This window comes from Erwinia rhapontici (assembly GCF_012271765.1).
Taxonomy (GTDB): domain Bacteria; phylum Pseudomonadota; class Gammaproteobacteria; order Enterobacterales; family Enterobacteriaceae; genus Erwinia; species Erwinia rhapontici.
On the sequence record NZ_VRKO01000015.1, the window covers coordinates 173,014 to 230,684 of the forward strand.

Here is a 57,671-nt window from a genome sequence, read left to right on the forward strand (position 1 = left end):
GCTTTGCCATACAGGCAAGCGCATAAATTACAGCTATGCTTACATCGCTGTGCTTTATCTCTAATTAAAAGGAAATTGCTATGAAGAAAAGTATTGTTGCCCTTCTTTCTGTTCTGGTGCTCTCTTCCGTACTCTCTGCCTGTAATACCACGCGCGGCGTGGGTGAAGATGTTGAGGCGGGTGGTAAGGCAATTCAGAAAAGCACGAATTAATCTGTGTGAAAGGCCGGTGCGGTGCACCGGCGATAGCTTTGTTAGCGCTGATTAACCCAAATCAGTTTATCCACGGCAAAGCCTGCTCCGCGTGCTTTAGCCAGTAACTCTGTTTTTACCCCGTCTTCCAGCTGCGGCGTCCGCGATAAAATCCACAGATAGTCCCGATTCGGCCCGCACACCAGCGCGTGCTGGTAATCGTTATCCAGCGCAATCACGTTATAGCCGCCATAAAACGGTCCGAAGAATGACACTTTGAGTGCGGCCAGATCAGAAGGGCCGGTAAAATACGCTTTACCTACACTCTCCTGCCAGCGCTGTTTGCGCGTATTAAAGCCACGGTTAACCACTTTCAGCCCGCCATCGTCGCGTTTGCTGTAGGTTGCCGTCACCTGCTCCAGGCCGCGTTCAAAACGGTGGTCCAGGCGCGCAATCTCATACCAGCTTCCAAGATAGCGTTCGGCATTGAATCCAGAAATGGGGGTAACGCCTTGCGGCGGGGTGGTAGAGCAGGCAACCGAGAGCAGCGCCCCGGCACCTGCGGTGAACATTTTCCATAGCGACATATAAATAAGCCATTCCTTAATGATCGAATGGCTTGAGTATAGATTTACACGGCGATCACGCCAATTAATGCTACTACGCTTAACAGCGAGGCAATCCCGTAGCACAGCAACTTGCTGGCAGGGATATGCAGTTTCAGGTCATGCAGGCTATGGTGCAGGCGGTGCAGTGCGCACCACAGTGGCATCACAATCACCAGCAGCAGGATGACTCGGCCAGGCAGTGACTGAGCAAATCCCAGAACCCGCTCATAGCTGAACGTCTCTGCCGGTGCCCAGCCTAGCGGCAGCAACAAGCCGACCAGCAGAACGATCACCGGGCTGACCAATGCAGCCCACATGCCCCCGGCACCAAACAGGCCCCAGAAGATGGGCTCATCAGAACGTTGCGGTTGTGTGTTCATTATCACTCCTTAAGCCAGCAGCGACACGGCCAGTACAACGCCGCTTAAAATAATCATCACGATCCATAGCCCTTTAATGATCGGTTCCGGCGGCAGCTTCTCCCCTTTAACGATAATAATTTGTGCTTTTGGGGCCAGGTCAAACCAGGTTTTGCTGTGATGCAAGGCGGCGACGAGTGCCACCAGATTCAGTAGCAGGACGATGGGGTTCTGCAGGAAGGTGACAAAACCTTCCCAGCTTTCCTGCCCCATCTTCAAAGCAAACAGGCCGATAATCAGCTCAATACTGAACCACAGCGCGGGAATGGCGGTGCCTTCGCGCAGCATATACAGACGGTAGAACGGCAGCGACTGCCACCAGCTTCCTGACATAGGACGGATATACGCATTACGTTTCGAGGTCATTTACAGCCTCCTTAATGGGGTTTCAGGGTGGCGATCAGGAAGTCTTTACTGCTCTCCACTTTGCCCTGCTGGATAGCCGCCGCCGGGTCGACGTGTTTTGGGCACACTTCGGAGCAGAAGCCGACAAAGGTGCAGCTCCAGACGCCATTAATGCCGTTAAGCTGCGGCATACGCTGTGCTTTACCCCGGTCACGGCTGTCGAGGTTATAGCGGTGGGCGAGGGTGATCGCCGCAGGGCCAATAAATTCAGGGTTCAGGCCAAACTGTGGGCAGGCGGCATAGCACAGACCGCAGTTAATACAGCCGGAAAACTGATGATATTTCGCCATCTGCGCCGGGGTTTGCAGGCCCGGGCCTTCACTGGCCTCCCGCGGGTTACCAATCACCCAGGGCTTAATCGCCTCCAGACTTTCCATAAAGTGAGTCATATCCACCACCAGATCGCGTTCGATCGGGAAGTTTGCCAGTGGTTCTACTTTGACGCCGGCCGGGTAATCGCGCAGGAAGGTTTTGCACGCCAGTTTGGGGACACCATTCACCATCATCCCGCAAGAACCACAAATCGCCATACGACATGACCAGCGATACGACAGATCAAAAGCCAGGTTGTCTTTGATATAGCCGAGGGCATCAAGCAGCGAGGTGGTTTCATCCCAGGGAACGTCAAAAATCTCGTTACGCGGGACGCGGTCTGTCTCCGGGTTGTAGCGCATAATGTTGATTTGACGGTTTTTGCTCTCACTCATGACCAGGCTCCTTGTGGGTGCTGCCCTCAGAGGCCGCGCCATACACGCGCGCAGCAGGCGGCAGATGGGTAATGGTCACCGGATCGTAAGCGACCGAAGGCGCTCCCTGCGGGTTGAAGAAGGTCAGGGTATGCGCCAGGAAGTGTTCGTCGTCGCGTGTGGTGCAGCCTTCATCCAGCCGCTGGTGTGCGCCGCGAGACTCTTTACGTTGAATGGCTGAATGCGCCATACACTCCGCCACATCCAGCCCGTGGGCCAGTTCAACGGCGTACAGCAGTTCGGTATTGAACACGCTGGAGGTGTCGGTCACACGCAGGTTAGAAAAACGCTGCTTCAGCTCCGCCAGCTTATCGATGGTTTTTTGCATCAGCTCCGTGGTGCGGTAGATGCCGCAGCCTTCTTCCATCGCCATGCCCATTTCATCACGCAGCGTGGCCGCATTTTCGCTGCCCTGCTGATTCACCAACCCGTGCAGTCGTTTTTCAATGTCGTTGCGCTGAGCGCTGAGTGCGGCATCCCGCACCGGATGTGGCTGGGAAGCGCGCTGTGCGGCTTGCTCGCCCGCCAGGCGCCCAAACACCACCAGTTCTGCCAGCGAGTTAGAGCCGAGGCGGTTCGCCCCGTGCAGTCCAACGGAGGAACATTCACCCACGGCAAACAGACCCTGGATACGCGTTTCACACTCGGCGTTGGTTTCAATGCCGCCCATGGTGTAGTGCGCGGTCGGACGCACCGGGATCGGAGCCGTAATCGGGTCCACGCCGACATAGGCTTTGCTCAGTTCGCAGATAAACGGCAGACGTTCGCGCAGTTTTTTCTCACCGAGGTGGCGCAGATCGAGATAGACGACATCCCCGCGTGGTGTGGCGATGGTGCGCCCTGCACGCCATTCGTGCCAGAAAGCCTGGGAAACCTTGTCGCGCGGGCCCAGCTCCATATATTTGTTTTTTGGCTCCCCGAGTGGAGTTTCCGGCCCCATGCCGTAATCCTGCAGGTAACGGTAACCGTCTTTATTGACCAGAATACCGCCCTCACCACGGCAGCCTTCCGTCATCAGAATGCCGGAACCCGGCAGGCCGGTGGGATGGTACTGAACAAACTCCATATCGCGCAGTGGGACGCCGTGGCGAAACGCCATGCCCATACCATCGCCGGTGACAATGCCGCCATTGGTGTTGTAGCGATAGACGCGGCCCGCGCCGCCGGTCGCGAGGATCACTGACTGTGCGCGTACTTCCAGCAGCGTGCCTTCCATCATGTTGATCGCGACCAGACCGTGCGCCACGCCATCGTCCACCAGCAGGTCGAGGACGAAATGCTCATCAAGCCGTTGGATTTGCGGGTATTTCAGCGAGGTTTGAAACAGGGTGTGCAGCATATGGAAGCCGGTTTTATCGGCGGCAAACCAGGTGCGTTCAATCTTCATTCCGCCAAAACGACGGACGTTGATGGAGCCATCTTCTTTGCGGCTCCACGGGCAGCCCCACTGCTCCATTTGCGCCATTTCCTGCGGGCAGTGCTGAACAAAGTAGTCCACCACGGGTTGTTCGCACAGCCAGTCGCCCCCGGCAACGGTATCGTGAAAATGAGAATCGAAACTGTCCTGCTCTTGAGTGACGGCGGCGGCACCGCCTTCGGCGGCCACAGTGTGGCTGCGCATCGGATAGACTTTGGAGATCAGAGCAATCTTCAATCGCGGGTTGGCTTCTGCGGCGGCAATCGCAGCACGCAGCCCGGCTCCACCAGCACCAACAATGACTAAATCGGCATTCAGGGTTTGCACAATTTTCTCCCTTATACCCTGCATACGTCGCGCAACATGTGTGTTGCCTGTTTTTCTGCCACGCGAACCATGGTGGGTATTTTGTGTTTGAGATTTTTCCAGAGGCAAAGCGGGTGGCTCTACCCGACAGTCGCGGCCCAGTATAAGGGGGTTAAAATGGCGCCAATTTGATGTGTTCGGGCATTTCGGCGGGTAAGTGATAAAAACCCTTCACTTTTTGTGGAAAGCGTGTTGCTGGTTTTTTCGACGTAGAATTGTGTGTTGCGGCCCGGACAGGTAGACTTCTTGCCCCTACTGACTTTGGAGTAAAAAAGATGAGCGATTCGGCTAGCTGGCAGCCAAGTGCATCTATCGCCAATTTATTAAAGCGTGCGGCGATCATGGCTGAAATCCGGCGTTTCTTTGCCGATCGTGGCGTACTGGAAGTGGAAACCCCGGCCATGAGCCAGGCGACGTTGACCGATGTACATCTGTTCCCATTCCAGACCCGGTTTGTTGGCCCAGGTGCCGCTGCCGGTATCGATCTTTATCTGATGACCAGCCCTGAATACCATATGAAGCGTCTGCTGGCCGCAGGCAGCGGGCCGATTTTCCAGCTGTGTCGCAGTTTCCGTAATGAAGAGATGGGGCGCCACCATAATCCCGAATTTACCATGCTGGAATGGTATCGCCCGCACTACGATATGTACCGCCTGATGAACGAGGTGGACGATCTGCTGCAACAGGTGCTGGAGTGTGCTCCGGCCGAGACGCTTTCCTACCAGCAGGCATTTATTCGTCATCTGGAGATTGACCCGCTGTCTGCTGACAAAGCGCAGTTGCGCGAAGCGGCTGAAAAACTGGGCGCTGGCGATCTCGCCCATCGTGAAGAAGATCGCGATACGCTGCTTCAACTGTTGTTTATGCTGGGTGTGGAACCTGAAATCGGTAAAGAGAAACCGGCGTTCGTCTATCACTTTCCGGCCAGTCAGGCGGCGCTGGCAGAGATCAGTACGGAAGATCATCGCGTGGCCGAGCGTTTCGAGGTCTATTTCAAAGGTATTGAGCTGGCGAATGGTTTCCGTGAACTGACCGACAGCCGTGAACAGCGTCTGCGTTTTGAGCAGGATAACCGTAAGCGTGCGGCTGCGGGTCTGCCCGTGCAGCCGATTGATACCCACCTGTTGGATGCGCTGGCGCACGGTATGCCGGAGTGTTCCGGTGTGGCATTAGGGGTTGATCGTATTGTGATGCTGGCACTGAAAGCAGAGCAGCTCAGTGATGTGATCGCGTTCACCGTCGACCGTTGTTAATTCCTCGGCGGGGTGAAACGGGCTGACCGAAAAACAAGGTCAGCCCTTGGGTGTCGGGGGCGATTATTTTTTCCGATCGCCCCGTGGTTCAGATTCTTATAACCCGCCCGATTTGTAGTTTCTTGCCGCTGGTGCGCCGTTGCTGGCCGGGGTTTTACGCCCAATAGTTTCCATACGAACCTGGAACGGTGGGAACGGCATTTCCAGCCCGTGTTCCTGATAGCCACGCAGGATCAACTGATGCAGCTCATGGCGCAGCGGCATACGGTGCCCCATTTCTGCCGCGTGAATGCGCAGCTCAAACAGCTGAATACCCTGCTGTAAATCCACCAGGAACGCTTCCGGCTGCGGTGTATCCAGCACGTAGCTGCAACGCTGTGCAGCCGTCAGCAGGACGTTGGTCACTTCTTCGCTGTTGGCTTCAGCCGGTGCCGGGATCGTCAGCACTACGCGGGTGACGGAGTCCGACAGCGACCAGTTGATAAACTGTTCAGTGATAAAGGCCTTATTCGGCACGATAATTTCTTTGCGATCCCAGTCCGTAATCGTCGTGGCACGGGTGTTAATCCGCGTGATGCTGCCGGTGAGTTCGCGGATCGTGACGGTATCCCCGATGCGGATCGGTTTCTCAAACAGGATGATCAGACCAGAGATAAAGTTGGCGAAGATCTCCTGCAGCCCAAAGCCCAGCCCCACGGTTAAACCGGCGACCAGCCACTGTAATTTCGACCAGTCGATACCAATCAGCGAGAACCCCGCCAGGCCGCCAATCAGAATCAGCAGATATTTCGTCAGGGTGGTGATCGCATAACCGGTCCCTGGCGTCAGGCTAAGGTGTTGCAGCAGCGCCAGCTCCAGCAGGGCAGGCATATTGCGCACCAACTGGGTGGTAATGATCAGCACCAGGACTGCGATCATCACCGATCCGAGCGTGATCGGTTGCAGGCTTTCGACGCCCTGAACGGTGGTGCTGACATCCCACAAGCGGATATTTTCCAGGAAACCAAAGGCGGAGTGAATCTCTGACCAGAGCACAATGACGGAGACCAGCGCAATCAGCGTCAGGATTGAGCGTACCAGGCGTAATGACTGTGCGCTGATGGCATCAAGGTCAATGACCGGCTCTTCCACATCCACGCTATCGACGGCGGTCTGTTGTGCCGCCACTTCTTCTTCGCCGCGTGCACGCTGAGCAAGGATTTCAGCACGGCGCTGACGGGCGCGATCAAAAGCGATGCGTCGCCGCTGGATCAGCATCCAGCGGCGGATAATATGGTAAATCACCAGCAGCAGGAACCAGATGGCCACCGAGGTTTCCAGACGTGCCAGCAGAGCCTGCGCGGTGGCCAGATAGCCGATGCAGGAAGCCAGTGCCGCCACCATCGGAATGGCGATCATCGCATTCCACAGCACGTTATTAATAAAGTTCTCACCGTTGCCCTCCTTGTCGAGGTGCAGCGGGATACCGGCACGCTTCAGGCTGACGGTCACCATGCTGAGCGCACCACAAATCAGGATAAAACACAGACGCCCGAGGGTGGCTGAGAATTGACGATCTTCGAGATTATCGAAGGCGATCAGCATCATCATCAGCGGCACGACCAGGCCGATGCACAGCGTGTAGAAACGCATAGCGCGTGCCACGCGGGTTTGTGGCCAGCGGAAATGGACGATAAACAGACCCTGCGGGCGGGCAAACGTATTACTGACCATAAAGGCCCACAGCAGCGGTACGCTGGCGGTCACGCCGTCACCGATGGCGATGGCGATAGGATAGGGCCAGGCATGCTGTAAACCGTAACCCAGTGCCGCCCACAGCACCGGCAGCGGTAACGCCACCAGAATCGACCAGAACACGGTACGCAGTGTCAGGCTGAAATGATCCTGGGTGACTTTGCCGACCTTGCTGGAGGCGCGTTCAAGGAATTTACGGAAATGGCGGCGCGAGCTGATACTGAAGCCGACCAGCAGCATCGCGCCCAGCAGAGGCAGCACGGTTTCGCGGCTGGTGACCATCATCACCATTGCGCCACCCAGCTGGCCCAGGGTATCCAGCGACAGCAGACGGTGCAGGTCGCGCGCCAGATCAAGCGGGTAGCTGAAGTCCACCGGGCTGACATCGGCCGTCCAGAACAGATAGCGGTGCGTGGCTTCTTTCACTTCATTTAGCGCATCCACCAGCTGGCTGTTACCGACTTTTAGCTTGGTCACGCCAAGGATCAGGTTATCGCAGCCGGAGAGCAGGGAGGTGAGCAGTTCGCGTTGGGTTTTCAGCTGCGCATCCAGAATGCGTCGCTGTTCTGCGGTCAGATTGCTGTTGTCATCCTGGCGCAGCTGAAGCAGCGATTTCTGACGTTCCAGCAGGTCTTCATAATAGAGACGCTGGACGCGCAGCTGGGCCATTTCGTTATCCAGCTGCTGAGGTTTTGGCATATCTGGCAGACGAGCCACCTGCGCACGCAGCGCTTCGCCCAGCACATTGGATACGCCCAGCCATTGCGACTGTTCACGGATGGTGCTCAGTGCCTGACGAACCTGGATGGTCTGATTGGCGGCGGTGCGCTGCTGCGACGCCACCAGATCCATACGCTGCGCCTGCTGATTCAGTGCGCTGGACAGTTCACGGTTAACGCGGAACTGTTCGGTGATGCCTTTGGGCATATCACCGCTGTTTTCCGCCAACTGTTCTGTGCGGGCCAGCGCCATTTCAGCTTCACGCTGGCGCAGGCTGTTCAGCTGGTTACGTAAATCCTGTAGGTAGGCATCCAGGCTGGCGGCTTTACGCTGGTGTACTTCGGCACGCATACGCGCCAGTTCCTGGCGATTGTTAGCCGACAACTGTGCCAGTTCGAGTTCATCGACCCGGGCTTTTTGTGCCGCAGACTCAGCCTGACGCTGTGCCAGCTGTGCCTGACCCAGCGGTGTGGTCGGGGCGGGTTGCCCCTGTAAACGGCGTTCGATCTCATTCAGCGCCCGGCGGGCTTCTGTTTGTTGCTGCGGTAACTGGGAAAGTGAATCACTGATTTCGCGTGCGCGATCCTGCTCCTGCTGAACCTGGCGGCTCTCTTCCAGCAACTGGCTGCTGACCTGTAAGATCTCCTGATCAAGGTCAGCGGCACTCATGTTGCTGCGCAAAGGCTTGCTGCTGTCCGTCAGCGTGACGACCTGCTGACGTAACTCGCGGGAAAGTTTAGGAAAATCGTCAATGACCTGCTGGTAATCCTGAGTGAGGTTGAGCGAGTTTTGACGCTCGTCCAGCCAGGTTAGCGTGGATTGCAGGGCATCGACGATAGCCGTCTGATTCGCCGACGTCTTGTCTGACTTCGCCTCTTCCAGCTGCTGTTTGATCAGCGATGCATCCGGTGCGCTGGCGGCATAAACCGGCTGGAGTAAGCTCCAGCCTAATAAAAAAGTGAGAATCAGACGTGACATGGCAATTCGCTATGGATGGTGGAGGACGTCTTCCGCACTTTCTTTCTGCAGTGCGATGGCCAGCGTGGCGCCAAGACGGGTTTTACTTTCTGCCGCCAGGCTTTCAGCCAGCTTCACTTTGCCTGGTGCGAACAGGTTGATGACGGTAGATCCCAGTTTGAAACGGCCCATTTCCTGGCCTTTCAACAGCACGACAGAACCTTCGGCATCGGCACCTGGCCAGCTCCAGCGTTTGATCACTCCTTCACGGGGTGGCGTAACGGTGCCGGACCATACGGTTTCAATACTGCCCACGATGGTTGCACCCACCAGAATCTGCGCCATTGGTCCAAATTCAGTATCAAACAGACAGATGACGCGTTCATTACGCGCAAACAGGTTGGGAATGTTCTGCGCGGTCAGTGGGTTCACGGAGTAGAGATCGCCCGGAACGTAGATCATTTCACGCAGGATACCATTACACGGCATATGGACACGGTGGTAGTCACGCGGTGCGAGGTACGTGGTGACAAACTCGCCATCACGGAACATATCGGTCATCGCGGCGTTGCCTGCCAGCAGTGCTTCCAGCGAATAGGTATGGCCTTTGGCCTGGAAAATCTGCTCACCTTCAATATGGCCGAGCTGGCTGATAGCACCATCTGCAGGCAGGATCAGCAGGTTCGGGTCCGTTTCAATCGGACGCGCATCGTCACGCAGCGGGCGGACGAAAAAGTCGTTAAAGGTGCGATAGCTGGCGGTATCAGGCTTCTGCGCCTCTTTCATATCCACTTTGTAGTACCAGACAAAAGCATCAATCACTGCTTTGGTCAGCCATCCACCGCGCTTGCTGGCACCCCAGCCGGCCAGTTCAGTCAGGGCTTTTTTAGGCAGTAAGTTATTCAGGCCGAGTTTAATACGATCTAACACGTTAGCCTCCTGGCTCAAATCAGACGGGTATAGCGCTTTAAAATAAAAGGGGGCGGATTGTAGCAGCGCCCGGAGGTTTAGGCTATTGCCTGACTCTCAGGGCGGCTGCAGGTGGTTCACGCCACGCGGGCAGGTGCAATCAGTTTTTGTCCGTGGTGAAGCGACGGGTTTTACCCTGCACTTCAGACATGGTTTCCAGAATCAGGTGATAGTTAACGAAACGCGATTCGTTGATCTCACCTTTATCCACCGCTTCGCGAATCGCGCAGCCGGGATCGTTGTCATGTTTACAGTCACGGAATTTGCATCCACCCAGATAGTCACGGAATTCGACAAATCCTTGCGTGATTTGTTCCGGCTCCAGATGCCACAAACCAAATTCACGTACGCCTGGGGAGTCAATCACATCACCGCCTTGCGGGAAGTGATAGAGACGGGAGGCGGTGGTGGTGTGCTGACCCAGGCCTGAGTTATCTGAGACGTCATTGGTGAGGATCTCAGCATGGCTCAGTTCCAGCCCCAGCAGAGCGTTCAGCAGGCTGGATTTCCCCACGCCAGACTGCCCGGCGAAGATGCTGATACGATCGGTCAGTGCCTGCTCCAGTTCAACCAGCCCCTCTTTACGATGGCTGGATACCATCAGCACGTTGTAGCCAATATGACGATAGATATCCATTTGCTCATCAACAAAGGCACGGCCTTCATCATCCAGCAAATCGGTTTTATTCAGTACCAGCAATGGCTCAACGCCCAGCGTCTCACAGGCCACCAGATAGCGGTCAATGATGTTCAGCGACAGTTCCGGCAAAATAGCCGAGACCACCACAATCTGATTGATGTTGGCCGCAATGGGCTTCACGCCGTCATAGAAATCAGGACGGGTCAGTACCGAGGTACGTTCATGAACGGCTTCAACAATACCTTTAACGGTGGCACCGCCTTCAACGCCTGGACGCCAGCGCACACGGTCACCGGTCACCAGCGAACGAATGGTGCGGCGGATGTTACAACGGTGAACGGAACCATCCGCATCTTCCACATCAGCATGCATACCAAAACGGCTGATCACCACGCCATCGCGAACTTCACCGAACAGATTGTCATCTGGCTCAGGTTTATCGGCACGCTGCTTCAGGCGACGATCGTGGTTGGCACTTACGCGACGTTGCTGACCCTTGGATAGTTTGTTTTTAGTCACTGTTCCTCACACCGGTTTTGCATATTTCGCCCTGACAGGGCAAAAGGACTATCATACACGCTACTTAACCCTGCAGCCCTATACTCTGCATCATTCGAGTATACATTGTGAGACGTACTATGACTGCCAATGCCAACAACCTGATTTGGATTGACCTTGAAATGACCGGGCTGGACCCGGAGCAGGACCGTATTATTGAGATCGCCACACTGGTGACCGATGCCGATCTGAATATCCTGGCGGAAGGGCCGGTACTTGCTGTCCACCAGTCCGATGCCCAACTGGCGTTAATGGACGAGTGGAATGTGCGCACGCACACCAACAGCGGCCTGGTCGAGCGTGTTAAAGCCAGTCAGTACGATGAAGAAGCCGCCGTGCAGGCCACGATTGCGTTCCTGAAAGAGTGGGTGCCCATCAACAGTTCTCCGATCTGTGGCAACAGCATTGGCCAGGATCGCCGCTTCCTGTTCAAATATATGCCGGAACTGGAAGCATACTTCCACTATCGTTACCTGGATGTCAGCACGCTGAAAGAGCTGGCGCGTCGCTGGAAACCGGAGATCCTGCCAGGGTTCAAAAAGCAGGGCACCCACCAGGCAATGGACGATATCCGCGAGTCCGTGGCAGAACTGGCCTATTACCGCGAGCATTTCATTCAGCTGTGATGTTTTAACGATCTGGATGAAAAAGGGGGAAACCCCGATAAATGGCTCAAAAATGCCGATTAAATCAGCGCAATGACGTTTTAATCGGCAGTCGGAAGAAAAAAAACAAAAAATGTTAGTGGCAGGGTTGCGAGGAGAGAGAATTCTCGTATAATGCGCACCCCGTACCGGTGAAGAATTTTCATCGTTACCCAGAGCGGGAATAGCTCAGTTGGTAGAGCACGACCTTGCCAAGGTCGGGGTCGCGAGTTCGAGTCTCGTTTCCCGCTCCAATTTTTAAAGCAGTAAAGCACCACCCAAGCGGGAATAGCTCAGTTGGTAGAGCACGACCTTGCCAAGGTCGGGGTCGCGAGTTCGAGTCTCGTTTCCCGCTCCAAAATTTTGATTGCAGACAAGATGTATCGTCTACAACCTGTAGAAAAGAGCCGAAAGGCTCTTTTTTTATGCCTGAAGATAAGCCATGCCTTTCCTGCAGTGGTCAGCGAATGCCGCCGTGCAGGGTACTTATGTGCGAAAATTGTACAGGCCACGCTCGGCATTAAATTTTTTTCACGCAAGTCTTGCCAGCATCAGCAAACGGGTCCATAATAGCGACCTCTCCTCCGGAAGGAAGAGTTAAAAGCTAAAACAATCAAGTAGTTATAAGATGTTTAGCGCAGAAATTCAGCAGTACTCCTAAGCGGGAATAGCTCAGTTGGTAGAGCACGACCTTGCCAAGGTCGGGGTCGCGAGTTCGAGTCTCGTTTCCCGCTCCAAATAAAAATCTTTCTCAATTGCCTTCCAAATTATCCACAGCGCTAAGCGCAGTGCGGTAGCCCGTTTTTACATGGGCCAAAAATGTTTTAAACAGACTTATCCACAGCCTATGTTGTTGATCTTCGCGCGAGAAAAAACAGCCGCTAATTAGTTGTTATACGTAACTTGCTGTTTTATATATTATTGTGAATATTTCAAATTGTTATCTGGATCACTTGTGGTTTCTGTGACGGTTGAATGACAACGACTTTTTATTTTTATTCACAGCATGTGGAAAAGATTCCGCGTGGGTAATATTCCGTATGTTGTGCAATTAAGCATCACGCGGTAATCCCTTCTCAATGACGCGAACCAGACGTTTTTGCTGGTTGTTCTGAACGTCGACCCTGTTTTCTTCACGTCGTGCTAACTGGCAGCCAATAGCCCAGTCGATATGCTCATCCAGCATGTTGTTTTCGCCCCGTCGTGTTTCCAGCGCCGCCAGATGCTTTTCATCCCAGGGAGCGTTGCCCAGCGCTACCGCAATATTACGCAACCAGCGCAGATGACCAATACGTCGGATAGCCGATCCTTCCGTGATACGCAGAAATTTCGCTTCATCCCAGGCAAAAAGTTCGATCAACGGTGGAGCGTGTAACACCGCTCGCGGGCTAAAATCATCTTCATCGGTGAGCTGACCGTAGCGGTTCCACGGACAGATCAGCTGGCAGTCATCGCAACCATAAATACGATTTCCGATTAATGGACGAAACTCTTCCGGGATCGCGCCTTCTAACTCAATCGTGAGGTAGGAGATACAGCGGCGGGCATCAACGGTATAGGGTTCGACAATCGCACCCGTTGGGCAGGTGGTGATACAGGCCACGCAGCGCCCGCAGTTTTCTTCCACCGTTTGATCTACGGGTAATGGCAGGTCGATCAGTAATTCGCCAAGAAAAAACCACGACCCCGCTTCACGATTAAGGATCAGCGAGTGTTTGCCTGTCCAGCCCAGGCCCGCTTTGGCGGCCAGTGGGCGTTCCAGCAGCGGGGCAGAGTCGACAAAGGGTCGGAACTGGGCCTCGCTACAGTGTTCGCGGATCTTATCGCCGAGCTTTTTCAGTCGATTACGTAATACTTTGTGGTAATCGCGGCCAAGAGCATAACGGCTGACATAACCGAGGCGCGGATTTTTCAGCGTGCTGGCAAAGGCGGCTTTTGCCGGCAGATAATTCATCCGCACGCTGATCACCCGTAACGTGCCGGGAAGCAGTTCATGGGGACGGGCGCGCATCATGCCATGACGCGCCATCCAGTCCATTTCTCCGTGATATTGTTTATCCAGCCAGGCCTGAAGACGCGGCTCTTCCAGCGTTAAGTCGGTATCACAGATACCCACCTGCTGAAAGCCGAGGTCAAGACCCCACTGTTTAATATCCAGAGCGAGTTGATGGAAATCGAGAGGATGCGACATGAATGACCTGAACCAGCAAAAAGACCCGGTCAGTTTACCCTATTCTGTCTGGCCTGTGGAGGCGATAGCCAGGCTGGAGCGCGAGGGGGCGGACAATCTTGGCATCACCCTGTTCGAATTGATGCAGCGAGCGGGGGAGGCTGCCTTCAGTCTGCTGCGCCAGCAGTGGCCGCATGCGCAACACTGGGTGATTCTGTGCGGACCGGGTAACAACGGCGGTGACGGCTTTGTGGTGGCGCGCCTGGCGCAGGCGGCCGGTGTGGAAGTGGCCCTGATTGCGGTGGAGAGTGACAGCGCGCTGCCGGAGGAAGCTCGTCAGGCACGTGAAAACTGGCTGGCGGCCGGAGGCGTGATCCACGATGTCTCGTTTGCATGGCCAGAAAAGACAGATGTCATTGTTGATGCCCTGCTGGGTACCGGTCTCAATCGCCCTCCTGCTTTTCCCTATGACCGTCTTATTGAGCAGGCAAACCACCATACTGCGCCGGTTTTCTCTCTGGATATTCCTTCCGGGTTAGTGGCTGCTAACGGGACAGTGCCCGGAGTGGTAATAGATGCCCAACACACGCTGACATTTGTGGGGCTAAAACCAGGTTTGCTAACGGGTAAGGCGCGTGACCATGTCGGTCAGCTACATTGCCACAGTCTGAATCTTGATGCGTGGTTGCAGACCCGGTCTGCGCCCATCGCGCGTTACGATGCTCATCATCTGGCCGCCTGGCTGCCGCCTCGTCGTCCCACCTCGCACAAAGGGGATCACGGGCGACTGCTGGTTATCGGGGGCGATCATGGCACTGCCGGGGCCATTCGAATGACGGCTGAGGCCGCATTACGTTCGGGGTCAGGGCTGGTGCGAGTGCTTACTCACATTGAGAATGTTGGCCCGCTGTTGACTGCACGGCCCGAGCTGATGGTGCAGGAGATGACGGCAGAGACGCTGGATGCAGGCCTGGAATGGGCTGATGTCATTGTGATTGGCCCCGGTCTTGGCCAGGGTGAATGGGGTAAGAAAGCCTTGAAAAAGGTAGAAAATACTCAGAAAACGATGCTTTGGGACGCCGATGCGCTTAACCTGCTGGCAATCAGCCCCGATAAACGTCAAAATCGGGTTATTACGCCGCATCCCGGCGAAGCCGCAAGGCTCTTGAACACTAAAGTTAGCGATATTGAGAGTGACCGCTTACTGGCTGTACGGCGTCTGCAAAAGCGTTATGGTGGCGTTGTGGTACTGAAAGGTGCCGGGACGCTCATCGCCAGCGAGCAGGGCGAACTGGCGATTGCTGATGTCGGCAACGCCGGTATGGCCAGCGGGGGAATGGGAGATGTGTTATCTGGTATCATCGGCAGCCTGGCAGGGCAAAAGCTCTCACTGTACGATGCCGCCTGCGCAGGATGCGTAGTGCACGGAGCGGCGGCAGACGCAGTGGCGCAACGTCGCGGTACACGCGGAATGTTAGCCACCGATTTGTTCTCCGAGCTGTATCTGTTTGTCAATCCTGAGATCTCGAATACTAAAGAATGATGACCTGTGTAATTGCGTTGCCCGATGAGGCAGCAACCCTCGCATTGGGTGCCCGCCTGGCCCGCGCCTGTGATGGCGCGGCGACCCTCTATCTCTATGGCGATCTGGGCGCGGGTAAAACCACTTTCAGCCGCGGATTCTTGCAGGCACTCGGCCATCAGGGCAATGTGAAAAGCCCTACCTACACACTGGTTGAGCCCTATGTCCTGCCGGATCGCCGGGTTTATCATTTCGATCTGTACCGCTTGTCTGACCCGGAAGAACTGGAGTTTATGGGAATTCGTGATTACTTTGGCCCTGACAGCTTGTGTCTGGTCGAATGGCCGCAGCAGGGCGCGGGTGTTCTGCCCGAGCCGGATCTGGAACTGCACCTCAGTTATCAGGGGCATGCGCGCGAAGCCTTATTGCGTGCCTGCTCGCCTGCGGGTGAAGTGATGCTGGCGCGGATGACCGCTGAGCAGGGTGGCGCATGATGTTGCGATTGAAAGCCTGGTGTCTGCTGGCGCTGTTCTGCTGTTCATTTAGCTCACTGGCGGCAAATTTATCGGATATTAAAGTCTCGAACGGCAGTAACCAGGCGGAAGTGACCCTGAGCTTTGCCGGTCAGCCCGTCTATGCCTTTTTCCCGCTGCATAACCCGGACCGGGTGGTGCTGGATATTCGCCAGAGCGGGATTGTTCAAGGGCTGCCGCTGAATTTCAGCGGTGAAAATATTGTCAAACGCATTCGTTCCAGTACGGCGAAAGACAGCCAGAGTATCCGGCTTGTCTTTGAGCTCACCCAGCGTGGGAAAACGCGTGCGGTCACCCAGCGTAACGGCAATAATTACAACGTGGTGTTTACCATTACGGGTACGCAGCCTGCCGCACAAACCGCCAGTCCCAATGCGCCAGTCAGCAGTGTCTCCCGTTCACGTCCAGCCAGTCAGCCTGGGAAAAGCCCGTTTGATGCTAATCCGGTGACGTCGGTCAGCAGCGGCAATCAGGTCGCACGCCCGCGCAGCGCGGCCAGTAGCAACGATACGGTGATTGTGGCGATCGATGCCGGTCACGGTGGTCAGGACCCCGGTGCCATTGGCGGCGGTGGCTTGAAAGAGAAAAACGTCACCATTGCGATTGCGCGTAAGCTGAAAGAGCTGCTCAATGCCGACCCGATGTTTAAAGGGGTGATGACCCGCGACGGCGACTACTTTATCTCCGTGATGGGGCGTTCGGATGTGGCGCGTAAACAGAATGCGAATATGCTGGTTTCTATTCATGCTGACGCCGCACCTAACCGCTCAGCATCCGGGGCATCGGTCTGGGTGCTGTCGAACCGTCGTGCCAATAGTGAAATGGCTGGCTGGCTGGAGCAGCATGAGAAGCAATCAGAACTGTTGGGGGGGGCAGGTGACCTGTTAGCCAACAGCCAGGCCGATCCCTACCTGAGCCAGGCAGTGCTGGACTTACAGTTCGGCCATTCGCAGCGTGTCGGCTACGATGTGGCAGTGAAAGTGATTGCGCAGTTGCAACGCGTAGGCGCACTGCACAAACGCCGGCCGGAACATGCCAGCCTGGGCGTATTGCGCTCGCCGGATATTCCTTCTCTGCTGGTGGAAACCGGCTTTATCAGTAACCCTTCGGAGGAGCGACTGCTTGGCAGTAGCGCTTACCAGCAGAAGATTGCCGAGTCGATTTATAAAGGCCTGCGCAACTACTTCCTGGCGCACCCGCTACAATCGATCCCAAAGGAGGAAAACCGACCGTTGCAAGCCGCAACGGCGGTTGAAGTCGAGGCTAACCCGGCACCAACAGCGACCGAATACACTGGCGCAACGCAGCGCCATGTGGTGAAACGCGGTGAAACGTTATCCGGTATCGCCGCCAGCTACGGTGTCAGCATGTCGACACTGCGCTCCATGAACACCCTGAAAAAAGATGTGGTGTGGGTGGGACAGCGTCTGAAAGTGCCAGCAGGCAGTAAAACGGCCGCCATCGCCAGTGTGGCAAAAAGCAAAAAGCCGGCCCGGCATAAAGTGGTCCGTGGCGATTCGCTGACGGCGATTGCGGCGAAATATGGCGTTAGCCCGCAGGCTATCCAGCAGGCGAATAAGATGAAGTCTCAGAATGTGATGCTTGGCCAGACATTAAAAATTCCGGCGTCATAATCTCGTGCGGGGCATACCTCGCCCCTCCCCAGGGGGCAGGCATGCCTGGCCCTTTTCTAAGGATAAATCATGCCCATTCAGGTATTACCGCCACAACTTGCTAATCAGATTGCCGCTGGTGAAGTCGTTGAACGCCCGGCATCGGTGGTGAAAGAGCTGGTGGAAAATAGTCTGGATGCGGGCGCAACGCGCATTGATATCGATATCGAAAAAGGCGGCGCAAAGCTGATCCGCATTCGTGATAACGGTTGCGGCATTACTAAAGATGAGCTGGCGATGGCACTGGCGCGCCACGCCACCAGTAAGATCACGACGCTGGACGATCTTGAGGCGATTATCAGCCTCGGATTTCGTGGCGAGGCGCTGGCCAGTATCAGCTCGGTGTCGCGTCTGATCCTGACATCGCGAACGGAAGCGCAGAGCGAAGCCTGGCAAGCCTATGCCGAAGGGCGCGATCAGGCGGTGACCGTCAAACCGGCGGCGCACCCGGTAGGCACCACGCTGGAAGTGCTGGATTTGTTCTATAACACCCCGGCGCGCCGCAAATTCATGCGCACCGAAAAAACCGAATTTACCCATATTGATGAAGTGATCCGGCGTATCGCGCTGGCACGCTTTGATGTGGCGATCTCCCTCACCCACAACGGAAAGCTGGTGCGTCAGTATCGCGGCGTCAGTGATAGTACGCAGCGTGAGCGCCGTGTGGCAGCCATCTGCGGCACCGCTTTTATGACTCACGCCCTTACCATTGAATGGCAGCACGGCGATCTGAGTTTACGCGGTTGGGTGGCTGACCCGGTGGGGTCAAAAGCGCTGACGGAATTACAATATTGCTATGTTAACGGCCGCATGATGCGTGACCGTTTGATCAATCACGCTATCCGTCAGGCCTATCAGGACAAACTGGGGGAGCAGCATCAGCCTGCTTATGTCCTGTATCTGGAAATTGACCCGCATCAGGTGGATGTCAACGTACATCCGGCGAAGCATGAGGTGCGTTTTCATCAGTCGCGCCTGGTGCATGACTTTATTTATCAAGGCGTGGTGAGTGTATTACAGGAAACCGGTGCTGAAACACTGCCTGAAATGTCCTCTGCCTCTGCCGAACGTTGGCAGCCGGAAAACCGCCAGGCGGCAGGGGGGAATCATTTTGCTGAACCTGCGCCGGCGACGCCACCGCGTGCTGCCCCGGCGGGAAATACCGGGAGCGGCGGCAATAGCTGGCAGCGGCAGGAGCCGCAGTATCAGAAACGTGAAGGTGCCGTCTATCAGCAACTATTGAACACCCCGGCACGCAGTGAAGAGCCGAGCCCCGTGGCGGTCGCCGCAAAAGAAGACAAACCGGCACCGTTGAGCGGGCATGTGCACAGCTTTGGGCGAGTGCTGACGGTAGTACGTGAACAGTATGCGCTGGTTGACGGAACATCGGGTGTGGCATTAATCGCGCTGGCAGTGGCAGAGCGCTGGCTGAAACAGACACAGCTGGAGCCCGGTAGCGAGGGGTTGAAACCTCAGCCGCTATTGATTCCGGTCCGATTGAAGCTGGAGAAGGCAGAGCGCGAGGCAGGTAACCGAAATGCTGCCTTATTGAGCGAGATGGGCATTGACCTGCTGTTTGACGCTCATCATGTGATGTTACGCGCCGTGCCTTTACCATTACGCCAACAAAATTTACAAAACTTGATTCCAGAAATGTTAGGGTATCTGGCCCGGCAGCAAGATGCTTCAGCGAGCCAGACAGCGCAGTGGTTAGCGCGCCAGTCGGTTTCTGAACATCAGCACTGGAATCACTCGCAGGCGATTACCTTGCTGGCTGAAGTCGAACGACTTTGCCCGCAGTTAGTGAAGTCGCCACCTTCTGGATTATTGCAATACATCGATATTGAATCGGCGATGAACGCCCTGAAGCATGAGTGAACAATCCATGGCTGGCCTGCCTAAGGCAATATTTTTGATGGGGCCTACGGCCTCCGGTAAAACCTCTCTGGCAATTGCATTGCGTCAGGCGTTACCGGTAGAGCTGATTAGTGTTGATTCAGCGCTGATCTACCGCGGGATGGATATTGGTACCGCCAAGCCATCCGCAGAAGAACTTGCGCTCGCGCCCCATCATTTGCTGGACATACGCGATCCGTCTGAGGCCTATTCGGCCGCAGAATTTCGGCGCGATGCACTGGCCGAAATGGCGGAAATTACCCGGCGGGGAAATATTCCGTTGCTTGTTGGAGGCACCATGCTCTATTACAAGGCGTTACTGGAAGGATTATCGCCGTTGCCCTCGGCCGATCCAGAGGTACGTCAGCGTATTGAGCAGATGGCGAACGAAGAAGGCTGGGAAGCCCTTCATCGCCAGTTATGTGATGTAGATCCCGTTGCTGGAAGTCGTATTCATCCGAATGATCCCCAGAGACTCTCGCGAGCACTGGAAGTTTTTTTTATTTCGGGTAAAACTTTAACGGAACTGACAAAAACGTCGGGCGATCCCCTGCCATATGATGTCTCACAGTTTGCTATCGCACCGGCGAGCCGTGAACTGATTCATCAGCGTATTGAGCAGCGGTATCATCAGATGCTGGCGTCAGGATTTGAAGCGGAAGCTCGGGCGCTTTTTGCCCGAGGTGATTTGCATACGGACATGCCTTCCATTCGTTGTGTTGGTTATCGCCAGATGTGGTCATTTTTATCCGGTGAAATTGATTACGATGACATGGTTTATCGGGGAATTTGCGCAACCCGGCAGTTGGCGAAACGACAGATGACCTGGTTACGCGGCTGGAAGGAAGTTCACTGGCTTGACAGCGAACAGCCCGATGTTGCATACGACAGAGTGTTACAGGTTCTTAGTGCGAAGCCTGGGTGATTGTGTACAATTGGTGCGTTATCTTGCGCAAATTTTTTACGTCGTATTTCGAACCCTATGGTTCTTAAGTTACAAACAACAAGCATATAAGGAAAAGATAGAATGGCTAAGGGGCAATCATTGCAAGATCCGTTCTTGAACGCACTGCGTCGCGAACGTGTTCCGGTTTCGATTTATTTGGTAAATGGCATCAAACTTCAGGGCCAGATCGAGTCGTTTGATCAATTTGTTATTCTTTTGAAAAACACGGTTAGCCAGATGGTGTACAAGCACGCGATCTCTACCGTTGTTCCGTCCCGCCCGGTCTCCCACCATAGCAACAATGCAGGTGGCGGAAGCAGCAACTATCATCATAGCGGAAGTAACCAGGGGGCAGCTTCTCAGCCTCAGCAAGACAGTGATGACGCTGAATAAGTAGCGTGGCTGTCCCTCCAAGACGGGGAGTCTTTTGATCGCGGTTCCCCGTCCTGGCAATATTTTTATGGCAACGAATCTAACGCCTGGCTTCCTTATTGCGCTTAAGACATTAAGTGAATCCATGCAAAAAACGCCGTTTAGTGAGCTGAACGCGCATTTTGAATCTGGTTTTGACGCAGTATGGCCAACGCGCAGCAGGTTTAACAAAGTATCGAGAGGTTTTCAGTTTGTTTGACCGTTATGATGCCGGTGAGCAGGCCGTACTGGTGCACATCTATTTCTCGCAAGACAGAGATACAGAAGATTTACAGGAGTTTGAAACTCTGGTGTCTTCTGCTGGCGTAGAAGCGCTGCGTGTCGTTACAGGCAGCCGCAAGGCGCCACACCCCAAATATTTTGTCGGTGAAGGAAAGGCTGTAGAAATTGCCGATGCGGTAAAAGAGAGCGGTGCCTCCGTGGTGCTGTTCGATCACGCCTTGAGTCCGGCACAGGAGCGAAACCTGGAAGCCCTGTGTGAGTGCCGCGTCATTGACCGCACCGGACTGATCCTGGATATCTTCGCCCAACGCGCCCGAACCCATGAAGGTAAATTGCAGGTTGAGCTGGCGCAGCTGCGTCACCTTGCCACGCGACTGGTTCGCGGTTGGACGCACCTTGAACGCCAGAAAGGCGGTATTGGTCTACGCGGCCCGGGTGAAACCCAGTTAGAAACCGACCGTCGTTTACTGCGTAACCGTATTACGCTGATTCTTTCCCGTCTTGAACGCGTCTCTAAGCAGCGCGAGCAGGGCAGGCAGGCCCGTAACAAGGCCGATGTCCCAACCGTTTCGCTGGTGGGATACACCAACGCCGGTAAGTCCACATTATTCAATCGCCTGACCACCTCCGAGGTGTATGTGGCTGACCAACTGTTTGCCACCCTCGACCCGACGTTACGTCGTGTTGATGTGGTTGATGTGGGCGAAGTGGTACTGGCCGATACCGTGGGTTTTATTCGCCATCTGCCCCATGATCTGGTGGCGGCGTTTAAAGCCACGTTGCAGGAAACCCGTGAGGCGACGCTGTTGCTGCACGTGATTGATGCAGCGGATGCCCGGCTTGATGACAACATCGAAGCGGTCAACGTGGTGTTGGAAGAAATTGAATCCGATGAAATCCCCAGCCTGCTGGTGATGAATAAAATCGATATGCTGGATGATTTTGTTCCGCGTATCGACCGTGATGAAGAAAACCTGCCCATCCGTGTCTGGCTTTCAGCCCAGACGGGGGAAGGAATTCCACTGTTATTCCAGGCGCTGACTGAGCGCCTGGCCGGTGAAATCGCGCAGTATGATTTACGCCTGCCGCCAGCAGCTGGGCGGTTACGTAGCCGCTTTTACCAGTTGCAGGCGATAGAGAAAGAGTGGAATGAAGACGATGGTAGCGTAGGGTTACATGTGCGCATGCCAATCGTTGACTGGCGTCGCCTGTGTAAACAGGAACCCTCGCTGGTCGATTATATTGTTTAACTGATGTTGCCTGACACGTGTATCCCGGCCTGGGATACCACCGCACACACAATTAATGGAGTATAAACATGGCGTGGAATCAGCCCGGGAATAACGGACAGGACCGCGACCCGTGGGGAAGCAGCAATAACCAAGGCGGCAACTCTGGGGGAAATAAAGGAGGGCGCGATAAGGGGCCTCCTGATTTAGATGATATCTTCCGTAAGCTGAGCAATAAGCTCGGTGGCCTGGGCGGTGGTAAAAAAGGCGGTGACGGCAACGGCAGTGGCCAGCGCAAACCCGGCAATGCCGGACGTCTGGTCGGTATCGTGGCGGTAGCAGCAGTGGTTATCTGGGCTGCCAGCGGCTTCTATACCATCAAAGAGGCCGAGCGCGGCGTGGTAACACGCTTCGGGAAGTTCAGTCATCTGGTCGAGCCGGGTCTGAACTGGAAACCGACCTTCGTTGATCAGGTGCGTGCGGTGAACGTGGAGGCGGTGCGTGAGCTGTCGGCTTCCGGCACCATGCTGACCTCTGATGAAAACGTTGTGCGCGTTGAGATGAACGTGCAGTACCGCGTGACCAACCCGGAACGTTATCTGTTTGCTGTGACCAGCGCTGATGACAGCCTGCGTCAGGCAACCGACAGCGCCCTGCGTGGCGTTATCGGTCGTTCAACCATGGACCGTATTCTGACCGAAGGCCGTACCGTGGTGCGTAGCGAAACCCAGCGTGAGCTGGAAGAAACTGTGCGTCCGTACGATATGGGTATTACCCTTCTGGACGTCAACTTCCAGACAGCGCGTCCGCCGGAAGATGTGAAAGCCTCCTTCGATGATGCGATTGCTGCACGTGAAAACCGTGAGCAGGCTGTTCGTGAAGCGGAAGCTTACGCTAATGACAAACTGCCACGTGCACGTGGTGATGCACAGGGGATTCTGGAACAGGCTCGTGCCTACAAATCTCGTGTCACACTGGAAGCCCAGGGTGAAGTCGACAGCTTCGCGCGTATTCTGCCGGAGTACAAAGCGGCACCGCAGATTACCCGTGAACGTCTGTATATCGAAACCATGGAGCGCGTGCTGGGCCATACCCGCAAGGTGCTGGTTAACGATAAAGGCAGCAATCTGATGGTATTGCCACTGGATCAGCTGATGCGTGGCCAGGGCGGTGCATCTGCCAGTGGTCAGGATGGAAGCGGCGGTCTGCTGCGTCTGCCACCGGCATCAGGCAGTAACGAGCGCGCCAGCGGCAGTTCGTCGTTCAGTCCGGACGACATTATGGATCAGCGCCGGGTGAATGCTCAGCGTAACGATACCCAGCGCGAAGGGAGAGAGTAAGCGATGCGTAAGCCATTAATCGTACTATTGATTGTTGTGCTGGTGGTGCTGTACGCGTCACTGTTTGTTGTGCAGGAAGGCCAGCGTGGCATTGTGATGCGCTTCGGTAAAGTACTGCGCGATTCTGAAAATAAACCTCTGGTCTACGCGCCAGGCCTGCACTTCAAGATCCCGTTCCTGGAATCTGTGAAGTCACTTGATGCGCGTATTCAGACGATGGACAACCAGGCCGATCGCTTCGTCACTAAAGAGAAGAAAGACCTGATCGTTGATTCCTACATCAAATGGCGTGTCAGCGACTTTAGCCGTTACTACCTCGCCACCGGCGGTGGTGATGTCTCTCAGGCCGAAGTGCTGCTGAAACGTAAGTTCAGTGACCGTCTGCGTTCTGAGATTGGTCGTCTGGATGTCAAAGACATCGTGACTGACTCTCGTGGCCGTCTGACGACTGATGTACGTGATGCGCTGAACACCGGTAGTGCAGGCCAGGATGATGAAGTGGCAACGCCAGCCGCCGATGATGCGATTGCATCTGTAGCGAAACGCGTTGAAAGCGAGACGAACAGCAACGAACCGGCTATCAACCCGAACAGTATGGCGGCGTTGGGTATCCAGGTGGTTGATGTGCGCATCAAGCAGATTAACCTGCCAACGGAAGTGTCTGACGCTATCTATGCACGTATGCGTGCCGAGCGTGAATCTGTTGCCCGTAGCCAGCGTGCTCAGGGTGCAGAAGAAGCCGCGAAGGTCAGAGCTCAGGCAGATTATGAAGTGGAACGTACACTGGCTGAAGCGCGCCGTCAGGCTCTGATTACTCAGGGTGAAGGCGATGCGGAAGTGGCGAAACTGTTTGCTGATTCGTTCAGCCAGGATCCTGACTTCTATGCCTTTATCCGTAGCCTGCGTGCTTACGAAAACAGCTTCAAGAGCAATCAGGATGTCATGGTGCTCAGTCCGGATAGCGACTTCTTCCGCTTTATGAAGAGCCCGTCTACCACGACGCGCTAATCCGCTGATAGTGCACTCTAAGGGCCGGAAATTCCGGCCCTTTTTTTATGTTTCTTTTAATGGCAAAGACAGTGAGTGAATAACATGAACGCAACAGTGTGGATGGCGCTGGGGTTAGTGCTGGTATTTGAGGGATTAGGCCCGATGCTGTATCCGCGCCTCTGGCGGCGGATGATCATCACCATGGCGCGGATGCCGGATGGCCTGCTGCGGCGAGTCGGGGGTGGTCTGGTGGTTGCCGGTGCGGTGATCTACTACATGGTGAGCCGGGGTAATGGTGGTTAAGTGTGTCGCGTACTGTAATCCCGCCGCACAAAGTGCTAACTGGTAAAAAAGTACGCAATCGTATGCTAAAACTGCTGAAAGAGGGAAATGACGATGGTAGAATCCTTTTTTAAGCAATCGGTGATTTTGAAAAATGGGTAAGAACGTCGTCGTACTGGGCACCCAATGGGGTGACGAAGGTAAAGGTAAGATAGTTGACCTCCTGACAGAACGTGCAAAATACGTTGTGCGCTACCAGGGAGGCCATAACGCTGGCCATACGCTAGTCATCAACGGTGAGAAAACCGTCCTCCACTTAATTCCATCTGGCATCCTGCGTGAGAACGTCACCAGCATCATCGGCAACGGTGTTGTGCTGTCTCCTGCTGCGCTGATGAAAGAGATGAAAGGTCTGGAAGATCGCGGCTTCCCGGTACGCGAGCGTCTGTTCATTTCTGAAGCCTGCCCACTGATCCTTGAGTATCATGTGGCGCTGGACGTTGCTCGCGAAAAAGCGCGCGGCGCGAAAGCCATCGGCACCACCGGTCGTGGTATCGGCCCGGCTTATGAAGATAAAGTGGCTCGCCGTGGTCTGCGTGTTGGCGACCTCTTCAACAAAGAAACCTTCGCTGCAAAGCTGAAAGAAGTCATGGAATTCCATAACTTCCAGCTGGTGAACTACTACAAAGTTGAAGCGGTAGACTACGACAAAGTGCTGGCGGATACCCTGGCGATTGCCGATATCCTGACTGGCATGGTGGTTGACGTTTCCGAACTGCTGGACGGTGCGCGTAAGCGTGGCGATCTGATCATGTTCGAAGGCGCGCAGGGCACACTGCTGGATATCGACCACGGTACTTATCCGTATGTAACCTCGTCTAACACCACCGCAGGTGGCGTAGCAACGGGTTCAGGCATTGGTCCACGTTACGTTGACTATGTGCTGGGTATCGTGAAAGCGTACTCCACTCGTGTGGGTGCTGGCCCGTTCCCGACTGAACTGTTTGACGAAACCGGCGAGTTCCTGTGCAAGCAGGGGAACGAGTTCGGTGCCACAACGGGGCGTCGTCGTCGTACTGGCTGGCTGGATGCGGTTGCCGTGCGCCGTGCGGTTCAGATCAACTCCCTTTCTGGCTTCTGCATGACCAAACTGGACGTGCTGGATGGCCTGAAAGAAGTGAAAATCTGTGTTGCTTACCGTATGCCAGATGGCCGCGAAGTCACTACCACCCCGCTGGCAGCAGAGGGTTGGGAAGGCATTGAGCCCATCTATGAAACCATGCCAGGCTGGTCGGAGACGACGTTTGGTGTGAAAACGCTGGAAGGTCTGCCGCAGGCAGCGCTTGACTACATCAAGCGCGTTGAAGACGTAACCGGAGTGCCGATTGATATTATTTCTACCGGCCCGGATCGTAGCGAAACCATGATTCTGCGCGACCCGTTTGACGCATAATTCCGTTTCAGGCCGGGCATTGCCCGGCCAGCTTTTATTTAGTACCGGTTTCCTGCCGTTCCCTTCTGCCGTTCTCACCTTAAATAAAATGGCCCGGCTAGCCGTGGCTGGTTTATTATCATTGTTAACCATACAAATTCTTGAGCGGATCACAACTTCATATGCGGTTGTATCTCTGAGGTTACCGTGCAGCTAACCAGTTTCACCGATTACGGTTTACGTGCGCTGATCTATCTCGCTTCGCTACCCGCAGGCCAGATGACCAGTATCAGTGAGGTGACTGACACCTACGGTGTGTCACGTAATCATATGGTCAAAATTATCAATCACCTTAGTCGTGCCGGGTACATTGCAGCAGTGCGTGGCAAAAATGGCGGTATCCGTTTGGGTAAACCCGCCGAAGATATTGTGATTGGTCAGGTGGTACGCGCGCTGGAACCCCTGCAGTTGGTGAACTGTCACAGTGACTTTTGTCACATCACCTCAGCCTGCCGCCTGAAAAAAGCGCTGCATGATGCCGTACAGAGTTTTCTGCACGAGCTTGATCAATACACCCTGGCCGACCTGGTTGAAAACAACAATCCGCTCTACCAAATTTTGCTGAGTGAAAGACCTTCACTGAGCAGCTGACAACGGAGGAACCTCGATGTCACACGATCCCTTTCAGGAACGAGAAGCTGAAAAGTACGAAAACCCTATTCCAAGCCGCGAGTTCATTCTTGCCCACCTGGACAAACGTGAAAAACCGGCCAGCCGTGAAGAGCTGGCAGAAGAATTAGCGATAAGCGGAGAAGAGCAGACTGAAGCGCTGCGTCGTCGCCTGCGCGCCATGGAGCGTGACGGGCAGTTAGTGTTTACCCGCCGCCAGTGCTACGCGCTGCCGGAACGCCTGGACCTGTTAAAAGGTAAAGTCATCGGTCACCGCGATGGCTTCGGCTTCTTACGCATTGAAGGCAGCAAAGATGACCTTTATCTCTCTGCCGAACAGATGAAAATGTGCATGCACGGGGACATGATCCTCGCGCAGGCCATGGGCGCTGACCGTAAAGGTCGCCGCGAAGCACGCGTGGTTCGCGTGGTTGAACCGCGTAACGCCCAAATTGTTGGCCGCTACTTCACTGACTCCGGTGTAGGTTTTGTGGTGCCGGATGACAGCCGTCTGAGCTTCGACATCCTGATCCCGGCTGAAGAGCTGATGGGTGCTCGCATGGGCTTTGTGGTGGTGGTGGAGCTGACTCAGCGTCCCACCCGTCGTAGCAAAGCCGTGGGTAAAGTCGTTGAAGTGCTCGGCGACAATATGGGCACCAGCATGGCCGTCGATATGGCGCTGCGCACCCATGATATTCCGCATGAATGGCCGGAAGCGCTGGAAAAACAGATTGCTCATCTGAGCGAAGAAGTGCCGGAAGATGCCAAACAGGGCCGCGTTGATCTGCGCGATCTGCCGCTGGTGACCATCGATGGCGAAGACGCACGTGACTTTGATGACGCCGTTTTCTGTGAACGTAAACGCGGCGGCGGCTGGCGTCTGTGGGTAGCGATCGCCGACGTGAGCTACTACGTGCGTCCTGGCACCCCGCTGGACGATGAAGCGGTTAACCGTGGTACTTCGGTGTACTTCCCGTCTCAGGTGGTGCCAATGCTGCCGGAAGTGCTGTCCAACGGCCTGTGTTCCCTGAACCCGGAAGTGGACCGTCTGTGTATGGTGTGCGAGATGACCATCTCCTCCACCGGTAAGCTGACCGGCTATAAGCACTACGAAGCGGTGATGAACTCCTTCGCGCGTCTGACGTACAACAAAGTGTGGAACATTCTCCAGGGGCATCAGGAACTGCGCCAGCAGTATGAGCCGCTGGTAAAAGACCTCGAAGAGCTGCACCGCATGTACCTGGCGCTGGAAAAATCGCGTGAACAGCGTGGCGGTATCTCGTTTGAAACCGATGAAGCGAAATTTATCTTCAATGCCGATCGTCGTATTGAACGCGTGGAGCAGGTTTCTCGTAACGATGCGCACAAGCTGATTGAAGAGTGCATGATCTTAGCGAACATTGCCTCGGCGCGTTACGTTGAGAAAAACAACGAGCCAGCGCTGTTCCGCGATCACGACCGTCCAGGCGATGAAAGCATCAAGAGCTTCCGCTCCGTGCTGAATGAACTGGGCCTGACGCTGCCGGGTGGCGATAAGCCGCAGCCGGTCGATTACTCAGCGCTGCTGAGCCAGATCGCAGGTCGTCAGGATCACGAGATGCTGCAAACCATGCTGCTGCGTTCGATGAAGCAGGCGGTTTATGACCCGGAAAACCGTGGCCACTTTGGCCTGGCGCTGGCGTCCTATGCGCACTTTACGTCGCCTATTCGTCGTTACCCTGATCTGCTGTTACACCGTGCCATCAAGTATCTGCTGGCGAAAGAAGCAGGCACCTTGCAGGGCAATACCACCCCAACGGGCGGATTCCACTACGAGATGCCGCAGATGCTGCAACTGGGCCAGCACTGTTCGCTGACAGAGCGCCGCGCGGATGAAGCGACCCGTGATGTTGCGGACTGGCTGAAGTGTGACTTTATGCAGGATCAGGTCGGGGAAACCTTTACTGGCGTGATCTCCAGCGTGACCGGGTTTGGCTTCTTTGTACGTCTGACTGACCTGTTTATCGACGGTCTGGTTCATGTGTCTACCCTGGATAATGACTACTATCGCTTTGATGCGATAGGTCAGCGTCTGATCGGTGAATCCGGCGGCCGTACCTATCGCCTCGGCGACACGGTGGAAGTGCGTGTTGATGCGGTGCATATGGACGAACGTAAGATCGACTTCGCCCTGATCTCAAGCAGCCGTAAACCGCGTGGCGAAGGGAAAACCGAACGCGAACGCGAAAAACGTGCGGCACCGAAGAACAGCGGCAACCGCCGTCGTGCACCGCGCAAAGGGGCCAACTTTGAGCCGGACAGCGCTTTCCGTCCGGCCAAAGCCGCTGACGGTGCTGCTCCCGCCGCTGCGAAAGAGAAAAAACCGCGTAAGCCATCGGATAAAACCCGTAAAATCGGTGCTGCCACTCGTGCGAAGCGGGCGAAGAAAACCGACGGCGCATAACCGCATCCGGGCGACGCGTGCGTCGCCCCTACAGCGTAGGGGTCAGGCATGCCTGACCCGCACACGCGCAAATAACGAACTACTGAGTCAATGAAATGAGTGAAATTGTTTTTGGTATCCACGCCGTACAGGCGCTGCTCGACAGCGATCCACAGCGTTTCCAGGAAGTGTTTATCCTGAAAGGGCGTGACGATCGCCGGTTGCAGACGCTGGTTAAAGCGCTGGAAGCGCAGGGCATCGTTATTCAGGTCGCGAGCAAGCAGGTACTGGATAGCAAATCAGAAGGCGCTGTTCACCAAGGGATCATTGCCCGTGTGAAACCAGGGCGTCAATATCAGGAAGGCGATCTGCCGGATCTGCTGGCCAGTCTGGACAGTCCGTTCCTGCTGATTCTTGATGGCGTGACCGACCCGCATAACCTCGGCGCCTGCATGCGCAGCGCGGATGCAGCAGGTGTGCATGCGATCATTCTGCCAAAAGACCGTTCAGCCCAGCTGAATGCCACGGCGAAAAAAGTCGCCAGCGGCGCGGCAGAACATATCCCGCTGATCCGAGTCACCAACCTGGCGCGCACCATGCGTGTGTTGCAGGAAGCAAATGTGTGGATTGTGGGCACCGCAGGTGAAGCTGACCATACGCTGTACCAGAGCAAAATGACCGGCCCAATGGCGCTGGTGATGGGTGCAGAAGGGGAAGGCATGCGTCGTCTGACGCGTGAGCACTGTGATGAGTTGATTAGCATTCCGATGGCGGGCAGCGTCTCTTCGCTCAACGTCTCGGTTGCCACGGGTGTTTGCCTGTTTGAAGCGGTGCGTCAGCGCAGCGCGAAATAACTGTCCGGGGCGTGTTCGCGCCCCGATATTCTCTGATATTCCCCGATTACTTCACGCCACTGTCAGTTATACCTGCCCCATAGAAAATCGCACTGGCGTACCACAGACCCGGTGCCACCGTCTCATTGACCAGCAGCACTTGATAGTAACGCGCGCCGGCGGCATTGGCTTTCGCTGCCAGTGCCCGCACGGCATCATCCGGCGATCCCCGCACGGTCACGCTGGCACTACCGAGGCGTGGCAACGTGGCACTTTGCGCACGGTTGATCTCTACCGCCTGTGCGCCAGGCGGCGGGGGAGGCTGCGGCGTACTTTTCAGCACGCTACAGCCGCTTAACAACAGGGCGAACACGACAGCGGTTATCAGGCGCATAGTCATCATCTCAACAAGATACCGACAATCAGTGTACGCCAGTTTATGACTTGACGTTAAACACCTGTACCAGTTCGTTAAGGTGATGTCCCTTACGGCTCAGCTCCTGCGCGGTCTGCTCAGAATGTATCACCAGTTCGCTGTTCTGATGCGTGGCCTGGCCAATCTGCGCCATCGCAATATTAACATGACCTATGCCAGTCGATTGCTCGTGTGAGGCCACGTTAATCTCACTCATTAATGCCTTAACCTGATCAATGCGCCCGGTAATGTTATCCATCGCCTGGCGGGTTTGTTCAGACAGGTCGTGCCCCTGCACCACTTTACGCAATGAGTCGGCAATCAGATGGTCAATCTCTTTGGCCGCATGCGCACTGCGTTGTGCCAATGCCCGTACTTCGGCAGCGACCACCGCGAAGCCTTTCCCGTTTTCTCCGGCACGCGCCGCTTCTACCGCTGCATTCAGGGCGAGAATATTGGTCTGGAAAGCAATCGACTCGATCACCTGGGTGATATCTGCAATGCCCTGTGATGCCGTCTTGATATCGGACATGGTGACTACCGACTGGCCAACGGTGGCTGAACCTTTGCTAACTGCCTCGGCTGCTTCACCAACCAGGCGCAGTGCCTGAGTGACATTCCCGGCGTTCTGTTCCACCGTGGCGCCAAGCTGCTCCATACTCGCGGACGTTTCCTCAACGCTGCTGGCCTGGCGGGTAATCTGCTCGCTGATGTTACTGCTGCTGGTCACAATAGCTTCGGTTCCGCTGGCGATCTCATCGGCAGCGTGACGTACCTGAGCGACAACGCGTTCCAGCCCGTCGCCGATGCCGTTAATCGCCACGATCAACTGTCCCACTTCGTCCTGGCGGCGGGTGCTCAATGTCGCCAGTAAATTACCGGCCGCATACTCTCGCGCCAGTGTGATCACCTGTTGGAGTGGCTGGCTCAGCCAGCGGCGAGTAATCCAGACGAACAGCACGGCAAACAACCCCACCAATGCGGCACCGATCAGCAGAAACAGATTCCGTGTCTGCTGAACAGGTGCCAGCAGGCTGGCCTTGTCAACGTCACCTACCACGACCCAATTCCATTCCGGTAAATATTGCCAGGCGAGGATTCGCTCCTTCCCGTTATCGTCAGTGGTTTCCAGTGTTCCTCGAGGCTGGCTTAACAGCTGCTGCCGGGCCTCCTGCGGCAGATCCGGCATTTTACCTTCAAGGGAAGAGTGGAACAGATAGTGGCCATTCAGTTTCCCCGGTGCACGGTTTAGCACGTAAAAAAATCCACTGTCGCCGAGATGCTTCGCCAGCACTTTTTGGCGGATGACTGCATACTGTTTCGTGATATCCACACCGACAAACAGGATGGCAATCACCCGGCCAGCGTCATCACGTACCGGCTGGTACTGGGTGATGTAGCGCTTGCCAAACAGCAGGGCGACACCGCGAAAAATCTCGCCTTTCTGTATCGGTTGCCAGGCGGGGCTGCTATGGTCAAGCCGGGTGCCGATAGCACGTTCACCATCCTCTTTACGCAAGGAGGTGGAGATGCGGATAAATTCGTCGTCCTGGGTACGGACGAAAATAGTGGCGATAGCGCCAGTACGTTCCTGGAAATCATCCACCAGCACCTGATCAAGGTTCAGTGTGCGCAGCCCGGCACGCAGAGTGGGTGTCTGCTGTTCACCGACGGCGATGTGCTGTGATTCATCCAGCGAAAAGCGCTTCGGCAGGAAGCTCTGGAATAATCCGGTGTAGTTGCTGACTTCTTCAGCCAGGGTGGTGTTAAACATGCTGGCCATATCGCCGATGCCATCCACCTGGTTATCCATATCGGCCAGTGTCAGGGTATGGACTTGTTTTGCTGCATTGTGGCTCAGGGTCAGGGTTAAAATAATAAACAGCACTGCCACGGTCAGCGAGGTCAGTACCGAAAGTTTTACGCCCAGACTCCATGTCTTGAGAGAGAGACGTTTCATCGTTATGCCTTAAATCGTTAGGGTCTTACACGAGTTAACGGCAGGGGATGGGTAAAATTTACCCTATAAACTCAGTGGGAATTCGGCGTAGTTTATTGTGAGATATATCACATTAGTGCTCTTTTACTGTTAATCCCTAAAGCGGCGCTATGTTCCTGAAAAAAGAGCGTGCCGTGATGAATTTGACAAGGAGATGTAATGATTGAAGTCAACACAGAAATTTTCGCCAATATCGAATGTTTACATGCCTGTCCGGCAGGAAAAATGCATGAACCGCTCCCCACGGTGCTGTTCTATCATGGCTACACCTCGTCAAAAGAGGTCTATTCCTACTTTGCTGTAGCGCTGGCGCAGGCGGGTTTCCGTGCCATTCTGCCCGATGCGGATATGCACGGGGCGCGTTACAACGGTGACGATGAGCGACGAGTGACTCACTTCTGGGAGATCCTGCGCAGCAATATTGACGAATTACCGGGTATTGAACGAGCGCTGCGTGAACAGAAACTCGTGGATGGCGCACGGCTGGCGGTCGCCGGAGCGTCGATGGGCGGGATGACTGTGCTGGGCGCACTGGCTCGCTACCCACAGCTGCGCAGCGCGGCCTGTATGATGGGATCAGGCTATTTCAGCCAACTGGCACAGACACTGTTTCCGCCGTTTGTTGCGCGTAGCCCGGATGAGCGAAAAACGCTGGCTGAACGGCTGGCGCCGTTGGCGGAATATGAGGTCAGTCATCAGCTCGAAAAACTGGCTAACCGGCCTCTGCTGGTGTGGCACGGTGAGGCGGATGATGTGGTTCCCGCCGCTGAAAGCGTCAGGCTGGAGAAAGCGTTACGTGAAAGCGGGCAAAATGCGAACCTGACCTTCCTGACGGAAAAAGGTATTGGGCACCGCATCACACCGCCTGCGCTGAGCGCCATGACGGCATTTTTTAAACATCATTTGTAATTTTTGGGGATGCGCGAAGAAAAAGACCGCCCCCAACCGTAGGGCGGGGCCTTCTTTTCTGGTTCCCCCGAAATACCCTGCTGAACACCAATCTTTACCTTGTGTTATCCCCTCCCCGCAAGTATGATTACGCGTCAATTTTTCAGCCGCATTCTCAGGTTGTGACCCGGCACTATTTGGTCACGGCTTATAACGTTCCTTGCTTCCATGGGCCGCGGTTGACCCCGACAGGAGGCTGAATAATCCGTAAGGAGCAAATTCGATGCGTCATTACGAAATCGTATTTATGGTTCACCCTGACCAAAGCGAACAGGTTCCTGGCATGATCGAGCGTTACTCTGCAACCATCACTGGTGCAGAAGGTACGATCCACCGCCTGGAAGACTGGGGCCGTCGTCAGCTGGCTTACCCGATCAACAAACTGCACAAAGCCCACTACGTTCTGCTGAACGTTGAAGCTCCGCAGGAAGCGATCGATGAGCTGGAAACTAACTTCCGCTTCAACGACGCCGTTATCCGCAGCATGGTTATGCGCGTTAAGCACGCGGTAACTGAAGCATCTCCGATGGTTAAAGCGAAAGATGAGCGTCGTGATCGTCGCGAAGATTTTGCTAATGAAACCTCTGATGATGCAGATGCTGGGGATTCTGAAGAGTAATTTCCGTGACGGCTAACCGACTGACGCTGTCTGGCACTGTGTGCAAGACGCCAATGCGAAAAGTCAGCCCGTCAGGAATTCCACACTGCCAGTTCGTGCTTGAGCATCGTTCAGAGCAGGTGGAAGCCGGTTTTAACCGGCAAGCCTGGTGCCGTATGCCGGTGATTATCAGCGGCAAAGCCCATCAGGCGATTACTCAAAGTATAACGGTCGGCACGCAGCTAACTGTTCAGGGTTTTATTTGCAGCCATCAAGGGCGCAACGGCCTGAACAAACTCGTACTGCATGCCGAGCAGATTGAATTGATAGATTCTGGAGACTAGCCAAATGGCACGTTATTTCCGTCGTCGCAAGTTCTGCCGTTTCACAGCGGAAGGCGTTCAAGAGATCGATTATAAAGATATCGCAACGCTGAAAAATTATGTCACTGAAAGCGGTAAGATCGTACCGAGCCGTATCACCGGTACTCGCGCAAAATACCAGCGTCAGCTGGCTCGTGCTATCAAGCGCGCGCGTTACCTGTCCCTGCTGCCGTACACTGATCGTCATCAGTAACGGCAACTGTCCATTAACGACTTTAAGAGGATAAGGTAATGCAAGTTATTCTGCTTGATAAAGTAGCAAACCTGGGCAGCCTGGGTGATCAGGTTAACGTTAAAGCGGGCTACGCTCGTAACTTCCTGGTACCACAGGGCAAAGCTGTTCCTGCTACTAAGAAAAACGTTGAATTCTTCGAAGTACGCCGTGCAGAACTGGAAGCCAAACTGGCTGACGTTCTGTCTGCAGCTAATGCACGTGCTGAGAAAATCAATGCACTGGGCACCGTTACCATCGCGTCTAAAGCAGGCGACGAAGGTAAACTGTTCGGTTCCATCGGTACCCGTGACATCGCTGACGCAGTAACTGCGGCTGGCGTTGAAGTGGCTAAGAGCGAAGTTCGTCTGCCGAACGGCGTTCTGCGTACTACCGGTGAGCACGAAGTGGACTTCCAGGTTCACAGCGAAGTCTTCGCTAAACTGACTGTAAACATCGTTGCTGAAGCTTAATCGGCCTTAGTATCGCATGAAAGAACGCCGCCCCTCGGGGCGGCGTTTTTGTTTTTGTGGCCTGAAATTTGGCTATTTTATTTGCCATTTTTGGCCCGGGCAGTGCTCACAATCCTCACGTACTGCGTGTACGCTCCGGTTGTTGCACGCTGTCCGTGCCAAAACTGGCTGCAACAATAACGCCAAATTCACAGGTAATCTTCATCATTAAATCAGTTTGCTTTTAAGAACGTCCCGTCGGGTTGTCGGATAAACAGTATCTCGCCATTCGCCCCTTCCAGCGTTAATCCCGTCACTATCGCCTGCGCATTCTGGCGGATTTTCACCGTCTGCCCCGCATGTAAGGTGCTGAGGGGTTTGTCATTGCCTTCTACCTGCGCCATCGCAAACACATCATTGACGGGCAGATTATTGTCGCGGAACAACTGCGCCAGCGTCTGACCGGGAGCAATAGTGTATTCACCCCAGGTTCCCTGATCATCCTGCTGCGGCGTAGCAGGCGTGGTAGGTGGCGCATCCGTGATTTCAGCCTGTAAAGGCACCTCGGTGGCGGACGAGCCACTCTGCATCGGCGTCACGGCTCGGTGTGGCGACGGTGCGGGCCACAGGAAGGCCAGCAGGATCACCAGTACAGCGGCAATAATCCCGCGCCGATGATGCGGTGGCAGCGGGTCCATCCAGCGAATCTGGTCTGGCAGGTGCCAGAGACGGTTGAACCATAATGGTAAGCGTGATGTGAGCGATGCATTAGGCATGGCCTCTTCCTCCTGACGCGAACCTCGCGCTATCGGTAAGCTTTTCATCAGCCATTGCTTAACTCTGGCAACAAAAAGCGGCTTTTTCCTTCGCCTGCGGGCAATCTGGCCCATTTAAACCTCTGAATACATGTGCTGAACCGAAACCCTTCATGCTCAGGATATCAATCCTGGGTAAGCGTAAAGTATAGGCTTAAGAGCCACAGTGGTGCTGAATTGTGATAGGCGGTATTGTTTCTGTTTCCCGGGGAAAAGTCACCAGTGGAAGATGGGATTTTACGCCTGTTGTCTGCGCTGTTATGCTTCGTCTTCGGTTTTATCAATGATGAAAGGAAAATCCATGACAACCCCTTCTTTTGACAGCGTTGAAGCGCAAGCAAGTTACGGTATCGGTTTACAGGTCGGTCAACAGTTGCAGGAATCTGGTTTGCAGGGTCTGCTGCCGGAAGCACTGCTGGCAGGTCTGCGCGATGCGCTGGAAGGGAATGCCCCGTCCGTTCCTGTTGATGTGGTTCACCGTGCCCTGCGTGAAGTTCACGAGCGCGCTGAAGCGGTCCGTCAGGAGCGTCAGAAGGCCATGGCAGTTGAAGGTCAGAAGTTCCTGGAAGATAACGCGCAGCGTGAAGGCGTCAGCAGCACCGAGACCGGTTTACAGTTCAGCGTTCTGACTCAGGGCGAGGGCGCAATCCCATCCCGTCAGGACCGTGTACGCGTACACTACACCGGTAAACTGATCGACGGCAGCGTGTTCGACAGCTCCGTACAGCGTGGCGAACCGGCTGAGTTCCCGGTAAGTGGCGTGATCCCTGGCTGGATCGAAGCACTGACTCTGATGCCAGTGGGTTCCAAATGGGAACTGGTGATCCCTCACAACCTCGCTTACGGCGAGCGCGGAGCGGGTGCATCCATCCCACCATTCAGCACCCTGGTGTTTGAAGTGGAACTGCTGGAAATTCTGTAAGTCCTGCGGCACGCCCGTCACTGACATGCGTCGGGCGTGCCTCGTTGTTACGGTTTTAACTGATACACCGCAAAACCAATCTCATCCGTTCCCACCTGCTTCATCGGATATTGCCCATGGCTGCGAATAAACGCAGCGGCTTTTTCTCCCGTTGCCGTTTCAAACCGAATATCCAGCGGTGTACTGCTGTGAATCGGTGCCAGTCGCCAGTTATTATCAGCCTGGGGTTTCACTTCTCCCTTTTCCTTTGTTTGCGCACCAATATAGGCCGCCAGCACCGCCCGGTTCTCATCCGGCGAAGCGAAAGCAATCTGTTTATCCCCGGTTCCGGCAAATTTCCCGCCATAAGCACGATAGTTATTGGTGGCGATCAGGAAGGTTGCCTTCGGGTCGATCGGTTTACCGTTAAACGTCAGATGGCGAATGCGTGAGGCCTGGTTATTGATCAAGCCGCACTCAGCGTCATAGCGTGCAGGCTGCGTAACGTCAATCTGGTAGTCCACCCCATCAATCACATCAAAGTTATAGGTGCGGAAATCCCAGTTGATCAGTGACTGCGGTTTGCTGCTATGAACATCAATCTGATTGAACTGCCCGGCAGAGCACTCCAGCCACTGTTTCACCTGTTCCCCGGTCGCCTTCACCACCACCAGCGTATTCGGATAGAGGTAGAGATCGGCGGCATTACGGAACGTAAGCTGCCCCTTATCCACCTCGACATAGCTGGCCGGATCGTTTTTACGGCCACCGGCTTTAAACGGTGCAGCGGCGGCCAGTACCGGCAGATGCGCAAGGTCAGGGTCACCCTGAATAAAGTGTTCGGTATAGGCGCGCTGGGCGTTATTGACGATCTGGACGGTCGGATCGTCTTGTACCAGCGACAAATAGCTGGCCATTACATCCGCTGATTTGCCGATGGGCTGGCTGACAAATTCCCGTGTGGCAGCATGATCGGCCGCCAGCACGCTGACCAGCGCTGGATCTTCGGGGGCCAGAGACTGCTTCGCGACTTTGTCATAAACCGGACGCGCTTCAGCACGTGCGCTGCTCACCTGCCAGCGGCCAGCGTCATTGTTCAGTACCAGATCGACCACGCCCAGGTGATCGCCCCACATGCCAGGCATCACGGCTGGAATGCCGTTCAGCGTTCCCCGGGAGATGTCTGCACCTTTGATATTGGCAAAGTCAGCACTGGGGAACACGGCGTGCGCGTGACCAAACATAATGGCATCAATGCCCGGCACCTGGCTTAAGTAGTAAACCGAGTTTTCAGCCAGTGCGTGATAAGGTTCGCTGGAGAGCCCGGAGTGAGGGATCGCAACAACAATATCCGCTCCCTCCTTGCGCATTTGCGGCACCCATTTCTTCGCCGTTGCTGTGATATCGTCAACGGTCACTTTGCCCGTCAGATTGGTTTTATCCCAGGTCATGATCTGCGGTGGCACGAAGCCGATATAGCCGACCTTCAGGGTATGTGTTTTGCCATCACGGTCGCGGACATCAACGGCCTTAATCAGATAAGGGGTAAACAGCGGCTTCCCGCTTTTGACGTCGATAACATTGGCATTGATATAAGGGAAGCGTGCGCCATGAATAGCCTTTTTCAGGTAGTCGAGGCCGTAGTTAAACTCATGATTACCCAGATTTCCGACGCTGTAATCGAGGGTATTCATCGCTTTATACACTGGATGCACATCGCCGTCCTTCAGGCCTTTGGCTGCGATATAGTCCCCCAGCGGACTGCCCTGAATCACATCGCCGTTATCGACTAGTACGCTATTGGTCACCTGCTGGCGTGCGCTGGCAATCAGTGAGGCGGTACGGACCAGACCGTATTTTTCAGTAGGCTGATCTTTGTAATAATCGAAATCCATCATATTACTGTGCAGGTCGGTTGTTTCCAGGAGGCGAAAATCAACTGTGGCGGCCGTCAGCGAATGGCTGACAAGCAAGGCGGTCAGCGTGAGGCAAGTCTTGAACATGTCTTTTCCCTTTATGTTCCGGATTAAACTTTCGTAACCCTCTCAGAATAGTGTGAAATTGTGTCGTGTCACGACAGGAAATTGTGATGACGATCGCGGATTTAGCCCTCCGGAGGGCGTGTGGCGCAGTACAGCCCCTGACGCGGGGCAATCTGGTCGAAAATGGCAGGAAAGCGTGTTCCCTCACAGCAGGTACGTTATGCTGTTGAAAACAAATAGCTAACCCAGTGCGTTACCCACGGTATAACGGCTCACAGAGTGAACTGCTATCCTCAATAGAGGGGCGTTAAGGTTTACACAGCGGTGGCCGTGATAACGCCAGGCAATCAGGAGGTGGACAGTGTTAGAACAAATTTGCCAGATGGCGCGTGAAGCAGGCGATGCAATTATGAGGGTCTATGATGGCGAGGCCCCGCTGGATGTGGCGCATAAATCGGATGACTCTCCGGTGACGGCGGCCGATATTGCCGCACATAAAGTGATCGTTGCCGGGCTGGCGGCCCTGACGCCGGATATCCCCGTACTGTCAGAAGAAGATCCGGCAGGTTGGGATGTGCGTCAGCACTGGCAGCAATACTGGCTGGTTGATCCGCTGGATGGCACCAAAGAATTTATCAAACGTAACGGTGAGTTCACGGTCAATATCGCACTGATCCAGCACGGAAAACCGGTGCTTGGCGTAGTGTATGCGCCAGTGTTAAAGGTGATGTACTCCGCTGAGCAGGGCAAAGCCTGGAAGGAAGAGGGTGACCATAAGGTGCAGATTCATGTGCAGGATGCACGCCCGCCGCTGGTGGTCATTAGCCGCTCTCATGCTAAGTCTGACGACGAATTGAAAGAGTACCTGGCGCAGATGGGTGAGCACCAGACCACGGCAATTGGATCATCGTTAAAATTCTGCCTGGTGGCGGAAGGGCAGGCGCAACTCTATCCACGCTTTGGACCAACAAATATTTGGGACACGGGCGCAGGTCACGCCGTCGCGCTGGCAGCAGGTGCTCATGTGACGGATTGGCAGGGTAAAACGCTGGATTACACCCCGCGTGAATCCTTCCTCAATCCGGGCTTCCGGGTATCGATCTATTGATTCACGGGATGCTGAAAGAAAGGCCGATCGGAAAAAAGGTCGGCCCCTTTAGAGGCTTTCGAATGTCACGGCGCTAATGTAACAACTCTCTTAACAGCCCTGTCACCGTTTTTACTTCATCCTGGGTCAGCGCACCTTCTTTAACAAAGCGTACCCGCGCATCTTTATCCAGCACCACAATGGCTGACCCCCCGCCCGCCAGTTGCCAGGCCTGATGGACTGCGCCATTGCTGTCGACGATAAACTGTGACCAGGGGAACTGCTGTTTATTGCTTTCAATGCTGCTGCGCACAAACATCCCGGTGCCGGGGATCGCATCGTCAGTATTCACAATGGTGGTGGTCTGGTAGTGGTCATGCGGGAATTTGGCGGCCTTAATCGCTTCTATCAGCGCGGCATTTTGTTCTTTTGCTGAAGATCGCCCGGCAATATGTTGGATCACCCGCACTTTTCCGGCCAGTTGTGCGCTGTTCCAGTTTTTGTAGCTAAACTTCTCTTCTTTGAACAGCAACTCGCCTTTATCTGCAACGCCCACTGCAGCTACGCGCTCGCCGACATGAAGGTTGTGCGCCGCCGTGGTGAAAGGCAGTAGCAGGCAAAGCAGCGCAGTGAAAATACGGATTCCTGTCATAGTCGCTCCTGTGAATGTAGTGGTCTGATCAGTAAGTCATCCTACTGAAATAATATGCGTGGATGATGCTGCTGTCGCATCGGGATAACATCTTTGCAACACACCGCACAAATCCCTGCGAATTGAAGGTTTATACTGTGTGTGTACGGTCAGGTAACAGAGAGTTCTGTCATGATGTGTAAACACAGTAAAAAAATTCAATTTTAGGAACATTGGAAGCAAACGATGTTCTATAGTACAGGCACTTTGCGTTTCACAGGTTCGTGCCGAGATTGGTAACGACGAGGCGTAGTTACTCTTCAGGAGTTGAACAAGAATGAAGATCTTCCAGCGATATAACCCACTACAGGTCGCTAAATACGTAAAAACGCTGTTCCGTGGGCGGCTGTATATCAAAGATGTCGGCGCGTTTGAGTTTGATAAAGGCAAGATCCTTATCCCGCGCGTCAAAGATAAGCAGCATTACAGCGTGATGTCGGAAGTTAACCGACAGGTCCTCAGATTACAGACCGAATTTAACTGACAAAAAAAGGCGCTGAAAGCGCCTTTTTTGTGTCTTGCCACCGCTTACGAAACGAGTTCTTCCGGATCTTTCGGCAGTACGGGTGCTGTCGGTCGCGCATCAATACGCGTCACCAGCAGCTGGTCAATGCGGTAACTGTCGATATCCACCACTTCAAACTTAAAGCCATGGAACTTCACGAAGTCGGTGCGTTTTGGGATCTTACGCAGCATAAACATCATAAAGCCACCGATAGTCTCGTAATTACCTGACTGCGGGAATTCGTCGATATGCAACACGCGCATAACGTCATCAATAGGCGTACCGCCCTCAACCAGCCATGAGTTCTCATCACGCGCGACAATCTGCTCTTCCATTCCCTGACCGACCAGATCGCCCATCAACGTCGTCATCACGTCGTTAAGGGTGATAATGCCCACCACCAGCGCATACTCGTTCATGATCACTGCGAAGTCTTCCCCGGCGGCTTTAAAGCTCTCCAGCGCTTCTGACAGCGTCAGCGTATCCGGCACGATCAGTGCCGAACGGATTTGCAGGCCGCTGTTCAACGTCATGCTCTGATTACCCAGTACGCGCAGCAACAGCTCTTTCGAGTCAACATAGCCGACGATATGGTCAATATCTTCATTACAGACCAGGAACTTCGAGTGCGGATGGCGGGCAATCTTTTCTTTCAGGCTGCTTTCATCTTCGTGCAGGTCGAACCACACCACGTTCTCACGTGATGTCATTGAAGAGGGCACGGTACGCGATTCCAGCTCAAAGACGTTTTCAATCAACTCATGCTCTTGCTTACGCAGCACCCCGGCCAGCGCACCGGCTTCGACTACCGCATAGATATCGTCAGAGGTGATGTCGTCTTTACGCACCAGCGGGATTTTGAACAGGCGGAAAAGGATGTTAGCCCCACCGTTAAAGAACCACACCAGCGGGCGGAACAGGAACAGACAGAAGCGCATCGGGTTGATGATTTTGAGCGCCATGGTTTCCGGCGCGATCATGCCCAGACGCTTGGGGAACAGATCGGCAAACAGGATAAACAGGCTGGTGACCAGCGTGAAAGAACAGACAAAGCTGATGCTCTCAGCCATTTCCGGCGTTGTCACACGTTCGAACAGCGTTCGGAAGGCCGGGGAAAACGCGGAATCACCGACAATACCCCCGAGGATCGCCACGGCATTCAGGCCAATCTGCACCACAGTAAAGAACATGCCAGGCGTTTCCTGCATCTTCAGTACGCGTTGTGCGTTGATATTGCCTTCGTCGGCCAGTAGCTTCAGTTTAATTTTGCGGGCAGCCGCCAGCGAGATTTCTGAAAGAGAGAAAAACGAGCTGATCGCAATCAGCAGCATGATGACAAGAAAGCTGTCTAACATAAAACATCCATTAGTTGGCTCGTCTCTGTGGGCAATCTGGAACACAATCGCGCAGACAAAGAAGGCCGGGTTAATCACTTGTCATTTTTGGCCTGGGCAGCGCGCAGTCAGTTTATCCTGCGATCATCACATCAGGGAGTGCAGCGATTCAGGGCTATCCGTGCCAAAAATGTCTGCGGTTCGGCTGGTGCCGGAGCAGAAGGGTAATCAGGCCGCGGAGCAGTCTGTGGGGAGATTATAGCTGTGGCATCGAGCGCTTACAATTGCGGCAACGATGTTCTGAGTGAGCAGGTATCCCGGAGCAGGAAATGGGTTGAGACTTGTCTGATACTGATACCACGTTACACTCCTTTTACGGCTAATCGCGATCTGTGTTGTAACGTAGCGTGACGTTGCAGGAAATTTGCCTTAGGTTCGGGTTGATCGCGCGTAAATAATAAGTAAGGTGATGCGCATGCATTACCTTTGAACTGAACCATTCGCGAACTATTTTTACCAGAGTAAGCCCAGTGGATTGCGGGCTGGCAATAAAAACGGGAGTAAGCGTGCCACGAATTCATGTGTATTGCATGTCTTGTCTGCTGATCGTCGCGCCTGTTACTCAGGCTGCGAATGTTCGTTTGCAGGTCACAGGGTTATCCGGGGAATTACAGAAGAACGTCAGGGCGCGTTTGTCCACCATTACCAATGACGAAGTCACCTCTGACGGTCGCTTTCGTGCACGCGTCAGCGATGCGGTGAAAGAGGGGCTGAAGGCGCTGGGCTACTACGAACCGCAGATCGATTTCGAACTGCAGCCACCGCCTGCTGGCGGAAAACGGCAGGTGTTACTGGCGAAAGTTACGCCAGGTGAACCGGTGAAGATTGCCGGAGAAACGGTGATCCTGCGTGGCGGTGCCCGAACGGATGAAGACTACCAAAAGCTGGTGCGGGACGGTAAACCCAAACTGGGCACCGTGCTTAATCACAGTGACTACGATAAGTTTAAAAGCTCCCTGAGCAACATGGCGCTGCGTAAAGGCTACTTTGACGGTGATTACCGCAAAAGCCAGCTGGGCGTCTCCGTTGAACGGCGTGAGGCATTCTGGGATCTCGATTATGACAGTGGCCAGCGTTACCGCTTTGGCGAGGTCAGCTTCGAAGGTTCGCAGATCCGCGACGACTACCTGCAAAACCTCGTGCCATTTAAAAAGGGCGATTACTACAATTCGCGTGATTTAGCCGAACTTAACCGACGTTTGTCCGCAACCGGATGGTTTAACTCGGTTGTCGTTGCTCCTGAATTTGACAAAGGACGCGAGAGCAAGATGCTGCCGCTGCATGGCGTCGTTTCGCCGCGCACCGAGAACACCATTGAAACCGGCGTTGGTTACTCGACGGACGTCGGCCCGCGCGTCAAAGCAACATGGAAAAAGCCCTGGGTAAATGATCGGGGGCACAGTTTCAGCACCAGCGCGAACATCTCTGCGCCGGAGCAGCAGTTAGATTTCAGCTATAAAATGCCATTGCGTAAAAGCCCGCTGGAGCAGTATTACCTGTTGCAGGGCGGTCTGAAACGCACCGATCTTAACGATACCAAAGCAGACTCCACTACGCTCGCAGCCTCACGCTACTGGGACAGTTCCAGCGGCTGGCAGCGTGCCGTCAACCTGCGCTGGAGTCTCGACCACTTTACCCAGGGCAGCGTGACCAACACCACGATGCTGATTTACCCGGGCGTCAGCGTTAACCGTACCCGATCACGGGGTGGTCTGATGCCGACCTGGGGTGATTCACAGCGTTACTCGCTGGATGTCTCTGATACCACCTGGGGATCGGATATCGACTTCGCCGTGATTCAGGCTCAGAACGTCTGGATCCGCACATTGCAGGATAAACACCGCTTTGTCGTGCGTGGCAATCTTGGCTGGATTGAAACCAATGATTTCGAAAAAGTCCCGCCGGACCTGCGCTTCTTCGCCGGGGGTGACCGCAGTATTCGTGGCTACAAATACAAAGGCATCTCCCCACGTGATGATGAAGGCAAGCTGACCGGGGCATCAAAACTTGCCACCGGTTCGCTGGAGTACCAGTACAACGTCACGGGTAAATGGTGGGGGGCGGTGTTTGTTGATTCGGGTGAAGCGGTTAACGACATCAAGCAGAGTAATTTCAAAACCGGTGCGGGTTTTGGCGTGCGCTGGCAGTCGCCGGTCGGGCCGATCAAAGTGGACATTGCCCGCCCGATTGGTGATCAAAACGATCGGGATATTCAGTTTTACATTGGGTTGGGGCCTGAACTATGAAGTGGTGGAAAAAGGGCCTGATTGGCATTCTGATTTTTATTGTGCTGCTGTTTGGCGGCGTTGCCTTCTTACTCGGCACCACCACTGGCCTGCATCTGGTGCTGAACGGTGCCGCGCGCTGGGTGCCGGGGCTGGATATCCAGCAGGTGAAAGGCGGCTGGCGTGATTTGACCCTGAGCGGCGTGAAGTATGAGATGCCGGGCGTAACGGTCAATGCCGGTGAGTTTCATCTGGCTCTGCGCCTGGGCTGCCTGAAACAGAGCGCGCTCTGCGTTAACGATCTCTCTCTGAAGGACGTTAGCGTGGTGGTGGACAGCAAAAAGATGCCCCCTCCGGCGAATCCGCCAGTAGAAGAAGAGAGCAGCGCGGGGGATATCAGCACGCCGTACCCGCTCACACTCAGCAGGCTGGCCCTGCATAACATCAACCTTAAAATCGACGACACCGCCATTTCGCTGGCAGATTTCACCAGCGGGCTGCACTGGCAGGGCCGTGCAATGACGCTGACTCCGACCCATATTCAGGGACTGTTGATTGCGCTGCCGAAAGCTGTGAACGTCGCCAATGAACAGGTTGTACAACCGAAAGTTCAGCAACCTGCCGTCAATGAAGCGCCGCTGGGTGAAACGCTGAAAGCGATGTTTGATAAACCTTTGCTGCCTGACCTGCCCGCGTTTACGTTGCCGCTGGATGTGGACGTGCAGGAAGTGCTCGGTGAGCAGCTGCGCATCACGGGCGATACCGATATTGCGGTAGAGCGACTGCTACTGAAAGCGAAAACCGAAAATAACCAGCTACAGCTGCTGGCGCTGGATGTCGACTCGCCGCAGGGCCAGCTGAATGCCCAGGGCCAGGCGACATTGAGCGGTAACTGGCCGGTCAACTTCACCCTCTACAGCCAGCTTAACGTCGATCCGATCAAAGGTGAGAAGATCAAAATGACGCTGGGTGGGGGCCTGCGCGATACGCTGACTCTGGGGCTGAATCTCTCCGGGCCGGTTCGCGCGCAACTGGATGCCGATACACAACTTGCCGAAGCGGGTTTACCGCTCAATATGACGCTGCACAGTCCGCAACTGCGCTGGCCGCTGGATGGACAGGCGCAGTATCAGGCCGATAATTTCAACTTCAGCTTTAAAGGCAAAGCCACTGACTACGTGATGTCCCTGAAAGCGGCACTCCAGGGGCAGGGCATTCCACCTGCCACACTGACGCTGAATGGCAAAGGGAACGTCGAGCAGTTCTCGCTGGACAAGCTGCGACTGGCTGCCTTGCAGGGGAATACCGACCTGACAGCACTGGTGGACTGGAGTAAAGCCATCAGCTGGCGCAGTGAGCTGACGCTATCCGGGATTAATACGGCAAAACAGTATCCGGACTGGCCCGCGAAGCTGGACGGTAAAATCACCACGCGGGGCAGCCTGTACGGCGGTAGCTGGCAGATGCGTGTGCCGGAGCTGAAGCTCAAGGGTAACGTACGTAATAACGCGGTCAGTGCTGACGGAACACTGTACGGCAACAGTTACAGCCAGTGGGATATTCCCGGTATTAAGCTGGTGCTGGGACGTAACAACGTCAATCTGAAAGGGTCGCTGGGCGATAAACTGAACCTGGATGCCGACATTGATGCGCAGCATCTGGATAATGCCCTGCCGGGCCTTGGCGGGGTTGCCAAAGGGACAATCCGTGCCCGTGGAGACCTGACAACGCCACAGCTGCTGGCCGACCTGACCGCCACCGGGCTGCGCTGGCAGGCGATGCGCATTGGCCGTATCAAACTGGAAGGGGACGTCAGTTCAGGTGAACAGATTCAGGGCAAACTGAAACTGCGTGTTGAACAACTGAAGCAGGACGCGCTGGCGGTGAATCTGCTGACGCTGGATGCCAGCGGCACGGAAAAACAGCATCAGCTTAAGCTGAACGTGCAGGGCGAACCGGTTTCCGGCCAGTTAGCGCTCAGCGGTAGCTTCGACCGAGCTGAACAACGCTGGAAGGGGAACCTGAATAACACCCGCTTTGACACCCCGGTGGGGGAATGGCGCTTAACGCGCGCCATCGCGCTGGATTACCTCAATGCGAAACAGACCGTCAGTATCGGCGCACACTGCTGGCAGAATCCTAATGCCGAGTTGTGCGTACCCACGACGATTGAAGCCGGGCCATCAGGCCATGCGCGCGTAGTGCTCAATCGTTTTAATCTGGCGATGATCAAGCCCTTTATGCCTGAAGCTACACAGCTTACCGGGCTGTTCAGCGGCGATGCCGATGTCGCCTGGACTGCAGATGGCGCGCTGCCAACGGGACGCGTATCCCTGAAAGGGAATGGCGTGAAAGTGGAGCAGGATGTACAGGGCAATACGCTACCCGTCGCCTTCAGTACGCTGAACCTGAATGCGGCACTGAAAAATGGTCGTGCTCAGCTCGACTGGCTGATCCGCATTGCGAATAATGGTCAACTGGATGGCAATGTACAAATTGCCGATCCCGAGGGGCGGCGCACCCTGTCCGGTAACGTCAATATCACCAGCCTGTCGCTGGCGATGCTGAACCCGGCACTGATGAAGGGGGAGAAAATTACCGGGGTGCTGAACAGTAACCTGCGCCTGGGCGGTAATCTGCAAAAACCGCAGGTCTTTGGCCAGCTGGGACTGCGAGGCGTTGACGTGGAAGGCAGCTTTATGCCGGTTGACCTCACCACCGCTAACCTGACAATGGCCTTCAATGGCATGAGTTCGACGCTCCAGGGCGTGATTCAGACTTCCCAGGGGCAAATCGCTCTTAACGGTGATGCCGACTGGAATCAACTTGATGCCTGGCGTGCACGCATTGCGGCGAAGGGCGATAAAGTGCGTGTGACGGTGCCGCCGATGGTGCGGATGGACGTGTCACCGGACCTGGTGTTTGAAGCCACGCCGGACCTGTTCAATCTGGATGGTCGCGTGGATATTCCCTGGGCACGCATCACCGTGCAGGAAGTGCCAGAAAGTGCCGTGGGCGTCTCCTCCGATGAAGTGCTGTTGGATAAAGATCTGAAACCTGTTGCGCCGAAAACCAGCGGCATTCCGATCAACAGTAATCTTATCATCCACGTTGGCAACGATGTGCGCCTGAGCGCCTTTGGTTTGAAAGCGAAACTGAACGGCGATCTGAAACTGGCGCAGGATAAACGGGGTCTGGGACTGAATGGTCAGATCAATATTCCATCGGGCCGCTTCCATGCCTACGGTCAGGACCTGATCGTCCGTAAAGGTGAGCTGCAATTCTCCGGCCCACCGGACCAGCCGTATGTGAATATTGAAGCGATTCGTAACCCGGAAGCCACCGAAGATGATGTGACGGCCGGGGTGCGTGTGACCGGGCTGGCAGACGAGCCTAAGGTGGAAATCTTCTCAGACCCGGCGAAATCACAGCAGGAAGCACTCTCTTATCTGCTGCGTGGCCAGGGATTAGGGGCGACCGGCAGCGACAGTGATGCATTAACTTCAGCCCTGGTAGGATTGGGGGTTGCACAAAGTGGTCAGGTTGTGGGTAAAATTGGCGAGACTTTTGGTGTCAGTAACCTGGCGCTGGATACTGCAGGGGTTGGCGACAGCCAGCAAGTGCAGGTCAGCGGCTATGTGCTGCCGGGTCTACAGGTAAAATACGGTGTTGGCATATTTGATTCACTGGCGACGTTAACGCTGCGTTACCGCCTGATGCCCAAACTCTATTTGGAAGCCGTGTCTGGTATTGATCAGGCACTGGATGTGCTCTATCAGTTTGAGTTCTAGCAATGCGAATAATTGTCTATGGTAGCCTGCGGCGTAAGCAAGGTAACAGTCACTGGATGACGAACGGGCAGTGGCTGGGCGATCATCAGATCGACGGCTATGCACTTTACAATCTTGGTCATTACCCGGGAGTCGTGGCGGGTGAAGGGCAGGTCTATTGTGAGGTTTACCGGATTGATGCATCAACACTGGGCGAACTGGATGCGCTCAGAACCAAAGGCGGTGAATACAAGCGCGAGCTGTTAAAAACCCCTTACGGTAGTGCCTGGCTGTACGTTTATCAGCGTGCCGTCACGGGCAAAAAGCGTATCACCAGCGGTGACTGGCTGCTGCGAGATGCAGAGTAGTTGCCGATTTTTCGATGGTTCACACTATACAAGCCGCCTTCTTTGAAGGCGGCTTTGTTTTTTTGAACCATAATGTTGTTAAATCCTCACTGTTAACCTTTATCTTATGTCATGCTTACATTATTCTATTACGCGTTCACTTATTATAAATAATAAGTGTGTATTTTCTAAGTAATATCTTATTAAATTCTCATTGAAATTATTCTCTTTTGCAGGGGTTGGGCGTCTTTGTGGTTTTAATTCCTGAATTTAGGTGCTCATATGGAGTAATATTTTGTTTGGCCGTTTTTCGTAGTTATATTATTGTCATTTCTGATTTTTTGTTTATTATCCACCCCCTTGGTTGTTGTTTTATTTATTCCTTTAATCGTTATCATATTGCGTTATTATGAGAACTAATTGACGTATTTAAGTGATGGTAATGATTTAATGTGCCATTTTTAATGTCTTTCCATTGTCATTTATCGGAAAAGGAACATCCAACGAATGAGCGTGGCGAAAAGAGAGTTTTTGCCATTGTTTGTAAAGAAGGTCATGTCTGCCCATATCGGGCTGAGTAATGACCGAAACCCATAGTATATAAAGGATTATCTAATATGAAAAAGATGACCACTCTTGCTGTATTGATTGTTGGTGCCATTGCTTCAGGGCAGGCGCTGGCGGGTGGAAGTGCAACGCTTGACGTTAAAGCGACCATCGTGCCTGGTGCTTGTAATGTCGTACTTCCTTCCGCTTCACTGGACTGGGATAATATTGACCCGGCCTCGCTGCACCATGAGCTGTTCACTGAGTTACCGGCGAAGCAGCTGACGCTGAATGTAAATTGCCCGGCAAAAATGATGTTCGCCGTCAAAGCCATTGATAATGCAACGAAGGGTGTTAGACCTATAGGTCCCGATCCATCACTGAGCGACAGCTATTTTGACTTCACGTCGGTCTCTGAGAAAAATGCGCCTGTCGGTGGCTATAGCATTAAAGCACTGACCGCGGGCAGTACCTCTGATCAAACCAAAGCAACGGCATTAGTCACCTTCAAAAATGGCAAGTGGAATGAAAAGCCTGCCAATGCAGATTACGCATACTTCCCTTCTTCCGCTCTCGGTAATGATGCTGCGCTGGATATTAGCACCAGTGATAGCAAGACTAAATATCTTCGTGATAGCGCCATGAATAAATCATTTGCATTAGAAATTCGTCCATGGATTGCCCCGGTCTCTGAACCTGCGTGGGGAAATGACGTTGACCTGAAAGGCAGCGCCACGTTTGAAGTTGTTTATATTTAACTGAAGTTGCCACCGGCAGTACTGTTCACTGTTACAAGCCAGAGTCAGTCATGCCGGTGGCTTTTTATAGAATTCATGGATGAATGCTATGTTGATCAAACTTTTTCGGCTATGCCTGTCAATATTTTCATTAGTGGTTATCTTTCCTTCCTGCGCGGTGATGCAGCCTAAAACGTCATTGGTGTTAATTCAGGAGGGGGCGGGTGGCGGCAGTATTAACGTCACCAATACCGATGATAAGGACGCATTGTTGTACGTTAAGGTCATTGATCTGCCTGATGATAAATTTCCCCAGTTGATTGTGACGCAACCTGTAATGCGCGTGGCGGCAGGCCAGACTCAGCGAGTCCGTTTTGTCTTAACCAGCGATCGTCCGCTCACCACCGAACATATAAAGCGTGTGACATTTGAAGGTATTCCTCTCACCACCGGGGAGAGTAATAGTGTCAACATCAGCGTACGGCAGAATCTGCCCGTGATTATTCATCCTGACGGGTTGGCGAAAAATAACGCGCCCTGGAAAAATTTACAGTGGCGGGTCAAACAGGAAAAGCTAACGATACATAATCCAGGTGCCTGGGTGGTCAGATTAGCGCCCAGCTTCCTCCTGATGCCTGTCAATACAAAAGTGGCGCTGGACAAGAGCTACATTCTACCGGGGGAAACCCTCTCCGTGGCGTTTTCTGATAAACAAGCGCTGGCAAAAGCCACCAACGTCCGCATTGATACCGTTTCACAGTATGGGTATGAGGTTGGCAATGTCGAGCTTCCCATCAGCCACGGGGATTAACCTGTGTCGTGTTCTTACCGCTTTACCTCAAACAAATTATGCCACTGCGCGCTGCTCACGGCGGGTGCCCTGACACCGACTTACCTTTGCGCGCAGGAAAAAAATGAACATCCTCAGCAGCAGCAAAAAGTTCAGCGCTCCTCCGACTCTCCCGCCGTTCCGGTTCTCCATGAATCTGTTACTGAAAGGATCCTCAAAGCCAGGGGCATTGACCCGGCTTTACTGACCCTTCTCGACAACTCATCACGATTTCCCGCCGGGCCCGCGCTGGTGGATATCAGCGTTAACGGTGAGTTTCGTGGCGCCTTCGATGTCGTGTTTAACCCGAAGGGGGGATTGTGCTTTACCCCTGAGTTGCTTAATCAGCTGGGGTTAAAGCTGCCCAACAGTGACCCTTTGCCTGATACGGACTGTTTTGACTGGGTACAGCAGGATCCTGCTATCAACATTCGTTTTGATACCCAAAATCTTTCCGCCAGCATTGTGGTGCCGGAAGCTGTGTTGCAGCCGCAGTACAAAGAGATTACGGGTGAGTCCGGGGGAATGGGAGCACTGCTGAACTATAACTATTTCAGCTCGGTGAACCGGAATGCCGGCACACTGAATCGCTATAGCTTTCTGACGCTGGAAGATGGTTTCAATATCTCTAACTGGATGGTACGCAGCTGGCAGCAGTTTAGTCAGCAGGATGGAAAGCTCAGTTCTGATATGAACTCACTGTATGCAGAACGGACCTTTGAACGCTGGCAGAAGCGCTTCCAGATCGGGCAAATTGGTGTCAGTAATACGCTGTTCGAGCTGGGTGATATTAATGGCATCCAGATCATCCCGGATGAGGGATTCCAGCAGGAGGGTGAAACTCAGGGAGTTGTTGAAGGTATTGCTAACACACCTCAGGCGCGGGTAGAAGTGCGCCAGTACGGTATGCTGATCTACAACACACTGGTGCCTGCCGGGCCATTTCGCTTAGATCGCATTCCGCTAAAAAACCTTAATAGCGACCTGGACATTACCGTGCTGGAAACCAACGGTCAGCGACAGCAGTTTACCGTCCCTGCTAACCGAATGAGGGGGGTAAACCCTCGTGGTATGCAGGGCTTTTCTCTCGCCACGGGCACGCTTCGCTCTATTGGCGGGGGCGGGTCGGGGGCGCCACGCTTACTCACTATGAATCAGAACTGGCGACCGCTGGGGCGCTTACTGGCACAGACTGGCCTGCTGATGTCGGACAAATATCAATCCGTCGCGTTGTCGGTGGGGCAACAGGTGGCACAGGGGTTGCAGCTTGCTGCGCAAATGACGGCGGCCAATGACCGCTATCACGGAGCACGGAGTGCGCGGCTGTCGCTGTCGGCAGATTACCTGATTACTGAAGCCTTTTCGATCGGTGGTAGCGTCAGTAAAAGCACGCCCTCGTACGCCTCACTCAATCAGGCCAGTATGCCGACCCAGGATTATTACGATAAAGATAATACGCAGTACACGCTTTCAGCCAGCTGGGCGACGCCGAGGTTCGGCACTTTTTCCGTTAGTCACGCGGAAAGCACCAGCTTTGGCAAAGCCATGTCGACGACGCGTTACAATATGATGAGCTGGGGCACCAACATTAAAAAGATGCTACTGACGGTGAGTTTTTCCCACAGCACGGGCATATATCAAAGCAATAAACAGTTGTCGGTTAACGCCAGCCTTCCTTTAGGCAAGCAATACGTCAACAGCTATTACCGTAGCTCAAGAAAGCGTAGCCAGTTAGGCAGCGAGATCAGCGGTCCTGTTAACCGTGACGTGGGTTACAACCTGTCAACAGAGCGGGATTTGAAACAGCATAACCAGTCAGTGCAAGGGGGGCTCAGTGCCAACCTGCATTACACCAATCTTTCTGCATCGGCAGGGCACAGCGGCAATCATTCCAGCAACTACTCCGTAAGCGGTAGCGGTGGCATCGCCATGGTGGGTAAAAATATCCTGTTCTCCCCCCTCCCTGTCGGACAGACCTTTGGCATGATCGCTATGAATGAAAGGCTGGCAAACGTGGCGATCAGCACGCCCGGGGGCACCACCTGGACGGACTGGCGGGGTCTGGCGCTGGTGCCTCAGCTTCCGGCGTGGCGGCCCGGAAACCTTGATCTGAATACGGAAACATTGCCGAAAAAATCGGATGTTAATAACGGGCACCACACCGTCACACTTGCGCGGGGAAGCGTGAAGCGCATTAACTACACAGTGTTGACCAGTCGGCGTGTACTGCTGGATCTTACCCTGAGCGATGGTACCCCGTTGCCGCGTGGCAGTAAGGTGATGGACCACCAGGGTGAGATGTTGACCATAGCCATCGACAATGGGCTGATCTACCTGAATAACTCACCCGAGAAAGCCACACTGCTGATTGATGTGGCAGGGCGCAATAAGCGCTGCAGCTTCACCTATCAGCTGGACGATCAGCCAGAGGATGGCGGTCCCTATCAGAAAATGAGCGGTGTCTGCATTTAGCTTGTGACCTGTGTCTTAAAAAGGAATTGTGCAATGGAACTGAAAAGAATGCTTTCCGGTATCACCCTGCTAACGGGGATGGTGCTCAGTACTGCGGTTCCCGCCAGCACCCAGGCCACGTTGCAGATACGAGGTACTATTCAGCCCGCCTCCTGTGATATTCATTTTGATGGCGGGGGCATACTCGACTGGCAGCAGATTAGCGCTGCCAGCCTCTCATCCTCCAAATCCACCCCACTGGCGACGAAGAATATTAAGCTGAATATCAGCTGCGAAACGCCCACGCTGTTTGCCGTGAGGGCCAGAGATATCGCTGAAAAAGCCGGGGAAGCGAAGATTGACGGAAAAGCGGCTGAGACCAGTTTCAGCCTCGGAGCTACCGAAGCGGGAAAAAATATCGGTGCATACCGCATCCATACCCCGGCGGACAGGTCCATGGTGGACGGGCATCCTATGCAGAAACTCACCCTCTCGGCCGATGAAGGAAAAAGCTGGGCAGAGGCGAAGGGAAGCGTGCTGTGGAAGTATCAGGGAGAGGAGCTTGTGTCTTTCACCTCCGATATGTTGCGGGTGCCGATCCCGGCAAAAAATGTGGTCTTTGATATCAATGTCACCCCCTGGGTCGTCGCCCTTGATACCCTTGGAACATCGGATGAAGTGACGATTGCCGGCAGTGCAACCTTCGATATTGTATATCTCTGATGGCTTTCATCATCCGTAGTTGCAAATCCTGGTCTGTGGGTCAATACATACTGTGTAGCCTGCTGGCGCTGTCCATCGCACATCCGGCGGGGGCGGTGATGAAGCCTGAAACCTCTATGATCATGATTAATGAAGAGGCAGAAGGCGGAAGCCTGAACGTTACCAATACCGCAGACTACGAGGCACTGCTGTATGTGAAGGTCTACAGCCTGCCGGACGATCCCCAGCCTCAGCTGCTGGTGACCCAGCCGGTGACCAGGCTGGCAGCGGGGCAGACCCAGCGGCTACGCTTCTTACTGCACAGCCGGGGGCCGCTCAAGACCGAGCATATGAAGCGGGTGATTCTGGAAGGGATCCCACTACAAGCACTGAGCGGCAAGAATACGGTGGGCTTGAGCCTCAGGCAGGACCTCCCGATCATTATTCATCCTGCCGGTCTGCCAATGAAGTCAGATCCCTGGGAAGCATTGAAATTTTCGGAAACGAGTGGTGTGTTAACCATCGCTAACCCCAGTCGTTATGTGGTGCGGCTGTCGCAGACCGTCGTGCTGTTGCCCTCGATGAACAATATCATGCTGAGTAAAAGCTATATTCTTCCCGGCGAAACGCTGACCGTTAAGGGCCAGGATGCTGCTGCTCTGAAAAACAGCAAGCAGATCCAAATCCAGAGCCTGTCAAAATATGGCTATGTCGCGGGTTTGTTTATACAACCGCTGGAGCATCAAGGTTAATTTCTCTGCTGCATCGCCAGCTTTCAACGGGAAACACATGAAGGAACGGAAAATGGACTGTAGGAAACGTTCGCGCCCGCACCGCCGTCAAGGGATGCGTCTGATGGCGGTCAGTCTACTGCTATGTTCAGGGTGGGTTCAGGCTGAATGTCGCATCAGCACGGGCACGGGGATGCTGGATTATGGCCGGATAAATACCCAGGTCACACGAGGCCCTGATGGGAAACATCACCTGACATCGCGTGCAGCCGTATTCAGGGTGGAGTGCGATGAACCCCGGAAAATTCGACTGGCTTTCACTGACATTAGCGGCAGTCAGCGGCAGTTCGCCTTTGGTCGCGACGGTGAACTTGAGGCAGATATTTCTGCGCTGATGCTGGACGATCGTGCGACGGCTTACCGCGATCTCTCTTCACTCGCAGGGCAAAAGAGTGACGTTAGCCGACAAACAGGCACGCTGCTGCCAGGAAGTGAGATCGAGATTGTCGACGCGGGGCGCCATTTAAACTTTATTGTGACGTTGCATCCTGTGTTCACGGACCAGCTCTTTGCTCTCCAGGATGATTATCGGCCGGGGAACGACATTACGGTATCGATTATCGAATAGCGGAGAAGCGGGATAAAAAAACACCGCCGTGGCGGTGTTTTTTCGGCGTCAGTGGAAGAGAATCTTCACTGGCGCGAGCTGTGCCGGAAGATTATTTCTTCGCAGCGCGTTCGAAGGAGGAAACGATTTCCGCTTTAGCGGCTTCTACGCCTTCCCAGCCGTCAACCTTAACCCATTTGCCTTTTTCCAGCGCTTTATACTGCTCGAAGAAGTGGGTGATCTGGCCGCGCAGCAGTTCTGGCAGGTCGTTCACATCCTGGATGTGCTCGTACTCTTTGCTCAGTTTGCTGTGTGGAACCGCAACAACTTTGGCATCTTCGCCAGATTCGTCGGTCATTTTCAGCACGCCAACCGGACGGCAGCGGATCACAGAGCCAGGCTGTAACGGGTAGGGTGTTGGCACCAGGACGTCAACCGGGTCACCATCCAGAGACAGGGTGTGGTTGATGTAACCGTAGTTGCACGGATAGAACATCGCTGTCGCCATGAAACGGTCAACGAACAGTGCGCCAGTCTCTTTGTCGACTTCGTATTTGATTGGAGAGGCATTTGCCGGGATCTCGATTACGACATAGATATCATCTGGCAGGTCTTTACCCGCTGGTACCAGGTTCAAGCTCATTATGAATTCCTTCAATCATCTTAGGTTGAGTGCCGGGTATTATAGCCAGGTCATCTTCAAAGTACCTTCCTTTTTCCGCCTTTCAGATTGCTCCGTGCCGGGGCATCAATGACAGTGAAATGCTGCGCTATGCGATGCCCGGCTCACGATGATGGCTAATCCTCCACGTCGGGCTGGGGTATGGAATATTCACTCGGTGCAAAGGGGTGTGGCTCACCGTTGACCATGTTGAATTCAGAGACAATATAACGGCGTCTCATCTTCTTAGTGGGTGAGCGTAAAGCGATATCAACCCGCCTGGCGCCTGAGTTCGGGAACTTGTAATACGTTTCAGGAATGCAGAGCTGATCATTAGCAATTTTTAAAGCGGGGAATTCTCTGTTGAAGCCAGACATCTCCGGTGCACGACTCTCTCTGATCACCAGATAATGAGCATAATAGTCGCTGGCATTTTTAATCTGGAAACACACTCCGGCATTTGTCAGGGACACCTGTCCGAGCTCATTGGGGGGGCTGTAATGGCCCATCCACCCGCAGCCGGTAAGAAGCGAGGCAATCAGGGCGGGAAACAGCACTTTTTTTATTGTCATCACAGGCTCCACGGAAAGGCTCGCAGCGTATATTTATACTGTTTTAGTAACTCATCATCGGATAAATCATCACTGTTAGTACAACCCCTGTTTGTTTTCCAGTAAGCACGGCCATTGAACTGCGTAAGTAGATAATAATCTCCAATAATCTGTGCCTGCTGCTCCATACCGTAAGTGCTAAGTGGCCAGCTGTCTAAAGCATATTCATACTTTGCCATCCAACTGACCAGGCCCCGTAATTTGACCTTCATGCCGTGCTGGTACTGCCATACGTGTGACAGTTCATGGATAAAAGTATGCTGCCTTCTTATATCGGCTTTAGAAAAATCAGGGCTGTATTCATCTCGAAAGTACATTTCTCCATTGGGTGACATAGAGACCCGCTTGAGTTGCAGACCAAAAGGCAAGTAACTGCCTTTATGGATCCACACTTTCGGGTAGATGATCGTGTCGCGAAAAATTTCCTTCGCCATATTAATCTCGCCCAATGTCATCAGGCGCAGACTGCCGCCCTTAGTATCATTATCAAACATACAAATCCCTTGGTGTGTTTGTGGTTATTTCCCATGCAGCATAGCAAATGTCTGTTTTGCTAAAAATTCTACAATCTGTGATTTTCTTAGTGCGATGACATGACACTTGCCTGGAGTCTCTTTTCGCCACTGAACAAGATGAGGGCTGTCAGGGGATTAATTTGGTTTATTCATCATTGTTAAATCATTTCTCTGGTTTTACATGGATCTAATCCATCATCGTCTGTATTTTCCTTCAGGGTCATTTCCCTTCTGACGTTTGTCCACAATAAAAGCGTTGAAGCGCCCTTAATTCACGCTTACGGGTTCCCTGTTCTGGATCAATTTAATCTTTATTATGGTTAAAGCTGGGTAATGTTAT

The 57,671-nt window shown here is 54.2% G+C and carries 52 protein-coding genes and 3 tRNA genes; 37 read left to right on the forward strand and 18 right to left on the reverse strand.

Features of this window, described 5'->3' with window-relative positions; genetic code table 11:
* Nucleotides 1-80 precede the first annotated feature (80 nt).
* Entirely contained in the window at nt 81-212 is a 132-nt protein-coding gene (locus tag FVB43_RS16365; RefSeq protein ID WP_133842572.1) for an entericidin A/B family lipoprotein, read from the forward strand.
* A 41-nt stretch (nt 213-253) separates the two neighbouring features.
* On the opposite strand, the gene FVB43_RS16370 is transcribed toward FVB43_RS16365, so the two are convergent.
* The 5 genes from FVB43_RS16370 to frdA are packed head-to-tail and all read right to left on the reverse strand — an operon-like array spanning nt 254 to nt 4,113.
* The gene (locus tag FVB43_RS16370; RefSeq protein WP_133842571.1) at nt 254-778 is read right to left on the reverse strand and encodes a lipocalin family protein; all 525 of its coding nucleotides are present in this window, start codon (nt 776-778) and stop codon (nt 254-256) included.
* A gap of 44 nt (nt 779-822) precedes the next feature.
* On the reverse strand, nt 823-1,179 hold the full coding sequence (gene frdD / locus FVB43_RS16375) for a fumarate reductase subunit FrdD (RefSeq protein WP_205945503.1): 357 nt from the start codon (nt 1,177-1,179) through the stop codon (nt 823-825).
* A gap of 9 nt (nt 1,180-1,188) precedes the next feature.
* Nucleotides 1,189-1,584 (reverse strand): fumarate reductase subunit FrdC, encoded by a 396-nt coding sequence (gene frdC, locus FVB43_RS16380; RefSeq protein WP_159336790.1) that lies wholly within the window; start codon nt 1,582-1,584, stop codon nt 1,189-1,191.
* Between the two features lie 11 nt (nt 1,585-1,595).
* Nucleotides 1,596-2,330, reverse strand: a complete 735-nt coding sequence (locus FVB43_RS16385; protein WP_133842569.1) for a succinate dehydrogenase/fumarate reductase iron-sulfur subunit — start codon at nt 2,328-2,330, stop codon at nt 1,596-1,598.
* Nucleotides 2,323-4,113 carry a fumarate reductase (quinol) flavoprotein subunit gene (gene frdA, locus FVB43_RS16390; RefSeq protein WP_167864320.1) on the reverse strand — a complete coding sequence of 597 codons (1,791 nt, stop codon included), beginning with the start codon at nt 4,111-4,113 and terminating at the stop codon, nt 2,323-2,325. Before frdA ends, FVB43_RS16385 begins: the two co-directional genes overlap by 8 nt.
* A 314-nt stretch (nt 4,114-4,427) precedes the next feature.
* On the opposite strand from frdA, the gene epmA reads away from it, so the two are divergent.
* The gene (gene epmA / locus FVB43_RS16395) at nt 4,428-5,405 is read left to right on the forward strand and encodes an elongation factor P--(R)-beta-lysine ligase (RefSeq protein WP_167864321.1); all 978 of its coding nucleotides are present in this window, start codon (nt 4,428-4,430) and stop codon (nt 5,403-5,405) included.
* Nucleotides 5,406-5,501: 96 nt separating this feature from the next.
* On the opposite strand, the gene mscM is transcribed toward epmA, so the two are convergent.
* The 3 genes from mscM to rsgA all read right to left on the reverse strand — a co-directional run bounded on the left by mscM (nt 5,502) and on the right by rsgA (nt 10,944).
* Nucleotides 5,502-8,837: a miniconductance mechanosensitive channel MscM gene (mscM, locus tag FVB43_RS16400; RefSeq protein ID WP_133842566.1), complete on the reverse strand. Its 3,336-nt coding sequence runs from the start codon at nt 8,835-8,837 to the stop codon at nt 5,502-5,504.
* Between the two features lie 9 nt (nt 8,838-8,846).
* Nucleotides 8,847-9,746 (reverse strand): archaetidylserine decarboxylase, encoded by a 900-nt coding sequence (asd, locus tag FVB43_RS16405; protein ID WP_133842565.1) that lies wholly within the window; start codon nt 9,744-9,746, stop codon nt 8,847-8,849.
* A 139-nt stretch (nt 9,747-9,885) separates the two neighbouring features.
* Nucleotides 9,886-10,944, reverse strand: a complete 1,059-nt coding sequence (gene rsgA / locus FVB43_RS16410; RefSeq protein WP_133842564.1) for a small ribosomal subunit biogenesis GTPase RsgA — start codon at nt 10,942-10,944, stop codon at nt 9,886-9,888.
* 119 nt (nt 10,945-11,063) lie between these two features.
* Here rsgA and orn point away from each other — a divergent pair, with 119 nt between their 5' ends.
* The 4 genes from orn to FVB43_RS16430 all read left to right on the forward strand — a co-directional run bounded on the left by orn (nt 11,064) and on the right by FVB43_RS16430 (nt 12,364).
* On the forward strand, nt 11,064-11,609 hold the full coding sequence (orn, locus tag FVB43_RS16415) for an oligoribonuclease (RefSeq protein WP_133842744.1): 546 nt from the start codon (nt 11,064-11,066) through the stop codon (nt 11,607-11,609).
* Between the two features lie 196 nt (nt 11,610-11,805).
* A tRNA-Gly gene (locus tag FVB43_RS16420) sits at nt 11,806-11,881 on the forward strand.
* Nucleotides 11,882-11,909: 28 nt separating this feature from the next.
* A tRNA-Gly gene (locus tag FVB43_RS16425) sits at nt 11,910-11,985 on the forward strand.
* Between the two features lie 303 nt (nt 11,986-12,288).
* A tRNA-Gly gene (locus tag FVB43_RS16430) sits at nt 12,289-12,364 on the forward strand.
* A gap of 314 nt (nt 12,365-12,678) precedes the next feature.
* Here FVB43_RS16430 and queG read toward each other — a convergent pair.
* Nucleotides 12,679-13,818 (reverse strand): tRNA epoxyqueuosine(34) reductase QueG, encoded by a 1,140-nt coding sequence (gene queG, locus FVB43_RS16435; protein WP_133842563.1) that lies wholly within the window; start codon nt 13,816-13,818, stop codon nt 12,679-12,681.
* Between queG and nnr the strand changes: the two genes are divergently transcribed.
* The 14 genes from nnr to rlmB all read left to right on the forward strand — a co-directional run bounded on the left by nnr (nt 13,817) and on the right by rlmB (nt 30,239).
* On the forward strand, nt 13,817-15,340 hold the full coding sequence (gene nnr / locus FVB43_RS16440) for a bifunctional ADP-dependent NAD(P)H-hydrate dehydratase/NAD(P)H-hydrate epimerase (RefSeq protein ID WP_167864322.1): 1,524 nt from the start codon (nt 13,817-13,819) through the stop codon (nt 15,338-15,340). The genes queG and nnr overlap by 2 nt on opposite strands.
* A complete protein-coding gene (gene tsaE, locus FVB43_RS16445) occupies nt 15,337-15,813 on the forward strand; it encodes a tRNA (adenosine(37)-N6)-threonylcarbamoyltransferase complex ATPase subunit type 1 TsaE (RefSeq protein WP_133842561.1) in 477 nt (158 codons plus the stop codon). The genes nnr and tsaE overlap by 4 nt, the downstream gene beginning before the upstream one ends.
* On the forward strand, nt 15,810-17,486 hold the full coding sequence (gene amiB / locus FVB43_RS16450) for an N-acetylmuramoyl-L-alanine amidase AmiB (RefSeq protein ID WP_133842560.1): 1,677 nt from the start codon (nt 15,810-15,812) through the stop codon (nt 17,484-17,486). Before tsaE ends, amiB begins: the two co-directional genes overlap by 4 nt.
* A 69-nt stretch (nt 17,487-17,555) precedes the next feature.
* Nucleotides 17,556-19,403: a DNA mismatch repair endonuclease MutL gene (gene mutL, locus FVB43_RS16455; protein WP_159336794.1), complete on the forward strand. Its 1,848-nt coding sequence runs from the start codon at nt 17,556-17,558 to the stop codon at nt 19,401-19,403.
* The gene (gene miaA / locus FVB43_RS16460) at nt 19,396-20,346 is read left to right on the forward strand and encodes a tRNA (adenosine(37)-N6)-dimethylallyltransferase MiaA (RefSeq protein WP_167864323.1); all 951 of its coding nucleotides are present in this window, start codon (nt 19,396-19,398) and stop codon (nt 20,344-20,346) included. Before mutL ends, miaA begins: the two co-directional genes overlap by 8 nt.
* Before the next feature lie 102 nt (nt 20,347-20,448).
* On the forward strand, nt 20,449-20,760 hold the full coding sequence (gene hfq, locus FVB43_RS16465; protein WP_062745674.1) for an RNA chaperone Hfq: 312 nt from the start codon (nt 20,449-20,451) through the stop codon (nt 20,758-20,760).
* A 230-nt stretch (nt 20,761-20,990) separates the two neighbouring features.
* Nucleotides 20,991-22,271, forward strand: coding sequence for a ribosome rescue GTPase HflX (hflX, locus tag FVB43_RS16470; RefSeq protein WP_133842557.1), 1,281 nt, complete (start codon nt 20,991-20,993; stop codon nt 22,269-22,271).
* A 68-nt stretch (nt 22,272-22,339) separates the two neighbouring features.
* Nucleotides 22,340-23,590: an FtsH protease activity modulator HflK gene (hflK, locus tag FVB43_RS16475; RefSeq protein WP_133842556.1), complete on the forward strand. Its 1,251-nt coding sequence runs from the start codon at nt 22,340-22,342 to the stop codon at nt 23,588-23,590.
* A gap of 3 nt (nt 23,591-23,593) precedes the next feature.
* Nucleotides 23,594-24,598, forward strand: a complete 1,005-nt coding sequence (hflC, locus tag FVB43_RS16480) for a protease modulator HflC (protein WP_133842555.1) — start codon at nt 23,594-23,596, stop codon at nt 24,596-24,598.
* Between the two features lie 84 nt (nt 24,599-24,682).
* A complete protein-coding gene (locus FVB43_RS16485) occupies nt 24,683-24,883 on the forward strand; it encodes a DUF2065 domain-containing protein (protein ID WP_133842554.1) in 201 nt (66 codons plus the stop codon).
* Between the two features lie 133 nt (nt 24,884-25,016).
* Complete coding sequence (locus tag FVB43_RS16490) at nt 25,017-26,315, forward strand: adenylosuccinate synthase (RefSeq protein WP_133842553.1); 1,299 nt, start codon at nt 25,017-25,019, stop codon at nt 26,313-26,315.
* A gap of 186 nt (nt 26,316-26,501) precedes the next feature.
* Complete coding sequence (gene nsrR / locus FVB43_RS16495) at nt 26,502-26,945, forward strand: nitric oxide-sensing transcriptional repressor NsrR (protein ID WP_133842552.1); 444 nt, start codon at nt 26,502-26,504, stop codon at nt 26,943-26,945.
* 16 nt (nt 26,946-26,961) lie between these two features.
* A complete protein-coding gene (rnr, locus tag FVB43_RS16500; RefSeq protein WP_133842551.1) occupies nt 26,962-29,406 on the forward strand; it encodes a ribonuclease R in 2,445 nt (814 codons plus the stop codon).
* A gap of 95 nt (nt 29,407-29,501) precedes the next feature.
* Nucleotides 29,502-30,239, forward strand: a complete 738-nt coding sequence (gene rlmB, locus FVB43_RS16505) for a 23S rRNA (guanosine(2251)-2'-O)-methyltransferase RlmB (protein WP_062745656.1) — start codon at nt 29,502-29,504, stop codon at nt 30,237-30,239.
* A 46-nt stretch (nt 30,240-30,285) separates the two neighbouring features.
* Here rlmB and bsmA read toward each other — a convergent pair whose 3' ends face one another.
* Together bsmA and FVB43_RS16515 are read right to left on the reverse strand one after the other, a co-directional pair.
* On the reverse strand, nt 30,286-30,612 hold the full coding sequence (bsmA, locus tag FVB43_RS16510; protein WP_167864324.1) for a biofilm peroxide resistance protein BsmA: 327 nt from the start codon (nt 30,610-30,612) through the stop codon (nt 30,286-30,288).
* Between the two features lie 43 nt (nt 30,613-30,655).
* A complete protein-coding gene (locus FVB43_RS16515) occupies nt 30,656-32,593 on the reverse strand; it encodes a methyl-accepting chemotaxis protein (protein WP_133842549.1) in 1,938 nt (645 codons plus the stop codon).
* A gap of 198 nt (nt 32,594-32,791) precedes the next feature.
* On the opposite strand from FVB43_RS16515, the gene yjfP reads away from it, so the two are divergent.
* The 5 genes from yjfP to rplI all read left to right on the forward strand — a co-directional run bounded on the left by yjfP (nt 32,792) and on the right by rplI (nt 35,245).
* Entirely contained in the window at nt 32,792-33,541 is a 750-nt protein-coding gene (gene yjfP, locus FVB43_RS16520; RefSeq protein ID WP_167864325.1) for an esterase, read from the forward strand.
* 262 nt (nt 33,542-33,803) lie between these two features.
* Nucleotides 33,804-34,199 carry a 30S ribosomal protein S6 gene (gene rpsF / locus FVB43_RS16525; protein WP_034891402.1) on the forward strand — a complete coding sequence of 132 codons (396 nt, stop codon included), beginning with the start codon at nt 33,804-33,806 and terminating at the stop codon, nt 34,197-34,199.
* A 5-nt stretch (nt 34,200-34,204) separates the two neighbouring features.
* Nucleotides 34,205-34,522, forward strand: coding sequence for a primosomal replication protein N (gene priB / locus FVB43_RS16530; RefSeq protein WP_159336799.1), 318 nt, complete (start codon nt 34,205-34,207; stop codon nt 34,520-34,522).
* Between the two features lie 4 nt (nt 34,523-34,526).
* Nucleotides 34,527-34,754 carry a 30S ribosomal protein S18 gene (gene rpsR / locus FVB43_RS16535; RefSeq protein ID WP_062745644.1) on the forward strand — a complete coding sequence of 76 codons (228 nt, stop codon included), beginning with the start codon at nt 34,527-34,529 and terminating at the stop codon, nt 34,752-34,754.
* A 38-nt stretch (nt 34,755-34,792) separates the two neighbouring features.
* Nucleotides 34,793-35,245, forward strand: a complete 453-nt coding sequence (gene rplI / locus FVB43_RS16540; RefSeq protein ID WP_133842546.1) for a 50S ribosomal protein L9 — start codon at nt 34,793-34,795, stop codon at nt 35,243-35,245.
* A 212-nt stretch (nt 35,246-35,457) separates the two neighbouring features.
* On the opposite strand, the gene FVB43_RS16545 is transcribed toward rplI, so the two are convergent.
* Complete coding sequence (locus FVB43_RS16545; RefSeq protein WP_422718032.1) at nt 35,458-36,114, reverse strand: OapA family protein; 657 nt, start codon at nt 36,112-36,114, stop codon at nt 35,458-35,460.
* 226 nt (nt 36,115-36,340) lie between these two features.
* On the opposite strand from FVB43_RS16545, the gene fklB reads away from it, so the two are divergent.
* Entirely contained in the window at nt 36,341-36,961 is a 621-nt protein-coding gene (fklB, locus tag FVB43_RS16550; RefSeq protein ID WP_133842544.1) for a BamJ family beta-barrel-assembly machinery protein, read from the forward strand.
* Nucleotides 36,962-37,008: 47 nt separating this feature from the next.
* Here the strand turns inward: fklB and FVB43_RS16555 are convergent, their stop codons facing one another.
* A complete protein-coding gene (locus FVB43_RS16555) occupies nt 37,009-38,943 on the reverse strand; it encodes a bifunctional 2',3'-cyclic-nucleotide 2'-phosphodiesterase/3'-nucleotidase (RefSeq protein ID WP_167864327.1) in 1,935 nt (644 codons plus the stop codon).
* A 340-nt stretch (nt 38,944-39,283) separates the two neighbouring features.
* On the opposite strand from FVB43_RS16555, the gene cysQ reads away from it, so the two are divergent.
* Entirely contained in the window at nt 39,284-40,030 is a 747-nt protein-coding gene (cysQ, locus tag FVB43_RS16560) for a 3'(2'),5'-bisphosphate nucleotidase CysQ (RefSeq protein WP_167864328.1), read from the forward strand.
* 73 nt (nt 40,031-40,103) lie between these two features.
* Here the strand turns inward: cysQ and FVB43_RS16565 are convergent, their stop codons facing one another.
* On the reverse strand, nt 40,104-40,661 hold the full coding sequence (locus FVB43_RS16565; RefSeq protein ID WP_167864329.1) for a YtfJ family protein: 558 nt from the start codon (nt 40,659-40,661) through the stop codon (nt 40,104-40,106).
* 316 nt (nt 40,662-40,977) lie between these two features.
* Here FVB43_RS16565 and FVB43_RS16570 point away from each other — a divergent pair, with 316 nt between their 5' ends.
* Complete coding sequence (locus tag FVB43_RS16570) at nt 40,978-41,184, forward strand: DUF1107 domain-containing protein (protein ID WP_133842540.1); 207 nt, start codon at nt 40,978-40,980, stop codon at nt 41,182-41,184.
* 44 nt (nt 41,185-41,228) lie between these two features.
* Here FVB43_RS16570 and paeA read toward each other — a convergent pair whose 3' ends face one another.
* A complete protein-coding gene (gene paeA / locus FVB43_RS16575) occupies nt 41,229-42,560 on the reverse strand; it encodes a polyamine export protein PaeA (protein ID WP_133842539.1) in 1,332 nt (443 codons plus the stop codon).
* 569 nt (nt 42,561-43,129) lie between these two features.
* Here paeA and tamA point away from each other — a divergent pair.
* The 9 genes from tamA (at nt 43,130) to FVB43_RS16620 (ending at nt 55,565) form a co-directional block, all read left to right on the forward strand.
* A complete protein-coding gene (gene tamA, locus FVB43_RS16580) occupies nt 43,130-44,845 on the forward strand; it encodes an autotransporter assembly complex protein TamA (protein WP_171149281.1) in 1,716 nt (571 codons plus the stop codon).
* Nucleotides 44,842-48,615: an autotransporter assembly complex protein TamB gene (gene tamB, locus FVB43_RS16585; RefSeq protein ID WP_133842537.1), complete on the forward strand. Its 3,774-nt coding sequence runs from the start codon at nt 44,842-44,844 to the stop codon at nt 48,613-48,615. Before tamA ends, tamB begins: the two co-directional genes overlap by 4 nt.
* Before the next feature lie 2 nt (nt 48,616-48,617).
* Entirely contained in the window at nt 48,618-48,962 is a 345-nt protein-coding gene (locus tag FVB43_RS16590) for a gamma-glutamylcyclotransferase family protein (protein WP_133842536.1), read from the forward strand.
* Nucleotides 48,963-49,558: 596 nt separating this feature from the next.
* Entirely contained in the window at nt 49,559-50,245 is a 687-nt protein-coding gene (locus FVB43_RS16595; RefSeq protein WP_167864330.1) for a hypothetical protein, read from the forward strand.
* Nucleotides 50,246-50,333: 88 nt separating this feature from the next.
* Nucleotides 50,334-51,035: a fimbria/pilus chaperone family protein gene (locus tag FVB43_RS16600; protein ID WP_159336807.1), complete on the forward strand. Its 702-nt coding sequence runs from the start codon at nt 50,334-50,336 to the stop codon at nt 51,033-51,035.
* 3 nt (nt 51,036-51,038) lie between these two features.
* Entirely contained in the window at nt 51,039-53,525 is a 2,487-nt protein-coding gene (locus tag FVB43_RS16605; RefSeq protein WP_159336808.1) for a fimbria/pilus outer membrane usher protein, read from the forward strand.
* A gap of 33 nt (nt 53,526-53,558) precedes the next feature.
* Nucleotides 53,559-54,227: a DUF1120 domain-containing protein gene (locus tag FVB43_RS16610; RefSeq protein WP_133842532.1), complete on the forward strand. Its 669-nt coding sequence runs from the start codon at nt 53,559-53,561 to the stop codon at nt 54,225-54,227.
* On the forward strand, nt 54,227-54,958 hold the full coding sequence (locus FVB43_RS16615; protein ID WP_133842531.1) for a fimbria/pilus chaperone family protein: 732 nt from the start codon (nt 54,227-54,229) through the stop codon (nt 54,956-54,958). The genes FVB43_RS16610 and FVB43_RS16615 overlap by 1 nt, the downstream gene beginning before the upstream one ends.
* 52 nt (nt 54,959-55,010) lie before the next feature.
* Nucleotides 55,011-55,565 carry a DUF1120 domain-containing protein gene (locus FVB43_RS16620; RefSeq protein WP_133842530.1) on the forward strand — a complete coding sequence of 185 codons (555 nt, stop codon included), beginning with the start codon at nt 55,011-55,013 and terminating at the stop codon, nt 55,563-55,565.
* A 91-nt stretch (nt 55,566-55,656) separates the two neighbouring features.
* On the opposite strand, the gene ppa is transcribed toward FVB43_RS16620, so the two are convergent.
* From ppa to FVB43_RS16635, 3 genes are all read right to left on the reverse strand, one after another.
* Complete coding sequence (gene ppa, locus FVB43_RS16625; protein ID WP_133842529.1) at nt 55,657-56,187, reverse strand: inorganic diphosphatase; 531 nt, start codon at nt 56,185-56,187, stop codon at nt 55,657-55,659.
* Between the two features lie 155 nt (nt 56,188-56,342).
* Nucleotides 56,343-56,777 (reverse strand): putative T6SS immunity periplasmic lipoprotein, encoded by a 435-nt coding sequence (locus tag FVB43_RS16630; protein WP_133842528.1) that lies wholly within the window; start codon nt 56,775-56,777, stop codon nt 56,343-56,345.
* Complete coding sequence (locus FVB43_RS16635) at nt 56,777-57,310, reverse strand: type IV secretion protein Rhs (RefSeq protein ID WP_133842527.1); 534 nt, start codon at nt 57,308-57,310, stop codon at nt 56,777-56,779. Before FVB43_RS16635 ends, FVB43_RS16630 begins: the two co-directional genes overlap by 1 nt.
* Nucleotides 57,311-57,671 lie beyond the last annotated feature (361 nt).

Excerpts from the sequence above, each read along its gene's own strand:
- yjfP (WP_167864325.1), top strand. The coding sequence starts at position 32,792 with ATGATTGAAGTCAACACAGAAATTTTCGCCAATATCGAATGTTTACAT.
- FVB43_RS16485 (WP_133842554.1), top strand. The coding sequence starts at position 24,683 with ATGAACGCAACAGTGTGGATGGCGCTGGGGTTAGTGCTGGTATTTGAG.
- mscM (WP_133842566.1), bottom strand. The coding sequence starts at position 8,837 with ATGTCACGTCTGATTCTCACTTTTTTATTAGGCTGGAGCTTACTCCAG.
- tamB (WP_133842537.1), top strand. The coding sequence starts at position 44,842 with ATGAAGTGGTGGAAAAAGGGCCTGATTGGCATTCTGATTTTTATTGTG.
- FVB43_RS16385 (WP_133842569.1), bottom strand. The coding sequence starts at position 2,330 with ATGAGTGAGAGCAAAAACCGTCAAATCAACATTATGCGCTACAACCCG.
- FVB43_RS16555 (WP_167864327.1), bottom strand. The coding sequence starts at position 38,943 with ATGTTCAAGACTTGCCTCACGCTGACCGCCTTGCTTGTCAGCCATTCG.
- rplI (WP_133842546.1), top strand. The coding sequence starts at position 34,793 with ATGCAAGTTATTCTGCTTGATAAAGTAGCAAACCTGGGCAGCCTGGGT.
- ppa (WP_133842529.1), bottom strand. The coding sequence starts at position 56,187 with ATGAGCTTGAACCTGGTACCAGCGGGTAAAGACCTGCCAGATGATATC.
- FVB43_RS16610 (WP_133842532.1), top strand. The coding sequence starts at position 53,559 with ATGGAACTGAAAAGAATGCTTTCCGGTATCACCCTGCTAACGGGGATG.
- mutL (WP_159336794.1), top strand. The coding sequence starts at position 17,556 with ATGCCCATTCAGGTATTACCGCCACAACTTGCTAATCAGATTGCCGCT.
- frdD (WP_205945503.1), bottom strand. The coding sequence starts at position 1,179 with ATGAACACACAACCGCAACGTTCTGATGAGCCCATCTTCTGGGGCCTG.
- FVB43_RS16620 (WP_133842530.1), top strand. The coding sequence starts at position 55,011 with ATGGACTGTAGGAAACGTTCGCGCCCGCACCGCCGTCAAGGGATGCGT.
- paeA (WP_133842539.1), bottom strand. The coding sequence starts at position 42,560 with ATGTTAGACAGCTTTCTTGTCATCATGCTGCTGATTGCGATCAGCTCG.
- fklB (WP_133842544.1), top strand. The coding sequence starts at position 36,341 with ATGACAACCCCTTCTTTTGACAGCGTTGAAGCGCAAGCAAGTTACGGT.
- FVB43_RS16635 (WP_133842527.1), bottom strand. The coding sequence starts at position 57,310 with ATGTTTGATAATGATACTAAGGGCGGCAGTCTGCGCCTGATGACATTG.
- FVB43_RS16545 (WP_422718032.1), bottom strand. The coding sequence starts at position 36,114 with ATGGGCCAGATTGCCCGCAGGCGAAGGAAAAAGCCGCTTTTTGTTGCC.
- FVB43_RS16565 (WP_167864329.1), bottom strand. The coding sequence starts at position 40,661 with ATGACAGGAATCCGTATTTTCACTGCGCTGCTTTGCCTGCTACTGCCT.
- rnr (WP_133842551.1), top strand. The coding sequence starts at position 26,962 with ATGTCACACGATCCCTTTCAGGAACGAGAAGCTGAAAAGTACGAAAAC.
- tamA (WP_171149281.1), top strand. The coding sequence starts at position 43,130 with ATGTCTTGTCTGCTGATCGTCGCGCCTGTTACTCAGGCTGCGAATGTT.
- queG (WP_133842563.1), bottom strand. The coding sequence starts at position 13,818 with ATGTCGCATCCTCTCGATTTCCATCAACTCGCTCTGGATATTAAACAG.
- bsmA (WP_167864324.1), bottom strand. The coding sequence starts at position 30,612 with ATGCGCCTGATAACCGCTGTCGTGTTCGCCCTGTTGTTAAGCGGCTGT.
- hflC (WP_133842555.1), top strand. The coding sequence starts at position 23,594 with ATGCGTAAGCCATTAATCGTACTATTGATTGTTGTGCTGGTGGTGCTG.
- FVB43_RS16370 (WP_133842571.1), bottom strand. The coding sequence starts at position 778 with ATGTCGCTATGGAAAATGTTCACCGCAGGTGCCGGGGCGCTGCTCTCG.
- frdC (WP_159336790.1), bottom strand. The coding sequence starts at position 1,584 with ATGACCTCGAAACGTAATGCGTATATCCGTCCTATGTCAGGAAGCTGG.
- FVB43_RS16590 (WP_133842536.1), top strand. The coding sequence starts at position 48,618 with ATGCGAATAATTGTCTATGGTAGCCTGCGGCGTAAGCAAGGTAACAGT.
- FVB43_RS16595 (WP_167864330.1), top strand. The coding sequence starts at position 49,559 with ATGAAAAAGATGACCACTCTTGCTGTATTGATTGTTGGTGCCATTGCT.
- miaA (WP_167864323.1), top strand. The coding sequence starts at position 19,396 with ATGAGTGAACAATCCATGGCTGGCCTGCCTAAGGCAATATTTTTGATG.
- tsaE (WP_133842561.1), top strand. The coding sequence starts at position 15,337 with ATGATGACCTGTGTAATTGCGTTGCCCGATGAGGCAGCAACCCTCGCA.
- FVB43_RS16365 (WP_133842572.1), top strand. The coding sequence starts at position 81 with ATGAAGAAAAGTATTGTTGCCCTTCTTTCTGTTCTGGTGCTCTCTTCC.
- hflK (WP_133842556.1), top strand. The coding sequence starts at position 22,340 with ATGGCGTGGAATCAGCCCGGGAATAACGGACAGGACCGCGACCCGTGG.
- hfq (WP_062745674.1), top strand. The coding sequence starts at position 20,449 with ATGGCTAAGGGGCAATCATTGCAAGATCCGTTCTTGAACGCACTGCGT.
- rpsF (WP_034891402.1), top strand. The coding sequence starts at position 33,804 with ATGCGTCATTACGAAATCGTATTTATGGTTCACCCTGACCAAAGCGAA.
- nnr (WP_167864322.1), top strand. The coding sequence starts at position 13,817 with ATGAATGACCTGAACCAGCAAAAAGACCCGGTCAGTTTACCCTATTCT.
- FVB43_RS16515 (WP_133842549.1), bottom strand. The coding sequence starts at position 32,593 with ATGAAACGTCTCTCTCTCAAGACATGGAGTCTGGGCGTAAAACTTTCG.
- FVB43_RS16490 (WP_133842553.1), top strand. The coding sequence starts at position 25,017 with ATGGGTAAGAACGTCGTCGTACTGGGCACCCAATGGGGTGACGAAGGT.
- FVB43_RS16615 (WP_133842531.1), top strand. The coding sequence starts at position 54,227 with ATGGCTTTCATCATCCGTAGTTGCAAATCCTGGTCTGTGGGTCAATAC.
- rpsR (WP_062745644.1), top strand. The coding sequence starts at position 34,527 with ATGGCACGTTATTTCCGTCGTCGCAAGTTCTGCCGTTTCACAGCGGAA.
- epmA (WP_167864321.1), top strand. The coding sequence starts at position 4,428 with ATGAGCGATTCGGCTAGCTGGCAGCCAAGTGCATCTATCGCCAATTTA.
- FVB43_RS16600 (WP_159336807.1), top strand. The coding sequence starts at position 50,334 with ATGTTGATCAAACTTTTTCGGCTATGCCTGTCAATATTTTCATTAGTG.
- FVB43_RS16630 (WP_133842528.1), bottom strand. The coding sequence starts at position 56,777 with ATGACAATAAAAAAAGTGCTGTTTCCCGCCCTGATTGCCTCGCTTCTT.
- amiB (WP_133842560.1), top strand. The coding sequence starts at position 15,810 with ATGATGTTGCGATTGAAAGCCTGGTGTCTGCTGGCGCTGTTCTGCTGT.
- rlmB (WP_062745656.1), top strand. The coding sequence starts at position 29,502 with ATGAGTGAAATTGTTTTTGGTATCCACGCCGTACAGGCGCTGCTCGAC.
- FVB43_RS16570 (WP_133842540.1), top strand. The coding sequence starts at position 40,978 with ATGAAGATCTTCCAGCGATATAACCCACTACAGGTCGCTAAATACGTA.
- orn (WP_133842744.1), top strand. The coding sequence starts at position 11,064 with ATGACTGCCAATGCCAACAACCTGATTTGGATTGACCTTGAAATGACC.